53 protein-coding genes (1 of these 53 only partly in view) are annotated in these 57,671 nt (G+C 62.1%); 12 read left to right on the top strand and 41 right to left on the bottom strand.

Features of this window, described 5'->3' with window-relative positions; translation table 11 throughout:
- Positions 1-1,119 (top strand): HNH endonuclease signature motif containing protein (locus tag HMPREF3009_RS11425; protein WP_232761124.1); only part of this gene is annotated, 1,119 nt, incomplete at its 5' end.
- Between the two features lie 218 nt (positions 1,120-1,337).
- Here the strand turns inward: HMPREF3009_RS11425 and HMPREF3009_RS11430 are convergent.
- Genes HMPREF3009_RS11430 through rimM form a run of 4 tightly spaced genes read right to left on the bottom strand, consistent with a single transcriptional unit; the run spans position 1,338 to position 5,392 of the window.
- A complete protein-coding gene (locus tag HMPREF3009_RS11430; RefSeq protein WP_070682038.1) occupies positions 1,338-3,641 on the bottom strand; it encodes a Tex family protein in 2,304 nt (767 codons plus the stop codon).
- A gap of 41 nt (positions 3,642-3,682) precedes the next feature.
- On the bottom strand, positions 3,683-4,021 hold the full coding sequence (locus HMPREF3009_RS11435; RefSeq protein WP_232761126.1) for a hypothetical protein: 339 nt from the start codon (positions 4,019-4,021) through the stop codon (positions 3,683-3,685).
- Positions 4,022-4,052: 31 nt separating this feature from the next.
- Entirely contained in the window at positions 4,053-4,895 is an 843-nt protein-coding gene (gene trmD, locus HMPREF3009_RS11440; protein WP_070515672.1) for a tRNA (guanosine(37)-N1)-methyltransferase TrmD, read from the bottom strand.
- Positions 4,892-5,392 (bottom strand): ribosome maturation factor RimM, encoded by a 501-nt coding sequence (rimM, locus tag HMPREF3009_RS11445; RefSeq protein WP_070682041.1) that lies wholly within the window; start codon positions 5,390-5,392, stop codon positions 4,892-4,894. Before rimM ends, trmD begins: the two co-directional genes overlap by 4 nt.
- A gap of 33 nt (positions 5,393-5,425) precedes the next feature.
- On the opposite strand from rimM, the gene HMPREF3009_RS11450 reads away from it, so the two are divergent.
- Complete coding sequence (locus tag HMPREF3009_RS11450) at positions 5,426-5,824, top strand: cupin domain-containing protein (protein ID WP_070515676.1); 399 nt, start codon at positions 5,426-5,428, stop codon at positions 5,822-5,824.
- A 23-nt stretch (positions 5,825-5,847) separates the two neighbouring features.
- Entirely contained in the window at positions 5,848-6,516 is a 669-nt protein-coding gene (locus HMPREF3009_RS11455; protein WP_070682044.1) for a TetR/AcrR family transcriptional regulator, read from the top strand.
- Between the two features lie 53 nt (positions 6,517-6,569).
- On the opposite strand, the gene rpsP is transcribed toward HMPREF3009_RS11455, so the two are convergent.
- Positions 6,570-7,088: a 30S ribosomal protein S16 gene (rpsP, locus tag HMPREF3009_RS11460; protein ID WP_070682047.1), complete on the bottom strand. Its 519-nt coding sequence runs from the start codon at positions 7,086-7,088 to the stop codon at positions 6,570-6,572.
- Between the two features lie 294 nt (positions 7,089-7,382).
- On the opposite strand from rpsP, the gene HMPREF3009_RS11465 reads away from it, so the two are divergent.
- Positions 7,383-9,635, top strand: a complete 2,253-nt coding sequence (locus tag HMPREF3009_RS11465) for an acyltransferase family protein (protein ID WP_070682050.1) — start codon at positions 7,383-7,385, stop codon at positions 9,633-9,635.
- 69 nt (positions 9,636-9,704) lie between these two features.
- On the opposite strand, the gene ffh is transcribed toward HMPREF3009_RS11465, so the two are convergent.
- The 17 genes from ffh to HMPREF3009_RS11550 form a co-directional block, all read right to left on the bottom strand.
- Positions 9,705-11,300, bottom strand: a complete 1,596-nt coding sequence (gene ffh, locus HMPREF3009_RS11470; RefSeq protein ID WP_049155367.1) for a signal recognition particle protein — start codon at positions 11,298-11,300, stop codon at positions 9,705-9,707.
- Positions 11,301-11,349: 49 nt separating this feature from the next.
- On the bottom strand, positions 11,350-13,449 hold the full coding sequence (locus tag HMPREF3009_RS11475) for a [protein-PII] uridylyltransferase (RefSeq protein ID WP_070545751.1): 2,100 nt from the start codon (positions 13,447-13,449) through the stop codon (positions 11,350-11,352).
- 3 nt (positions 13,450-13,452) lie between these two features.
- Entirely contained in the window at positions 13,453-13,791 is a 339-nt protein-coding gene (locus tag HMPREF3009_RS11480) for a P-II family nitrogen regulator (protein WP_046648027.1), read from the bottom strand.
- 3 nt (positions 13,792-13,794) lie between these two features.
- Positions 13,795-15,180 (bottom strand): ammonium transporter, encoded by a 1,386-nt coding sequence (locus HMPREF3009_RS11485; RefSeq protein WP_070545748.1) that lies wholly within the window; start codon positions 15,178-15,180, stop codon positions 13,795-13,797.
- Positions 15,181-15,337: 157 nt separating this feature from the next.
- Positions 15,338-15,706 carry a Na+/H+ antiporter subunit G gene (locus HMPREF3009_RS11490; RefSeq protein WP_046648025.1) on the bottom strand — a complete coding sequence of 123 codons (369 nt, stop codon included), beginning with the start codon at positions 15,704-15,706 and terminating at the stop codon, positions 15,338-15,340.
- 4 nt (positions 15,707-15,710) lie between these two features.
- Positions 15,711-16,001: a cation:proton antiporter gene (locus HMPREF3009_RS11495; protein ID WP_046648024.1), complete on the bottom strand. Its 291-nt coding sequence runs from the start codon at positions 15,999-16,001 to the stop codon at positions 15,711-15,713.
- Positions 15,998-16,552 carry a monovalent cation/H+ antiporter subunit E gene (locus tag HMPREF3009_RS11500; RefSeq protein WP_070682053.1) on the bottom strand — a complete coding sequence of 185 codons (555 nt, stop codon included), beginning with the start codon at positions 16,550-16,552 and terminating at the stop codon, positions 15,998-16,000. Before HMPREF3009_RS11500 ends, HMPREF3009_RS11495 begins: the two co-directional genes overlap by 4 nt.
- The gene (locus HMPREF3009_RS11505; RefSeq protein WP_070512580.1) at positions 16,553-18,094 is read right to left on the bottom strand and encodes a monovalent cation/H+ antiporter subunit D family protein; all 1,542 of its coding nucleotides are present in this window, start codon (positions 18,092-18,094) and stop codon (positions 16,553-16,555) included. It abuts the gene before it with no gap.
- Positions 18,095-18,532: a cation:proton antiporter subunit C gene (locus HMPREF3009_RS11510; RefSeq protein ID WP_010190439.1), complete on the bottom strand. Its 438-nt coding sequence runs from the start codon at positions 18,530-18,532 to the stop codon at positions 18,095-18,097.
- On the bottom strand, positions 18,529-21,510 hold the full coding sequence (locus HMPREF3009_RS11515) for a DUF4040 family protein (RefSeq protein WP_070682056.1): 2,982 nt from the start codon (positions 21,508-21,510) through the stop codon (positions 18,529-18,531). The genes HMPREF3009_RS11510 and HMPREF3009_RS11515 overlap by 4 nt, the downstream gene beginning before the upstream one ends.
- Before the next feature lie 188 nt (positions 21,511-21,698).
- Positions 21,699-23,591: a signal recognition particle-docking protein FtsY gene (gene ftsY / locus HMPREF3009_RS11520; protein WP_070682059.1), complete on the bottom strand. Its 1,893-nt coding sequence runs from the start codon at positions 23,589-23,591 to the stop codon at positions 21,699-21,701.
- Positions 23,592-23,665: 74 nt separating this feature from the next.
- A complete protein-coding gene (gene smc, locus HMPREF3009_RS11525) occupies positions 23,666-27,169 on the bottom strand; it encodes a chromosome segregation protein SMC (protein ID WP_070682062.1) in 3,504 nt (1,167 codons plus the stop codon).
- 10 nt (positions 27,170-27,179) lie between these two features.
- Positions 27,180-27,485 carry an acylphosphatase gene (locus HMPREF3009_RS11530; RefSeq protein ID WP_046648019.1) on the bottom strand — a complete coding sequence of 102 codons (306 nt, stop codon included), beginning with the start codon at positions 27,483-27,485 and terminating at the stop codon, positions 27,180-27,182.
- Positions 27,486-29,012, bottom strand: a complete 1,527-nt coding sequence (locus HMPREF3009_RS11535; protein WP_070545728.1) for an alanine/glycine:cation symporter family protein — start codon at positions 29,010-29,012, stop codon at positions 27,486-27,488.
- A gap of 34 nt (positions 29,013-29,046) precedes the next feature.
- Positions 29,047-29,895 carry a bifunctional DNA-formamidopyrimidine glycosylase/DNA-(apurinic or apyrimidinic site) lyase gene (gene mutM, locus HMPREF3009_RS11540; RefSeq protein ID WP_070682065.1) on the bottom strand — a complete coding sequence of 283 codons (849 nt, stop codon included), beginning with the start codon at positions 29,893-29,895 and terminating at the stop codon, positions 29,047-29,049.
- Between the two features lie 14 nt (positions 29,896-29,909).
- Entirely contained in the window at positions 29,910-30,680 is a 771-nt protein-coding gene (gene rnc, locus HMPREF3009_RS11545; RefSeq protein WP_046648016.1) for a ribonuclease III, read from the bottom strand.
- The gene (locus tag HMPREF3009_RS11550) at positions 30,677-31,216 is read right to left on the bottom strand and encodes a YceD family protein (protein WP_070682068.1); all 540 of its coding nucleotides are present in this window, start codon (positions 31,214-31,216) and stop codon (positions 30,677-30,679) included. Before HMPREF3009_RS11550 ends, rnc begins: the two co-directional genes overlap by 4 nt.
- A 133-nt stretch (positions 31,217-31,349) precedes the next feature.
- On the opposite strand from HMPREF3009_RS11550, the gene HMPREF3009_RS11555 reads away from it, so the two are divergent.
- Entirely contained in the window at positions 31,350-31,991 is a 642-nt protein-coding gene (locus HMPREF3009_RS11555) for a hypothetical protein (RefSeq protein WP_230308876.1), read from the top strand.
- Here the strand turns inward: HMPREF3009_RS11555 and HMPREF3009_RS11560 are convergent.
- Positions 31,930-32,676 (bottom strand): DivIVA domain-containing protein, encoded by a 747-nt coding sequence (locus HMPREF3009_RS11560; RefSeq protein WP_046648014.1) that lies wholly within the window; start codon positions 32,674-32,676, stop codon positions 31,930-31,932. The two genes, HMPREF3009_RS11555 and HMPREF3009_RS11560, sit on opposite strands and share 62 nt — an antisense overlap.
- Before the next feature lie 115 nt (positions 32,677-32,791).
- Positions 32,792-34,138: an NADP-specific glutamate dehydrogenase gene (gdhA, locus tag HMPREF3009_RS11565; RefSeq protein WP_070512568.1), complete on the bottom strand. Its 1,347-nt coding sequence runs from the start codon at positions 34,136-34,138 to the stop codon at positions 32,792-32,794.
- A 171-nt stretch (positions 34,139-34,309) separates the two neighbouring features.
- On the opposite strand from gdhA, the gene HMPREF3009_RS11570 reads away from it, so the two are divergent.
- Positions 34,310-35,428 (top strand): glycerate kinase, encoded by a 1,119-nt coding sequence (locus tag HMPREF3009_RS11570; protein WP_070682165.1) that lies wholly within the window; start codon positions 34,310-34,312, stop codon positions 35,426-35,428.
- Positions 35,429-35,442: 14 nt separating this feature from the next.
- Here HMPREF3009_RS11570 and HMPREF3009_RS11575 read toward each other — a convergent pair whose 3' ends face one another.
- On the bottom strand, positions 35,443-35,841 hold the full coding sequence (locus tag HMPREF3009_RS11575) for a hypothetical protein (RefSeq protein ID WP_046648013.1): 399 nt from the start codon (positions 35,839-35,841) through the stop codon (positions 35,443-35,445).
- Between the two features lie 36 nt (positions 35,842-35,877).
- On the opposite strand from HMPREF3009_RS11575, the gene HMPREF3009_RS11580 reads away from it, so the two are divergent.
- Positions 35,878-37,086, top strand: a complete 1,209-nt coding sequence (locus HMPREF3009_RS11580; RefSeq protein WP_070512564.1) for an amidohydrolase — start codon at positions 35,878-35,880, stop codon at positions 37,084-37,086.
- A gap of 99 nt (positions 37,087-37,185) precedes the next feature.
- Positions 37,186-39,576 carry a glycogen/starch/alpha-glucan phosphorylase gene (locus HMPREF3009_RS11585; RefSeq protein WP_070512562.1) on the top strand — a complete coding sequence of 797 codons (2,391 nt, stop codon included), beginning with the start codon at positions 37,186-37,188 and terminating at the stop codon, positions 39,574-39,576.
- Between the two features lie 169 nt (positions 39,577-39,745).
- Here the strand turns inward: HMPREF3009_RS11585 and pyk are convergent, their stop codons facing one another.
- The 14 genes from pyk to hisD all read right to left on the bottom strand — a co-directional run bounded on the left by pyk (position 39,746) and on the right by hisD (position 52,221).
- Positions 39,746-41,167 carry a pyruvate kinase gene (gene pyk, locus HMPREF3009_RS11590; RefSeq protein ID WP_070512713.1) on the bottom strand — a complete coding sequence of 474 codons (1,422 nt, stop codon included), beginning with the start codon at positions 41,165-41,167 and terminating at the stop codon, positions 39,746-39,748.
- Positions 41,168-41,480: 313 nt separating this feature from the next.
- Positions 41,481-42,389 (bottom strand): prolipoprotein diacylglyceryl transferase, encoded by a 909-nt coding sequence (lgt, locus tag HMPREF3009_RS11595; RefSeq protein WP_046648009.1) that lies wholly within the window; start codon positions 42,387-42,389, stop codon positions 41,481-41,483.
- Positions 42,390-42,430: 41 nt separating this feature from the next.
- Entirely contained in the window at positions 42,431-43,258 is an 828-nt protein-coding gene (locus HMPREF3009_RS11600; RefSeq protein ID WP_070682071.1) for an indole-3-glycerol phosphate synthase TrpC, read from the bottom strand.
- Positions 43,259-43,432: 174 nt separating this feature from the next.
- A complete protein-coding gene (locus HMPREF3009_RS11605) occupies positions 43,433-44,062 on the bottom strand; it encodes a TIGR02234 family membrane protein (protein WP_070682074.1) in 630 nt (209 codons plus the stop codon).
- On the bottom strand, positions 44,055-44,453 hold the full coding sequence (gene hisI, locus HMPREF3009_RS11610) for a phosphoribosyl-AMP cyclohydrolase (protein WP_070682077.1): 399 nt from the start codon (positions 44,451-44,453) through the stop codon (positions 44,055-44,057). Before hisI ends, HMPREF3009_RS11605 begins: the two co-directional genes overlap by 8 nt.
- Positions 44,450-45,214: an imidazole glycerol phosphate synthase subunit HisF gene (gene hisF, locus HMPREF3009_RS11615; protein WP_070512547.1), complete on the bottom strand. Its 765-nt coding sequence runs from the start codon at positions 45,212-45,214 to the stop codon at positions 44,450-44,452. Before hisF ends, hisI begins: the two co-directional genes overlap by 4 nt.
- Positions 45,215-45,375: 161 nt before the next feature.
- Positions 45,376-46,179 (bottom strand): inositol monophosphatase family protein, encoded by an 804-nt coding sequence (locus HMPREF3009_RS11620; RefSeq protein ID WP_070682080.1) that lies wholly within the window; start codon positions 46,177-46,179, stop codon positions 45,376-45,378.
- Positions 46,180-46,183: 4 nt separating this feature from the next.
- A complete protein-coding gene (priA, locus tag HMPREF3009_RS11625) occupies positions 46,184-46,966 on the bottom strand; it encodes a bifunctional 1-(5-phosphoribosyl)-5-((5-phosphoribosylamino)methylideneamino)imidazole-4-carboxamide isomerase/phosphoribosylanthranilate isomerase PriA (RefSeq protein ID WP_049155328.1) in 783 nt (260 codons plus the stop codon).
- Between the two features lie 30 nt (positions 46,967-46,996).
- Positions 46,997-47,632: an imidazole glycerol phosphate synthase subunit HisH gene (gene hisH, locus HMPREF3009_RS11630; RefSeq protein ID WP_046648004.1), complete on the bottom strand. Its 636-nt coding sequence runs from the start codon at positions 47,630-47,632 to the stop codon at positions 46,997-46,999.
- Positions 47,629-48,849 (bottom strand): MFS transporter, encoded by a 1,221-nt coding sequence (locus HMPREF3009_RS11635; protein WP_070682083.1) that lies wholly within the window; start codon positions 48,847-48,849, stop codon positions 47,629-47,631. Before HMPREF3009_RS11635 ends, hisH begins: the two co-directional genes overlap by 4 nt.
- Positions 48,850-48,899: 50 nt before the next feature.
- A complete protein-coding gene (locus HMPREF3009_RS11640) occupies positions 48,900-49,082 on the bottom strand; it encodes a hypothetical protein (protein ID WP_070682085.1) in 183 nt (60 codons plus the stop codon).
- Between the two features lie 6 nt (positions 49,083-49,088).
- The gene (gene hisB, locus HMPREF3009_RS11645) at positions 49,089-49,721 is read right to left on the bottom strand and encodes an imidazoleglycerol-phosphate dehydratase HisB (RefSeq protein ID WP_070682089.1); all 633 of its coding nucleotides are present in this window, start codon (positions 49,719-49,721) and stop codon (positions 49,089-49,091) included.
- 43 nt (positions 49,722-49,764) lie between these two features.
- Entirely contained in the window at positions 49,765-50,868 is a 1,104-nt protein-coding gene (locus HMPREF3009_RS11650) for a histidinol-phosphate transaminase (RefSeq protein WP_070682092.1), read from the bottom strand.
- Between the two features lie 3 nt (positions 50,869-50,871).
- Positions 50,872-52,221: a histidinol dehydrogenase gene (gene hisD, locus HMPREF3009_RS11655; RefSeq protein WP_070682095.1), complete on the bottom strand. Its 1,350-nt coding sequence runs from the start codon at positions 52,219-52,221 to the stop codon at positions 50,872-50,874.
- A gap of 166 nt (positions 52,222-52,387) precedes the next feature.
- Between hisD and HMPREF3009_RS11660 the strand changes: the two genes are divergently transcribed.
- Positions 52,388-53,311, top strand: coding sequence for a YbjN domain-containing protein (locus HMPREF3009_RS11660; RefSeq protein ID WP_046648000.1), 924 nt, complete (start codon positions 52,388-52,390; stop codon positions 53,309-53,311).
- On the opposite strand, the gene HMPREF3009_RS11665 is transcribed toward HMPREF3009_RS11660, so the two are convergent.
- Both HMPREF3009_RS11665 and HMPREF3009_RS11670 read right to left on the bottom strand, forming a co-directional pair.
- Entirely contained in the window at positions 53,308-53,850 is a 543-nt protein-coding gene (locus HMPREF3009_RS11665) for a hypothetical protein (protein ID WP_232745218.1), read from the bottom strand. The two genes, HMPREF3009_RS11660 and HMPREF3009_RS11665, sit on opposite strands and share 4 nt — an antisense overlap.
- An 8-nt stretch (positions 53,851-53,858) precedes the next feature.
- Entirely contained in the window at positions 53,859-54,614 is a 756-nt protein-coding gene (locus HMPREF3009_RS11670) for a hypothetical protein (protein WP_049155315.1), read from the bottom strand.
- Positions 54,615-54,790: 176 nt separating this feature from the next.
- Between HMPREF3009_RS11670 and HMPREF3009_RS11675 the strand changes: the two genes are divergently transcribed.
- The 3 genes in view from HMPREF3009_RS11675 to HMPREF3009_RS11685 are tightly spaced (at most 49 nt apart) and all read left to right on the top strand, a layout consistent with a single transcriptional unit that may run on beyond the window.
- Positions 54,791-55,339: a TetR family transcriptional regulator gene (locus HMPREF3009_RS11675; RefSeq protein WP_049155313.1), complete on the top strand. Its 549-nt coding sequence runs from the start codon at positions 54,791-54,793 to the stop codon at positions 55,337-55,339.
- Positions 55,340-55,377: 38 nt separating this feature from the next.
- Positions 55,378-57,588, top strand: a complete 2,211-nt coding sequence (gene glgX / locus HMPREF3009_RS11680; RefSeq protein WP_070512529.1) for a glycogen debranching protein GlgX — start codon at positions 55,378-55,380, stop codon at positions 57,586-57,588.
- A gap of 49 nt (positions 57,589-57,637) precedes the next feature.
- Positions 57,638-57,671, top strand: the beginning of a protein-coding gene (locus tag HMPREF3009_RS11685) for a 3'-5' exonuclease (protein ID WP_070515713.1). It continues 1,352 nt past the right edge of the window; 34 of the gene's 1,386 nt are visible here — the first part of the coding sequence; its start codon is at positions 57,638-57,640; its stop codon lies off the right edge, out of view.

Here is a 57,671-nt window from a genome sequence, read left to right on the forward strand (position 1 = left end):
TCTGTGCCCATGGGGGATATCGAAACCTACATCCGCCTTCGCAATTCGGGGATTGCGTTGGTGGAAGCAGCAACCAGCACACCCGAAGGCTTACGTGCGCTCGGCGCCTCGGCCGGTGATGCCGCGGAGCTGGCGTCGCTTCATGCCATTTATTTCGGCGATACCCGCTTCACCGGAAAGCAGCGCGCAGCGCGTCAGGCGGCCCAACGCCAGGGCCACGACCTGGCCACGTTGAACCTGATTGAGTCCTACACCGCCAAGTTGAAGAAACAGCTCGATGTCTGGAATTTGCGCGTCGCGCTGGCATCCACGCCTTCAGAACGGGTTGCTTCAGTGGCGGTGGAGCGCTTGAAGGAGCTCAGGCCCAAACGCGTGCCTTCACCAGGGGTGCGGCTGACCTACCGCAAGAATGGCCCGCACTCGCTCACGGTTACCGATACCGCTCTGAACATATCCACCATTCGCAGCACACTCGAGTCCATCAACCCCGCCGACCTCCTGGACGCCACCCACCAGGTTTTCTTCAAAGAAGGCGTGGGCTCGCGGCCGGCGGTGGGAACCAACGTCGTGATAACGCTCGACGAGCTCGACAAAGTCGTCCGCCATGACGGCGACGACATCGAACTCGAGCTCACCAACGGCGGGCGCATGAGGGGCGCAGAGTTTCTCACCTACAAGTTCGCCGAAACTGGCTACGCCACATTGGTCCACCCCACCATCGGGCCGGTGTGGTTGCACCGACTTTCGCGCTTTGCCAGCCTCGAGCAGCGCATCATGGCCAGCGCCGAACACCCCACCTGCGCTATCGAGGACTGCAATAAACCGGCGGACTACTGCCAAGTCCACCACATCATTCCCTGGCAGGCAGGCGGGGAGACCAACCCGCCCAACCTGACCATGCTGTGCGCCTACCACAACGGCATCAACGACGATGACCCCACCAGCCCGACCGGCAGAGGCTATGTCTTTCGTCTAAAAGGGCCCGTTGACTACATCCCGCCCTGGGGAACGCCGATTACCGGGCAGCCCGCCTACCAAGAAGCGGTCAAACGGCTCGCCGCCGACAAAACCCACGCCCGACCGCCGGATCCACCAAACGGTAGCCCACCGCCCGGATAGCTCGCACCCCAGCACCGTGCCGCCAAAGCAGCTCATCCCCAGCATGGTGCCTACTCCACGCGGAGGCCCCGCAAAACCGCGAGGCTTTCCGCGCCTTCGGCGATCCCTCAGCTAAGTCTCATCCCGCCGTCTGCACTGAACGATCTCGGATTCTCAGGAGACGGACTCTAAAGCCGCCGCTGGGGCGAGAACACACAAAGCTCCGACCGTTTGAACGGTTAGAAGCCGGCCTTCTTGAGAGCGTCGGCCATTGAGCCACCGCCGCCGCGGTCCACGCGGCCACGCCCACCGTCGCGGCGGGAGTTGCGCCGGTCGGAGCGGCCGCCGCGCCCCTCGGAACGCCCACCGTCGTTGCGGCGCTTAGGCGCGGGCTGGCCGGGTTCGTCGTCAAGCCGCAGCGACAAACCAATGCGCTGGCGCTCCACGTCTACCTCCATGACCTTCACCTTCACTACCTGGCCCGAGCGGACCACATCGTGCGGGTCGGAGACGAACTTGTGGCTCATCGCGGACACATGCACAAGCCCGTCTTGGTGCACGCCAACGTCGATGAACGCACCGAAGGCCGCAACGTTGGTCACGGTGCCCTCCAGAATCATGCCCGGTTTCAAGTCCGAGACCTTATCCACGCCCTCCTTGAACGTCGCGGTCTTAAACTCCGGGCGCGGGTCGCGGCCCGGCTTGTCCAGCTCCGCGATGATATCCGTCACCGTCGGCACACCGAAGGTGTCGTCGGCGAAGTCCGCCGGCGACAGCTTCGTCAACACCCGCGAATTGCCGATGAGCTCCGAGACCCCCAGACCAGTCTTCTCCGCGATGCGCGCCACCACCGGGTAGGCCTCCGGGTGCACGGCCGAGGCATCGAGCGGATCCTTACCGCCATTGATGCGCAGGAAGCCCGCCGCCTGCTCGAAAGCCTTCGGCCCCAAGCGCGGCACCTTCTTCAGCTCCTTGCGCGAGGCAAACGTGCCATTCTCATCGCGGTAGGCCACGATGTTGGCCGCAATCGTGGAGTTCACACCAGCCACGCGCTCCAGCAGCGGGGCCGACGCCGTGTTCAGGTCCACGCCGACGCCATTCACCGCGTCTTCCACCACGCCATCGAGCGTGCGCGCGAGTGCGACCTGGTTGACGTCATGTTGGTACTGCCCCACGCCAATGGCCTTCGGGTCAATCTTCACCAGCTCCGCCAGCGGGTCCTGCAGGCGGCGCGCGATGGACACCGCGCCGCGCAGTGAGACATCCATGTCGGGGAACTCATCGGCCGCCAGCTGCGAAGCCGAATACACCGACGCGCCCGCCTCCGACACCACGACCGGGCTCGGCCGCTTCCCACCCGCCTGCGCGATGAGGTCCGCGACTTCACCGGCAAGCTTCTCCGTCTCCCGCGACGCGGTGCCATTACCAATTGCCATGAGGTCCACCGAATGAGCCGCGCTTAACGACGCCAACTCTCTCACCGCCTCAGCCCACTTCTGCTGCGGCTGGTGCGGGTAGACGATGGTGGTGGCAAGGACCTTGCCCGTCGGGTCGACGACCGCACACTTGACGCCGTTGCGGTAGCCCGGGTCCAAGCCCAGCGTCGCGCGCTGGCCCGCCGGGGCCGCCAGCAGAACATCGCGCAGGTTGGTCGCGAAAACCTTGAGCGCGCCTTCCTCCGCCTTCTCTTTCAGGCGCATGCGCACGTCGAGGCCCGAGGAGATGGAGAGTTTGGTGCGCCAGCCCCAGTGGACGGCGTCGGCAAGCCAGCGGGAGGTGTCAACGTCTAGGTCGAAGCGATCTGCGATCATGCCCTCGTAGATGGCGTCATCGCCGGCATCGAGGTTGAGCTGCAGCACGCCCTCGTTCTCACCGCGCAGCAGCGCCAAGATGCGGTGCGAGGGAAGCTTGTCGAAAGGCTCAGAGAACTCGAAGTAGTCCTTGAACTTCGCGCCCTCGGTTTCCTTACCCTCGACCACGCCGGCGTTCATGGAACCGCTGGTGTACATGCGCTCGCGCACTTCGCCGACGAGGTCCGCATCCAGCGCAAAACGGTCCACCAAGATAGCGCGAGCGCCCTCGAGGGCTTTCTTCGCTTCCTCGAAGCCTTCAGTGAGGTACTCCCCTGCCAGCTCGGCCGGATCCGCCGAAGGGTTCTCAATGAGTTTGTCGGTCAGCGGCTCCAGGCCGGCCTCACGCGCGATATCCGCCTTGGTCTTGCGGCGCTTCTTATACGGCAGGTACAGATCCTCCAGGCGCGCCTTGGTTTCGCAGCCTTGGATGAGGGCACGCAGCTCGTCGGTCAGCTTGCCCTGCTCCTCAATCGCGGCGAGCACCGTTTCCTTGCGCTCCTCCAGTTCCCGCAGGTAGGTCGAGCGCTCCTCGATGATACGCAGCTGCGAGTCATCCAGCCCGCCGGTGGCTTCCTTGCGGTAACGGGCGATGAACGGAACGGTGTTACCTTCCGCCATGAGCTTGAGGGCGGCTTCGACAAACTGCTCTTTGACGCCCAGCTCTCCAGCGATGGTGGCTGCGATATTCACAAAACCTCTTTATGGGTCGGGGACTAAAAGACCTTCCTACCCTATACCCCGCCCTGCCACGCGCAGGAAGTACCCAGGCCAAACTCGGTGTGGCCGATCTCGGAGGTCCCGTACCACAATGTGTGCGGCGGCAAACAGTCCGCGACGGCCGCGGTGACCTTGGTCAGCGGCAGGTCAGAGGTACCGTTGACGATGACGCGCCACACGTGTTCGCTCACCGGCGGCTGGCCGTGCTTATCCATGTACTCGTTGACCAGAATGTTGTCGGGTTCGCAGGTAAATGACACGACCTCGGCGTTGATGTCCTGCGGTTCGACTCCGCCTTCACGCAAACGCTGCGGCATACCTTCGAGGACCTTGTTCCATTCAGCCTCAGTCATAAGTATTGACAAGTCAGTGCTGACGTCCATCTCAATCCTCCTTTAAGGTTTCCAGGTAGGCGCGATCGGCGTCACTTAGCTCCGCTGCATCCAGCAGCTCTGGGCGGCGCTGCCACGTCCGCGCCAGCGACTGCTCGCGGCGCCACCGGTCCACACGGGCGTGGTCACCGGAGGTCAGCACGTCCGGCACCGCCAGGCCACGCCACTCGCGCGGCTTGGTGTAGCTGGGCCCCTCCAGCAGGCCATCGGAGAAGGAATCTTCTTCGTGCGAGCGCCGGTTCCCCAGCACACCAGGGATGAGGCGCACGACGGCTTCGGCGATGACCAGCACGGCCACCTCACCTCCGATGAGCACGTAGTCGCCGATGGAGACCTCGCGTACGCGGTAACGGTGCTGCGCATCGTCGACGACGCGCTGGTCGATGCCCTCGTAGCGCCCGCACGCAAAGACAATGTGCTCCTCCGCAGACCACGTTTGCGCATCAGCCTGAGTAAAAGGCTCTCCCGCGGGAGTCGGCACGATGAGCAGCGGCTTATCCGACCCCTCGCTTTCGCTATAGGAGCGCGCCTCGACGCCATGGATATCGTCGTGGCGCGGCTTGCTCAGGTGCGGCAGAGCGCTCTGCAGGTCCTGAGTGGAGGCGGTGCCGGAGGAGACGTCGTCAAGCGCGGGCCCCCACACCTCTGGCTTCATCACCATGCCGGGCCCGCCGCCATAGGGGGAATCATCGACGGATTTATGCACGTCGGTGGCCCACTGGCGCAGGTCATGCACGCCCACCGCGAGCTTCCCCTGCTCGATGGCCTTGCCCAGCAATGCGTGGCGCAGCGGGTCGAGGTACTCCGGAAAGATGGTGACAACGTCGATTCTCATAGGTCGAGCAGCCCCTCCGGTGGGGTAATCGTGCAGGTTCCTTCCTCCAGATCGACCTCCGGCACGATCTCCTCCACGAAGGGGACGAGCGCTTCTTTGCCATCGGTGAGCGTGACCTCCAGGAGGGACTGCGTGGGGCCGTGGGTCACGCCGGTCACCTCGCCCACCTCTATGCCATCGAGGAGGACGCGCAGCCCTTCTAACTCGTGGTCATAGAAGCCGTCATCTTCCGGATCATCCAGGGGCTCGGCAAAGAACTGGGTGCCACGCAGCGAGTCCGCGGCCGTGCGGTCCGGGATTTCCTTAAAGGTGATGAGCAGGCGCCCCTTGTGGGCACGCACCGCTGCGATGGTGAGTTCGTGCTCCTTTTTGCCTTGTGTGCCGTGGAGAACCTCGCCGACGGCGAATCGGATCTCCGGGGAATCGGTGGTCACCTCGACGGAGACCTCGCCTTTAATGCCGTGGGATTTCACCACGCGACCAATGAGTAGTTCCATGCCTGCTAGCTTAACGGGCTACGCTGGGGCGCCATGACTGAGCTTCCCATCAATGATGCAACCACCTTTGGCGACGCCTCCCACAACAGTGCCGCCCTCACAACGCTGAATCTGCTCGATGAGGCCCCCGAGCCGAACCCCACACGCCCCAGACCAGCCGTTAAGAGGGTCCTCAGTGCCGACGGCGCAAACCTCATCCTCTTCTCCTTCCTGCCTGGACAAGACCTACCTGATCACAAGGCCGCGCACCCCATCACCGTCCAGGTGCTCCAGGGATCGGTGATTTTTAGTTGCGGGGAACAAGATGAGGTGCTCGCTCCCGGACGCATAGTGCACCTTCCGGCGTACGTGCCGCATGCGGTGACATGTAGCGAGGAACCTGCACTCATGCTGCTCACCATGTTAACGCCGAACACTGGCGCGAATGTCTAGACTTTTAGTACGATTCTAAGATCGTGAGTAGTTCGAAGCCGTATCACCATGGAAATTTGCATGAAGAGATCCTCCGAGAGGCCATCAAACTCGGCCGGGAAGGTGGACCGGAGGCGGTGACGATTCGCGCCGCAACGCGCGCGGTGGGCGTCTCCCCCACCGCCGCCTACCGTCACTTCAAGGACCAAGCCGCGCTTCTCGACGCCGTCGGGGCCGTCGCCACCTACGAACTCATCAACAAGCTCAGCGATACCTTCGAAACGACGGAGGGCACCATCATTGACAAGATGATGGAGGCCGGTTTCACCTACTTCCACCACGCCTTGGAAGAGCCGCACTTCTTTATGTGCATGATGGCCGCGAGCAGCTTTGATATTCCGGCCGGGCTCGTAGCCGCGGCTGAGGGGCCCGGCGAAGACCTACGTGTGCAAGCCATGTTCAATTTCTACGGCTACATGGAGCAGTACGCGCGATCCATCGGCCAGCAACCCAAGAGGCAGCACATGATGCAGAATTGCCTAGCCGGATGGTCCACGGTGCACGGTTTCACAGTCTTGTGCCTCAGCGGTCATTTGGGGTCGCTACCGGAGGAAAAGGTGGAAGCTATGGCGCAGTCAGTTATTGCCTCCGCTGTCCGCGGCTTGGACTTCGAAAACCCTCTGGAGGTCCGCCTCCCACGGCCGAAAAACTAGATAATCCCCGCGACCTACTGGTCAGCGGGGATATTACGTTTGGAGTGCAGAAATTACTCTGCGGACTCCTCAGCCTCAGCGGAGTCGGCCTCTTCAGCCTTAGCGGCCTCTTCCTCGGCCTTAGCAGCCTCAGCGGCAGCGGCTTCCTCAGCAGCCTTCTCGGCGGCAGCCTTAGCCTCTTCCTTGGCCTTGCGCTTCTTCTCGGTGATGGCCTCGATGGTCGGGCCGTTGTTGGCCTCAGCCAGAGCGGCGTTGAAGAGATCCAGCTTGGACGGCTTCGGCTCAGCAACCTTCAAGGTGCCCTCTGCGCCCGGCAGACCCTTGAACTTCTGCCAGTCACCGGTCACCTTGAGCAGTGCGAGAACCGGCTCGGTCGGCTGTGCGCCGACCCCCAGCCAGTACTGAGCGCGCTCGGAATCGATCTGGATCAGGGACGGCTCCTGCTTCGGCTGGTAGATACCGATGTTCTCGATAGCCTTGCCGGAGCGGCGGGTGCGTGCATCAGCGACGATGACGCGGTACTCAGCGTTGCGGATCTTACCCATACGCTGCAGCTTGATCTTAACGGCCATGATTGGCTCCTTTTCTAGTCACCGGGCAGTTCAGACACGCGCCGCTTTCTGGCGCGCCGGTTCAACCCTTGGATTTATCCTGCGCGTGACGTGCCGGCCGTCCGTAGGCGGTACCGGCGTTACGCAGAGATGAAGTTTTACGTGTCCTCCACGCGGTGCGTGAACAACCTCAACAACTTTAGCGGAACCCACACGAGATAGGAAATTCCCTTTAGCTCTTGCATAGTTAGGCCTTACCCCGTGAAAGGGGTAGTCTGTAATGCGGTTATTTCGCCGCCACACAATCCTCCTTTTATGAATAAACAAGCACCCTCCACATTCCGCTACCGTTACGACCTTGACGGCCTCCGCGGCATCGCGATCGCCTTGGTTGTTCTGTACCACGTCTTCGTTGGTCGTGTCTCAGGTGGCGTCGATGTCTTCCTCCTGCTTTCCGGGTACTTCTTCTTGGGCTCGCAGCTGCGCTATGCCGCGCGGCCCAACGCCTCCCTGAACCCGTGGTGGCCCATCTGGCGCACGCTCCGCCGGCTTGTTCCTTCCCTCGTGCTCGTCATCGGCGTGAGCTATCTACTCGTCCGGCTTTTCGCTCCGAAGCTCATGAACACGGAGCTCACCAAGCAGATCACTGCGACGGTCTTCTACTACCAGAACTGGGAATTAGCGCGGCAGAACGCTGACTACGCCGCTGCCTCCGCAAGCACATCACCACTGCAACACATGTGGTCCATGGCGGTCCAGGGCCAGTTCTACCTGCTGGGCATCTTCTTCGCTCTCGGCCTGGCCGCTTTCATGCGCCTGCGCCCCAAGAACACGGGCCTGCGAGAACAGCGCTTCTCTTCCATTAATTCCATCGCTGGCCCGATTCTCCTCGTAGTTACCGTCGCTTCTTTTGCCTATGCATCCCGCGACGGGCTCTTTGGCACCCCGGAGAACTACTACTCCACATGGTCGCGCGCCTGGGAGCTGACTTTGGGCGCGGTGCTCGTCATCTATGGTTCGCACCTGCGCATGCCGCAACACTTGTCCAACCTCGCCACCGCCGTCGGTCTGGCCGCGCTCGCCTGCACCGGTCTGGTTATCTCCGATACCTTGGCATTCCCTGGGCCGCTGTCCCTGTTGCCGATCGGCGGCGCGGTGCTCATCATTATCGGTTCCGGCGGGTCTTTCTCGCGGGTGCTCACCACCCGGGTTTCTCGTTGGCTCGGTGATATCGCCTACCCGCTCTATCTGTGGCACTGGCCTCTGCTCATCATTTCCATCGCCGCCCTCGGCCTGGAAACCCCTCCGTGGTGGCTCGGTGCCATCATTATCGTGGTGTCGCTGGGCTTGGCGGACGTGACGCATCGTTTCGTCGAGAAGCCCCTGCGCCAACACCGCAAACGCCCGCTTGCCGACGACCTCCCCGTCCACCGCGGCCTCGCCGACCTCCGCACCCGCACCGGCGCTCTCCGCGGGGTCGGTGGCGTCGTCGTTGCTGCCTGCACCATTGCTCTCGTGGCCGTTCAGCCGCTGTGGCTGCGTAGCCTGCAGGAGGCCAACCGCGAAATCCTAGATCCGAGGCTCTACCCGGGAGCCACGACCTTCGTTGAGAACATCACGCCGCCTGAGAACGTAGAGATCAAGCCTGACCCGATTCTCGCGCGCGGCATCCAGCCGCCGGTCGCTGATAATTGGTGCTTCATTCCGGAGCAGGAACCAACGGACTACTTCATCGAGACGCAGAAAGACGGCGTGACGCCGTGCATCTTTGGTGACGTTGATTCCGACGTCGAGGTCTACTTGGTTGGTGGCTCGCATGCGGAGCAGTTCTCCTCGGCGCTGGATTACTTGGGCCGCGAGATGGGCTTTAAGCTCGTCCCGCTTACCCGCGTGGGTTGCCCCATCGAGTTGGGCGATGAACTGAGTGTGAAGCCCTCTTGCGCCGAATGGAGCAAGGAAGTGGTCAAGCGCATCATCGACGCGGACCCAGCGTTGGTTGTGTCCAATTCCACGCGGCCAGGACAGCCGTTCGGCCACGGCCCCGATGCTGTCCCACCAGGCTACATAGCCTTCTGGGACGAGCTGGCCAAGCACGATATCCCCTTTGTAGGCTTCCGCGACAACCCGTGGGGCTTCGATGAACACGGCAATGGCCGCCAGTTTGATGAGTGCTACGTGGCCACCAAGGATTCCCTCGGGTGTGGCATGCGTTTCGAGGAGGTCTACGCGCCCTATGACCCCGGCGCTGAAGTCCTCTCGCAGTACGACAACATGCTCGCCGTGGACACCTCGAAGTGGTTCTGCAACGCCGACGGCGATTGCCCGGTCATCATCGGCAATATTATGGTCTATCGCGATATGCACCACTTCACCAAGGCCTTCGCCGACTCTGCCATCCCGCTCATCCGTGAAGCAATCGCGCCTATCCTCAACGGCGAGCAGGTCAAACAGCAGCCCCCGCAGATTCCCGCCGATAGCCCCGTGATCCCCCAGTCCGCTGAGACGCCTCCGGCCACACCCGCGGAGCCCATCCCCTTTCCGGCCTACCCCACAGGAGAAGCCATCTAGTACGCAGAAGGGCCGGCGCTACAAAGCGCCGGCCCTTGTCTCACCGAAGAAGGCTATGTTCTTCTTCGGTTATTTCTTCTTGCCCTGCCCAAAGTCCAGGTTGCTGAGGTCGATATTTTCCATGCCCTTCGGCATCTTTATATCGCCTAGTCCGGGCATGCCGCCGCCCATTTGCTCCTGCATCTTTTGCAGCTCCTGCATCGACGGCATGCCACCCGGCATACCGCCGCCACCACGACGCTTCGGCGGCTTGCGCTTGCCGTTCTTGCCCTTGCGGCCCTTCGGCTTCTTCTTGGTAGCGGAACGCCCACCGCCCATGCCCGGCATACCAAAACGACCGGCCATCTGCGACATCATCTTCTTGGCTTCGGTGAAGCGCTCGATGAGCTGGTTGACGTCAGAAACGCTCACACCGGAACCAAGGGCAATACGCTTGCGGCGCGAAGCGTTGAGAATCTTCGGGTTCTCGCGCTCCTCCGGGGTCATACCGCGGATGATGGCCTGGATGCGGTCGAGCTGCTTCTCGTCGACCATGTCGGCGATCTGGTTCATCTTGTTGCCGCCCGGCATCATCTTGAGCAGGTTGCCCATCGGCCCCAGGTTGCGCACCATGAGCATCATGTCCAAGAAGTCATTGAGCGTCATCTCGCCGGAGCCCATCTTCTTGGCGGCTTCCTCCGCCTTGGACTGATCCAGCTTGGACTCCGCCTGCTCGATAAGTGTCAGCAGGTCACCCATGCCCAAGATGCGCGAGGACATGCGCTCCGGGTGGAAGACGTCGAAGTCCTCGAGCTTCTCACCTGTGGAGGCGAACATGATGGGCTTACCCGTGACCTCACGGATGGACAGGGCTGCACCACCGCGGGCATCACCATCCAGCTTGGTCAGGACGACACCGGTAAAGTCCACGCCATCGCGGAAAGCTTCAGCGGTCTGCACGGCGTCTTGGCCGATCATGGAGTCAATGACGAAGAGCACTTCGTCCGGGTTGACGGCATCGCGGATGTTGCGCGCCTGCGTCATCAGGGTCTCATCGATGCCGAGGCGACCAGCGGTATCGATGATGACGATGTCGTGCTGCGTACGCTTAGCCTCTTCGATGCCGCGCTTGGCGACGTCCACCGGATCCCCATGCGAGGTACCCATCTCATGCTCGTGGGAGTCCAGGGAGGTGCCAGGATCCGGCGCGTAGACGTCGACCCCGGCGCGCTCGCCAACGATTTGGAGCTGCTGCACCGCGCCCGGGCGCTGGAGGTCACAGGCCACCAGCATCGGGGTATGTCCCTTGGAGGCAAGGTGCTTGGAAAGCTTGCCCGCCAAAGTGGTCTTACCAGCACCTTGGAGGCCGGCGAGCATGATGACCGTCGGCGGATTCTTGGCTAGGTTGAGGCGGCGGGTCTCGCCGCCGAGAATCTCGATGAGCTCCTCGTTGACGATTTTGACTACCTGCTGCGCCGGGTTGAGGGCCTCGGAGACCTCGGCACCGGCCGCACGCTCCTTGATGCGCTTGATAAAGCCGCGCACGACGTTGAGAGAGACGTCCGCCTCCAACAACGCAAGGCGGATTTCGCGCGCTGTGGCGTTGATGTCCGCCTCGGTCAGCTTGCCCTTGCCGCGCAGACCGGACAGGGCTGATTGCAAGCGGTCAGACAAAGACTCAAACACGGTGCAGTGCTCCCTCAACTATCGTGGATAAATTTATAACTTCCCCAGCTTAGCCGTTGACCAGTGCTTGGGTCACATTCCGGACGAGGGCGGCGCGGGGGACGTCGCCAAGCGGCACGGCGTGGAGCACCATCGTGGCGCCCGGCGCGGCGGTGGATACCCACTCGCACTCGGGAAGCAGCGCCAGCACGTGGCCGAGGGTACCCGGGTAGTCATCGATCCGAACCTCGAAGACTCCACTGCTCCACATCGCGGTCGCGGGCCCCGGCACAAAATCGGGCAGCACGGTATAGGTGCCGGATTTATAGGACTGAACGAGGCGCTCCTCCACCGTGGCGAGATCGATAGCACCGTGGAGAGCGCGGATGTCGAACTCGCCGGCATAGCCCTCCTCGGTGCGCACGAGGCGCGAGGAAAGAATGTTCCAGCCCAACGCGGCAATCAGGGCCAGGGGGCGCACGGCCTCCCTTTGGTAGTTGCCACGCCACAGGACGGTAAAGCTGTCATCCTCCGGGTTGTGGCGCAGACCGATGTCGCGGTCGGCGGCAACCAGAGGACGAACTGGGCGCAGTGCCTCCAACTGCGCAAAAGCACGCCCGCTGACCGCTTCAATGCCCTGATTTAGCCTGCGGTTCCACACACCGGGCCCGGTGGATTCGGCATCGGCGCGGGCGAGCACGACGAGGAGAGCCAAGGTGAGGTAGTCATAGCGCACGGCTTCGAGGAGCTCGTCACGGGCTTCATCGGATGAAGGGTCCGTGCGGGAGACGATGCGCGCCAGCGTGGTGTGCTCAGCGACCACGGTTTGGACGCGGGAGCGATCCGCCAGGTCGAGTCCCAACTTGGCTGCGGCTCGCGCCACCATCTCCGCCCCCACCATCTCGTGCGGGCGCCCATAGCCTTTGCCGATGTCGTGATAGAGCCCCACCAGGAGCAGCAGGTCCGGCCGGGCCACGGAGGTGCGCGCTTCCGCACAGCGCGCGGCGGTAAGGATGGAGTGGTAGTCCACGGTGTGAGCGTGCGTGCGCTCGCGCGGCAACAGCCCCCGGATGTGCTCCCACTCTGGGACGAGCCGCTCCCACAATCCGTGAGCGTCCATCTCCTGGATGAGGCGCGGAGTGTTGAGCGGCGAGGACAACAGGCTGAAGAAGGCATCCGTCGCGGCGGCGGGCCAGCGTTCGGGCAGTTCCGGCAACTCGCGCAATTGCTCCCAGACGTGGGAGGGCACTGTTCTGCCCGAGCGCGCCGCAGCGGCGGCCACGCGCAGGAGCAGCCACGGCTCGTCGAGATCGGCGGTGCGAGCGAGGCGGATCTCGCCCCCGACATCAACCACCCCGATATCGAGGGGCTTACGTGTGCGGTTGTGGCTGCGCCTGGCCACCACGCCCCGCGCCGTTGCCAATGCCCGCTCCACGGCCTTGTCCACCGCTGCGGCGGCAGTCACGACGGCCGCAGACAAGTCATAGCGGTCGGCAAAACCCAACTCGTGAGCTATCTCCTCAGCGAATTCGGGATCGAGGACGTCGCGGTGTCGGCGGGCGGTGACGTGGAGGAGCGTGCGGACGTCGAGAAGCAGGGCCTGCTCTTCCTCGAGCGCTGGGGCGTCGGCGAGGTTGCCCAGGGCGAGGGCCCGCAAGAATTGGATGTCGCGCAGGCCGCCCCGCCCATTCTTGATATCCGGGTGGGTCATCGTGGCCAGGGTCCCGGACCGGCGCCAGCGGGTGATTGCTAGGTCGACGAAAGCATCGAAGTTGCTCTGCAACAGGCGGCGCCACGAGGCATAGACCTGGGCGCGGGTGGAGTCCACGAGCTGCTTGTCGCCGGCGACGAAAGCCAGATCCAGCTGCGCGAAGCCGGCGGCGGGATCAGATCCGGCGATGGCACCGAACTCGCGCGGGGTGCGCACGGCGTAGTCAAGCCGGTATTTGGCGTCCCAGATGGGGTACCAGATTTCGGAGACGACGTCCTCGGGAAGCTCGGTGTCATCCGGGTGGAGGAGAATCAGGTCGAGATCCGAAAAAGGGGTCATCGCCCGCCGGGCAAAAGAACCCGTGGCGGCAAGCGCACAGCCGGGCGGAAGCTGCAGGGACTGTGTGAGGCGCAGCGCCGAAGCGTAGGCGTCCTCACGCAGTTGGGCGGCCGTAGACACCTTTTAGAGAGCGGCCTCGCCGCGTTCACCGGTGCGTACGCGGATGACGTCCTCGACGTGCGTGATCCAAATCTTGCCGTCACCGATCTTGCCGGTGTAGGCGGCGTCGACGATAGCGGAGAGGATGTCCTCCACCTGCTCGTCGGCCGTCACCACCTCAAGCTTGACCTTGGGTACGAAATCGGTGGCGTACTCGGCGCCGCGGTAGACCTCGCTGTGGCCGCGCTGCTGACCAAAACCCTGGGTCTCGGTCACGGTCAGGCCGTGCACGTCGTGCTGTTCGAGGGCTTCACGGATGTCCGGCAGCGTGAACGGTTTGACGATGGCAGTGATGAGCTTCATCTGTTACTCCTTAGCTCCGGCGGTGTCGACCCGCGGCTGGACGGTAGGTGCAGGGTTAATCCTAGCGTCGTGGGTGTGGCGACGGTGAGACGCCACGGACTCACGGAAGTCATAGGCGGACTCGCGGTGCTCGCTCAGGTCGATGCCTTGGTCTTCATCATCGGCCCTCCACCCCAGGGTGGCGCGGATGAGGAGCGCCACAACCAGCGTAACGGCAGCGGAGAACAGCATGGCGACGAGCGCGATGACCGCCTGGACGACGAGCAGCTTGAAGCCTTCCGAGAGGTGACCGGTGAGGATGCCGTTATCCGTGGCGAAGAAGGCCAACCCGATGGTTCCCCACAGGCCAGCGCACAGGTGCACGCCGACGACGTCCAGGGAGTCATCGAAGCCCCAGCGGTACTTCAGACTGATACACAGGCAGGCGATAATGCCGCCGAGGAACCCGAGGGCGATGGAACCGAGCGGGCTGAGTGCTCCTGCGGCCGGGGTGATGGCGACAAGACCTGCAATCGCGCCGGATGCAGCGCCGAGAGAAGTCGCGGCGTGGTCCCGGATTCTTTCCACGAGCATCCAGCCGAGCATCGCTGCGGCCGCTGCAACAGTGGTGTTGAGCCATGCCAGGCCAGCAAGACCGTCCGCAGCGAAAGCGGAACCGCCGTTAAAGCCGAACCAGCCGAACCACAGAAGCGCAGCGCCCAGCATCACCATCGGAAGGTTGTGGGGCCTATCGATGTGCTTCGGGAAGCCCGCGCGCGGGCCCACGACGATAGCCAGAACCAGGGCAGCCGCGCCGGCGGAAATGTGCACGACGGTGCCGCCCGCGAAGTCGATGGGAGCAATGAGAGCCTCACCGTTTGATACACCGAAGAGCCACGCTGCGAGGGAACGCGGGGCATGGGAGAGCACTCCCCCGCCCCACACCATGTGAGCGAGCGGAAAGTAGGCGAAGGTGATCCACACGCCCGCAAAGGTGAGCCACGCGGAGAACTTCACGCGGCCGGCGAGGGCTCCGGAGATGATGGCTGTCGAAATAATGGCGAAGGTTGTTTGAAAACCGATGTCGATGATGTTGGGGTAACCAGCACTGCCGGCAAGGTACTCGGCGGAGGGCCCGGTGATGTGGCCGCGTAGCCCCCAGGCTTCGAACGGGTTACCCACGATCCCCGCCAGCGAAGAGCCCGCATAAGACATTGACCATCCCCACAAGACGTAGAGCACTGGGACGAGCGCTAGTGCGCCGAAGGACATCATCATCATGTTGAGGACGTGACGGTTGCCCGCCATTCCGCCGTAGAACAACGCCAATCCGGGGGTCATGAGCAGCACCAAGGATGCGCTGATGAGCATCCATGCTGCGTCGCCGGAAGAAAATGCTTCAGGAGTCATACGTCAACTAACCTCGTTTCTATAGCTTGATAGGTAACGGGACTTAATATACCTATCGCACTATAGAATTAGGAAGGAAAGTGAGCTGCAGATCACACTTAAGATCGAAAAAGCGGCGAGGGAAGCACTCTCCTCGCCGCTTGTCCCAGCACGCGCCCTAGAGCTCGTCCTCGGAAGCCTTTACCGTTTGCTCACGCTCGCGCATACGCTTGGCATACTTCACGTCGGTGACGGTCACGCCGTAGATGGAACGGCCCATGTAGAAGGAGCCCACCGACGCGATGATCCACACGCCGAAACACGCGATCATGACCTTGATCAGCGACCACAGGGAAAACCCGTTCTCAGCAAAATCCACGACCAACTTCGCCACAAGCAGCAGCGGAACGGCCAAACCGACCGTCGGCCCCAGCAGGTTGACGCGGGTCAGGGCATCGGGCGCACGCCACAAGGCGATGGCGGTCCCAATGACCAAGACCGTGGCTACGACCAACAGAATCGAGGCGATAATCTCCGCGATAGTCATGGTCTTACCTCCTACCCTTCGAGATGATGCGGGCCATCGACAACGTCGGCAGCACGCCGGCCGCAATAGCCGCGAGCATGGCGATGTCATAGACGATGGACGCGTGATTAGTCATGGACCACGAAATATACATGCACAGCATGCCGTAAAAGACCATGTCACTCATCACGGTTCGGGTGAGCTCATCACGGGAGCGCAACGCCAATACCAACGCCGCGCACACCGATGCGCCGATGAGGAAAATACTGACAAAAACTACCCATTGAAAGGCGCTCATCGAGGAAAAATCAATCATTTCTTATCATCCTTTCGGGCATCCTTGTTCTGTGCAACCTGGCGCAAGGGCCACACGGAGTACTTCTCCACATCGTGCGCGGCCAGCGGGGTATCGTCGGCCTTCGCGATGTCCGGTGCTCGCATGTGACGGCCCAGCGTATCGAGCGTGTACTCGTAGAAGGTCGGGGCTAGTTCCTCCGTCGGGCCCTGGCCAGGTACGCCATAGTCAATGCCCTTCACCCGTGGCGCGAGGCGCTCCTCCATGTCCGCGAGATCCGCCATGACACTGGCGGGGTCATCCCCCATGACCGCTTGAACCAGCACGATACGCGGTAGACCCTCCGCAATCGGCTCGCGCAAGCCCAGCGACAAGGTTCCAGGGGTTGCGGTAATGGACGAGGTGAACCAGAAGATCTCCCACGCGCTCGTCACGCGCAAGGGATATCGCAGCACCACGGGGCGGTAATTGTTCTGCGGTTTGAAGGATTCCGCGGCCAATGAAAAGCCCGCGACGAAGATTTCCTTGATCAGCCACAGCGCGTAGCCAACAGCATGCAACGCAGTCTTCATTTAACGGCCCTCCTGAAGGGAGTCGATATCGGGTAGGGCTACGGGGTCGTCGCCAAGCACTGCGTCTGCATAAGCCTCCGTATCCAGCAAGTCCGCTGAGGCTTCCATCGTGACGCTGATGACCGGACCGGAGAGAATGAACATGGTCAGCGAGCCCAAGATGAGCGCCGCCGAGGGTGCCATCAGCTTCTTGCGGATCACCAGCTCATCGGGCACCTTCTCCTTGGGAAGGTCCTTGCCCCAGAAGACGCGACGCCACACGCGCAACATGGCAAGGAACGCCGCGAAGGAGGCGATGATGATCACCGTGATCACGGTCCAGGCCCATCCCCCGCCGGTACGGGCAATTTCCGCGACGATGAGGACCTTGCCCCACATACCGGAGAAGGGAGGGAAGCCCACGACGGAGAAGGCGCCTGCGGCGAAGATCCACGCGATAATCGGATCACGGCGCGCCAAGCCAGAAAGCTTGTTGAGCCTGCCCGTACCGTACGTCTCCTCGATGGCACCGGAGGCCAGGATGAGGGAGCCCACCGTGAGCATGTGGTGAATCGTGTAGAGAATGCCGGCAGCCAACGCGCGCTGCGCATCGTGGGTAGTGAAGGCCATCATCACGAGGATGAAGGGCATACCGTTGAGCATCTGGTATCCCAGCACGCGGCGGATGGAGTTTTCAGCCAAGCCGCCGAAAGCACCAACCAGCATGGAGATGATCATGATGACGATGATGAGTGTCCCCCACCGCTGGTCCATATCAAAGAGCTGCACCCACAGGCGGTAGAGCATGTACACCGCCACCTTGGTGTGCAGGCCGGAGAACAAGCCCATGACGGCAGCCGACGTACCCGGGTAGGTGCGCGGCAGCCACGACTGCACGGGGAACACACCGGCCTTCGCGGCGATGGCGATAACGATGATGCCGGAGGCCACCGTCACCGGACCATTGCCGGCGGCAGCGCCCGTGAGCGCCGCCAGGTTGACCACGCCGGTCACCGAGTAGATATAGCCCACGCCGACCACCAAAAGCGTGGAGGCGAACAAGTTCACCAGCACGAAGGCGCGGCCGGCAGCCAAGCGCGACCAGGTACCGGACATCGTGATGAGGCCATAGGACGGCAGCAGCATGACCTCGATGAACACGAAGAAGTTAAAGAGGTCAGCGGTGAGCAGGGCGCCACACACACCAGTGATAAGGATTAGTGTCAGCGACGGGTAGTAGCGAGACTTGGTCTCACCGCCCACGATGGCAAACCAGTTGGCACCGAAGGCCACGATCATCGTCGTAATGAGCATGAGTGCCGAGAACGTATCGGCGGCGAAGGCAATACCCGCGTTGCCCAGGTAGTTACCCACACTGTGCGCCACCACTCCGTTGCTCATGGTGTAGAGCAACAGCGCAAAGGAGGCGAAAATACCCACGCCCGGAACGATGAGCATGATGGCATCGCGCACGCGGCTCCATGGCGCGAGGAGCGCCAGCGCCGCCGATACGAGGGGAACCGCTGGGAAGAGCGGGAGGAGGGCGCTTACGGTGTCATACATCTAGTTGTCCTCCTCTTGTTCGAGTTCTTTCAAACGATCCATCTTGTTAGCCGAGCGCTCCAGAATCTCCCGGTTCTGGGTGTCGCGTCCCAGCGTGGAGAAAGCGTGGTCAATGGTGTTGTCATCCACCGGCTCAACAACATCCGTGTCGTCGTTCGCGCCCATCGCTGCCATGGTCAGCAGGATGGTCGAGGTAGCCATGGAAATCACCACGGCGGTCAGCACAAAGGCCTGCGGCAGCGGGTCCGCCATCTGGTCCATGCCCACCTGCGATGGAAAGGACTCCCCGCGGTAGGAGTACACGCCGGTGGCCAGGAGCATGAGGTTGGCACCGTGGCCGAAGGCCATCATGCCCAGCACGATGTGCACAAGGCCGCGCTGCTGGATGAGGTAGACGGCGCTACCGATGAGCAAAGCAATGGTCAGTGCGAGGATCATGAGTTCTTCTCCTCTTGAGCCGAGATTCGGTGGGACGAGGACGCACGGTGGCGTGCCTCGGAGTCATTGAGCAACGCCGTTGGGTCCGAAGACGGGTTGATGGACTCGGGATACGGGTCGTCGACATCCTCCATGACCACGCGCGGGGTATTCGGCAGCGCGGAATCATCGTCATGAACCCACGGCAAGTAGTCCCGCTCGGTGCCCGGGCGCAGGTAACCGCCCAAAGCGTTGATGGCCATGGTGAGCATGCCCAACACCGCAAGGTAAATGCCGAGGTCGAAGATGAGCGACGTCGTCCAGTGCTGCCCCAGGGCGTGGCCATGGATGGCTGTGAGGAAACCGCCGGAGCTATGCGACGTCGGGATGTAGCCGATGAAGCCTGCCACCAGTGCCACGATGATGCCCACGCCGGTGAGGTGAATCGGAGTCATGCGCCCGAAGACAATCTCATCGGTACCGCGGGACAGGTAGGTCAGGCCGATGGCCGCACCCATGATGAGCGCCGCCGGGAAGCCGCCGCCGGAAGCCTGGTGGCCACGGTAGAAGACAATGAAGGACATGACCACCAGGATTGGGATGGCCACGGCAATGCCCTTGCGCAGCGGCACCGAGTTGAGCTGCGACTGGCCGAACGGCGCCGGACGCGTACCGGAGGTGAACGGGAAGCGCGGCAGCGTCGAGGTGACCGCAGCGATAACCACGGCAGCCATGCCCAGCACCGACAGCTCACCCAGGGTATCGAGTGCACGGAACTCCACGATGATGGTGGCCACCACGTTGTCGCCACCAGTAATATCCGGAGCGTTGTTGAGGTACCACATGGCCAGGTCCGAGCGCTCGTGACGCCCCATCAGCGCCCACACGCCCAGGAATGCGGTGAGCCCAGCGAGCACGGCCACCACGATGGAACCCACCTTGCGGTTGTTGTTTTGTACTGGGTGGAATTTCTCCGGCAGATAGCGCAGGACCATCATCATGACGATGACGGACAGCGCCTCCACCGTGAACTGCGTCAGGGCCACGTCGGGTGCGCCGAGCAAGAACATCTGCAAGGTCACGCCGGTTCCCGCGGTACCAATCATGACCGCACCGGTGAGGCGGTTGCGTGTACGCACCAGACCAAACATGGACAGCGCCACGATGCCCAGCGGCAACAGGTCCCACGGATTATCAAGGCCATCCACGCGCGGGTTGAGAGCCACACCGTCGACACCCGTGGACACCAGAGTGGAGCCCGCCAGGATGATGACTAGGAGAATGATCGGCAGGATCAGCTTCGACGGGTTGTGGGTATCGGACATGCGGCCAACGAAACGGCCGAAGGCCGCGCACACATCCTGAATCCACTTCAGGATTTGGTTACCGGTGCGCGGTAGGAGCTGGCGCTCCTCCATCGCGGTCCACAGCGGCCCGCGGAAGAACAACGCGATGATGCCAGCGATCAGCACCACCACAGAAATAAGCAGCGGGACGTTCAGCCCGTGCCACAGCGCGAGGTGGGAATGGCCCTCCATACCGATGGCCGCCACGATGTTATCGAGCGGCTTATCGAGCGCTCCCATGACGAAAATGATCGGCACCGACATCACACCCGGCAGAGCCGCGGGCAGCCACAACCGCACCGGTGCCTCATGGACATGCGACATGTTGCGCGGGCCATCGAAAAAGGCGCCGAAGATGATCTTGGCGGAGTAAGTAAACGTGAAGAACGCACCCACGCCGGCGACGATGAGCAGCAGCGCCTGGCCGGTAGAACCAATTGGTGCCTCCTCGAAGGCGGTGAGCATTCCTTCCTTCGACACGAATCCGAACAGCGGCGGGACCGCCGCCATCGAGGCAGCACCGATAAGCATGGAGCCGAAGGTCCACGGCATCTTGTTCCACAGCACGCCGAGGCGGCGGATATCGCGGGAACCGGCCTCGTGGTCGATGACACCAATGAGCATGAAGATGGAGGACTTAAACAGCGCGTGCGCCAGCGTGTGCACGAGCGCCGCCGCGATGGCGAAAGGCGTGCCCACACCAATCGTGGCCACGATCCATCCCAGGTGGGACACGGTGGAGTACGCGGTCAGCTTCTTCAGGTCCGTCTTCTGCACCGCGAAGACCGCCGACATCACGGCGGTACCCATACCGGCGATGATGAGCAGCCAGTTCCACACGGCAACGTCGTGGAAGATAGTGGAGAAGCGAATCAAGAGGTAGACACCGGCCTTGACCACTGCTGCCGCGTGCAGGAAGGCCGAGACCGGCGTCGCGGCCGCCATGGCTTCCGGCAGCCAGAAGTGGAAGGGGAACTGTGCAGACTTGGTAAATGCCGATACCGCAATGAGCACGGCAACCCCGGCGGTCAGGCCTGGGCGCTCCGCCCACACGTCGGAGGCCAAGATGCCCTCAAGGTTCGTCGTCCCCGCTGCGGTTGCAGCAATCGCCACGCCCGATAGCAGAGTGAGGCCGCCAACGAAGGTAAGGATCAACGTGCGCTGCGAACCCGCCTCACCTGACTTACCGCTGCGCGCAATGAGCATGAACGACGCCAGCGATACCAGCTCCCAGGCAAGGAAGAGCACCACGACGTCGTTAGCGAGCACGAGCAGGAGAATCGACAGCGTAAACGCGGTCATCAGGACATAAAAACTGACGTTTCCTTTTCCTTTAGGCAAGTAAGCCGCAGAATAAGTAAACACCACCGCACCGATGACGAGAGCCAGCATGGCGAAGAAGATGCCGAGTGCATCGCCGCGGAAGGCGAGGTTGACATCAACGCCGGGCGCGATCACATCGCGCACCCACGTCACGGAATAGGTCAGTTCTTCGCCACGGGCAAGCGCCGGAAATTCTTTAGCCAACAGTGCCGCGGCGACAATAAAAATGCCGGCTAGCGGGTAGCCGGCTGCGCGATCAGCAACCTTGACGGCTACTGGTGCAAGCGCCACTGCGACAGCTGCGAGGAGGACAACATACAGGAGTGTCACGGAAGAGTAGCCTCACGAACCGTTGTTAGGGCTGTTTAATCAGCCTCACATAGACAGGACTTTCCCAGAGTATCATTGTGACCTCCCCCAAAGCACATCTTTAATGGGATGAAGACGACGAAAGCGCCCCACAAAGGAGGCGCTGCGTCTCGAAAGAACTTAGGCATAGCCCAGGGATCTATAAGGACTTACTTCTCCCCCAGCAAGGCATCAACAAATCCTTCAACCTCAAACGGCGCGAGGTCATCTGCACCCTCGCCGAGGCCCACGAGCTTGACCGGCACGCCCAGTTCCTCCTGCACCTGGAAGACGATGCCGCCCTTGGCGGTGCCATCCAGCTTCGTGAGGACAACGCCGGTGATATCAACAACATCACGGAAGATACGGGCCTGGGTCAGGCCGTTCTGCCCCACCGTCGCATCCAGTACAAGCAGGACCTCATCAACCTCGGTCTTCTTCTCCACCACGCGCTTGACCTTGCCCAGCTGGTCCATGAGGTCCACGGAGGTGTGCAGACGGCCAGCGGTGTCAACGAGAACAACGTCGACGCCCTGGTCAACGCCAGCGGCCACGGCATCAAAGGCCACGGAGGCCGGGTCCGCGCCTTCCTTGCCGCGGACAGTCGTAGCGCCCACGCGACGGCCCCAGGTCTCCAGCTGGTCCGCAGCCGCTGCACGGAAAGTATCCGCCGCGCCGAGCAAGACGTTGTGCCCCATGGACACGAGCACGCGGGCCAGCTTGCCGGTCGTGGTGGTCTTGCCGGTGCCGTTGACGCCGACGACCATAATGACGGCCGGCTTGCCTTCATTCGGCATGGCCTTGATGGAGCGATCCATCTCTGGGTGGCCCACCTCGATGAGGGCCTCGCGCAGCATGGCGCGGGCTTCGGACTCAGAACTGACTCCGCGCTCTGCAATCTTGTCACGCAGGGAGTCGGTAACTTGCATGGTGGACTTCGTACCCAGATCCGCCATGATGAGGGTGTCTTCGATTTCCTCCCAGGCATCATCATCAAGGTCACCAGCAGAAAGAATGCCCATGAGGCCTTGGCCAATGGCGTTCTGCGAGCGCGACAGACGCCCGCGCAGCTTGCCCAAGCGGCCGGCAGCCGGCGCAATGTCCTCCTGCGGCTGGGCTGCCGGGGCCTCGACAACCTCGGCGTCGTCGGATACTTCGAGCTCCTCCGGCTCAGCCTCGAGTGCCGCGCTTGCCGACGCCGCCTGCGCCCCCGCTGCCGCGGCGGCCTCCTCTGCTTCGGCTTCCTCAGACTCGGCCGGTGCTTCTGGCTCAGGCAGTGCTTCTACCTCTTCTTCGGCCTCAGACTGGGCGGAAGGCTCCTCCTCGGCCGGAGCCTCAGGTACCTCCGGTTCCTCCTCTACCTTCGGAGTCTCAACTACCGGCTCCGGTTCAGCAATCTCCGGTTCGGCAATCTCTTGTTCGGTGGCCGGGACATCCTCTTCCGTGTCTTCGTCATCCTTGTCAACAGCAGCGGCGCCGGATACGGCAGCACCAGCGGCGGCAGCGCCCGCAGCTCCTGCAGCGGCTACACCAGCGGAAGAATCCTTATCCTCTTCTTCCTTTGCCGGTTCGTTCTGCGCAGCCGGTTCCGGCTCGCTCACCGGCTTCGCGTCTCCGACGGGTTCCGGCTTAGGCTCTGCCTGAGGCTTCGGTTCCGCCGCAGGTTTCGCTGCCTTCGGGGTCTCCTCTTCACCCTTGAGCTGAGCATTCGCCAGATCAGTGGCATCACGCTGCTCCGCCTGCGGCTCAGGCTTGGGCTTGGGCTCAGCCGGGGCCTGCGCGGGCTGCTCGGCAACTGGCGGCTGTGGCGCCGGCTGCTCGGGCTTCGAGGCGGTGACAGGCTCCTTAACTGCACCGCCGCCAGCCGGGGCAAAATTAAAACCAGACTTGGCTTGGTAGTTGCCGGACTTCTGCTGCTGGGTCAGCTCCTTCGGCTCCTCCACGGGCTTTTCAAAGGAGACCTTCTTTGATTCGCCGCGCTTCTTGCCTAGGACAACGAACAAGACCACGAGCAGAATCAGGACGATGACTGCTATCGCAATCCACATAAAAGTAGTATTCATGCCTTCCATAGTGCCAGGGTTGTCCACGTACGGCACGACAAGGAGGGTGAAAAGTGCTGGGCGCAAGCCCCGCCCTAGCGCGGGGCATCCACGCCGAGACGCGTGGCATCCTCCGCCGCCTGTGCTGTGCCCGGCGCCTCACCGGCGCGAGACATGCGCTGCGAAATCACGCGCGTCACGCCATCGCCGCGCATCGTGACGCCATACAGCACGTTGGCCACGTCCATCGTCGGCTTCTGGTGGGTGATGACGATGAGCTGGGAATCCTTACGCAGCTCCTCGAAAAGGGCGATGAGACGGCGCAGGTTGACGTCGTCAAGCGCGGCTTCCACCTCGTCCATGACGTAGAACGGTGAGGGGCGCGCGCGGAAAATCGCCACGAGCATAGCCAGGGCTGTCAAGGACTTCTCGCCACCAGACAACAGCGACAAGCGCTTCACCTTCTTACCCGGCGGGCGGGCCTCCACCTCGATGCCGGTGGCCAGCATGTCATCCGGCTCCGTGAGGATGAGGCGACCCTCGCCTCCGGGGAACAGCGTCTGGAAGACCTTGGGAAACTCCGCTTCCACGTCGTGCCAGGCATCCGTGAACAGCTGCAGGATCTGCGCGTCGACGTCTTCAATAACGCCTGCCAAGTCCTTGCGCGCCTGGATCACATCATCCAGCTGCGTGGAGAGGAAGCTATAGCGCTCCTCCAGTGCCTTGTACTCCTCCAAGGCCAGCGGGTTGACCTTACCCAAGGAATTGAGGTCCTTCTCGGCTTGCTTCAACCGCTTAGTTTCGGCGGAACGATCGAAATCCTCCCCCGGGGTGTAGTCCTTGAGCAGGTCGGGAATCGCAATGCCGAGCTGCTCCACGATTTTTTCCTCGGCCTCATCCACGCGCACCTGCGCTTGGCTGCGGGCGATCTCGGAGTTATGCGCGGAGTCGGTCAGGCGATCCAGCTGCTGGCGGGTCGAGGAGACCGCTTGCTTCGCCGATTGTGCACGGCCTTGCAGCACGCCGCGCTGGGTGACCAGCTCATCGCGTTCCTCGGCGGCCCGCTCGAGTGCCTGCGCGGTCCGGGCGGCCAAATCTTGGGCATGCTTGTCGACGGCCCCCGCCAACCTCGCCTGCGCTTGCCGGCGGGCCATGGCCTGATCGTGGCGAGCTTTGGCCTGGCGCTCGTGCTGGGCTTGGCGCCGAAGGGCCTCTCCCCTACCCGCTGCCTGGCCGACCTTCTCTTCGGCGCTGCGGGCCGCCAGCTGGGCCTCCACCTCCATGGCCTTGACCTGTTCGAGGGCCGTCGAGGCAGCATCGCGTTCCACCGAGGAGGGTTCATCAGCCTGCTCTTCAGCGTCCACGCGCGACAAGCGGTCACGCGCCTCCGCCAGCTCCTCGCGCAGGCGGGCCAACTGCACCTCGATATCCGTGGCGCGGGCGGCGGCCTTCTCGTGCTCAGCCTTGTTTGCTTCGTACTGCTTGAGCAAGCGCTGGTGATCGCGCTTCCACGCCTCTAACTCGTGATCGTGTTCCCGTAGCGCGGCCTTGGCGCTCGCCGCACCCACGCGCGCATCGTCCGCCGCCAGCTTCGCGCCTTCCAGCGTGCCGGATAGTTCTTCCAGCTCATGGGTGGCGGTCTCCAGCTGTTGCTCGGCCTCCGTAATCTGGCCGCTCACCTCCACCGTCGAGGCAGCTCCAGTTCCGGCCTCTACCCAACCTTCGCCGACGAGCAGGCCCTCAGGGGTCACAGCTCGCAGGCGCGGATCCTCCGCGATGAGCTCACGGGCTGCGGCATAGTCGTCGACGAGGACCACGTCGGAGAGCAAGCGCGTCACCGCCGCTGAGACTTCTGGGACCAAGACCATCTGGTCCAGCAGCCAGCGAGCACCGGAAGGCAAATCCGCGTCAAGGCGCCAGGCTGAACCGGTGGGCTCCGCGGCGACGTCGATCAGCGGCGTGCGGCTCGCCGCAGCGAGATCGCGCACGATGCCCCCGCTCACCGCGCCGGCTTGGGCTTCGGCGAAGGAGCCGAGTGCTGCCGCAACGGCCGTCTCATAACGCGTGGAGATGAACTCCGCGAGAGGTTTAAAGCCCTCACCGAGATCCAGTGCTTCTGGAACGGTCTGGCCCAGGGTATCGATCCGAGCGCGCAAACTGTACACGCTGCGCTCGTGTTGCCGCTGTGCGTCACGCAGCTGTTCCAAGCGTTTATCGGCCGCTGCGGATTCGCTGGCCGCGCGCACATGCGCTTCCTCCAGTGGCTCACGCTCGGCGGCCAGGTGCTCCAGCTTGTCCGCCACCTCGTCAGCTTCCGCTTGCGCTCCCCTGGTACGGGCTTTCGTGTTCGCCAGCGTCTCTTCCTGCCGCGCCAACTCGGACTCCGCGGAACTTACTTGACCGGCTAAGTTCTCCTCAGCGGCGATGAGGCGAACCACGCCTTCGCGGCGATCCGCAATGGCGCGCAGCTGCGCCATGTGTTCCTTATCGGCGGCCTCGAAGGCTTCCCGACGCTCAGCCACTTCCTCCCGGATCGATTCCAGACGCTCCGCCGCCTCCTCGGCCGCGGCCAGCAACTCATCATGCTCCTCGTCGGCCCGCTGGGCGCGTGCCTCCAACTCATCCGGATCCTGGCCCGCGTAGGCGACCTGTGAGCCAACGTTGCTGGCGCGCTCGGCCGCGATGCGCTGCGTAGCGGAGATACGCTCCGACAGCGTCGAGAGCTCAAACCACAGCTTCTGCGCGGCCTCCGCGCGCGGAGTGACATCCCCCAACTCGGCTTCTACCTCGAGCTGGATTTCGGTCGCCTCTTCCAGCTGGGCTGTCACTTCCTCGACCTGCTCGGCGAGCACCGCCGCGCGCTTTTCAGCGTCGTCGAATGTCGCGCGCAACCGCACCACGCGGTCGCCGGCAAGACGCAGGCGGGCATCCCGCAAATCCGCTTGCACGGTTGCGGCGCGCTGGGCAGCCTCCGCTTGGCGCGCCAAGGGCTTGAGTTGTTTGCCCAGCTCATCGGTCAAGTCCTGCAGGCGATCCAGGTTGGCCTGCATGCCGGTCAGCTTGCGCTGCGCTTTTTCCTTGCGGCGGCGGTGCTTCAGCACGCCCGCGGCTTCTTCGATATAGGCGCGGCGATCCTCCGGGCGGGATTCCAGAATCTCTGCCAGCTTTCCCTGGCCCACGATGATGTGCATCTCCCGGCCAATGCCGGAATCAGACAGCAGCTCTTGGATATCCATGAGGCGCGCCTTCGCCCCATTGATCTCATATTCGCTCGCGCCATCCCGGAACATGCGGCGGGGGACGGAGACCTCCGAATACTCGATGGGCAAGGCGCCATCGGAATTGTCAATCGTCAGCGTGACCTCGGCGCGGCCGAGGGCCTTGCGGTCACCGGCGCCGGCAAAGATGACGTCCTGCATCTTGCCGCCGCGCAGCGTCTTGGCGCTGCCTTCACCCATGACCCACGCGAGCGCATCGACGACGTTCGATTTACCCGAGCCGTTTGGGCCCACCACGGCGCAGATGCCGGGCTCGAATTTCAGGTTCGTCGCGGACGCGAAGGACTTGAATCCTTTGAGCGTGAGCGATTTGAGGTGCATTCGGTTTAGTTTAGCGCTCGATGAAGCCCGACTCACCGCGCGGTGCGGCCCACTGCTCCACCACGGCGTTCACTACGCCTGGGCGGTGGGTGGTCGACGGTTCTTCACGCAGCAAGGCCAGCAGCTTCTCGCAATCAGCACGCGGCCCTTCAGCAACCACCTGGACGCGGCCATCCTGCAGGTTCGTCGCGTGTCCTGCCAGCCCTAGTTCGAGTGCCCGGGAACGCGTCCACCAGCGAAAGCCCACGCCTTGGACGTGGCCATGGACGAAAGCCGTGAGCCGCTCATTCCCTGTGGCCGCTGCCTGCTGCGTCATCTAGTACTCCCTCAAGTTCGTGCGGTCACCCAAGTCGTGCTCGTGCTTGAGACGGCGGCGGTCCTCCGCGCTGCGGCGGGTTACCGGATCCGTGCCATCCCAGCACTCGACGTTCTGCAGTTCCGGCAGCATATCACGGTGGAAGACGGGATCCAGGCCCTTGCGGCGCTGTTCGTTGTAGTTCTTCAGCAGCTTGATGGCCACGCCCGACAGCGGCACGATGGCGCACACGTTGAGCAGAACCATGATGGCAGCGCCGGTATCGGCCAGGTCGAACACGGTGCCCAGCGGGGCCACTGCACCGTAGAAGACGAAGGCCAACACGATGAGACGGAAGATCCACAGCACCGACTTCTTCTCAGAGAGGTACTCCACGTTGGACTCGGCAAGGTAGTAGTTGCCCAGAATCGAGGAGAAGGCGAGGAAGAAGAGGATGAAGGTGACGAAGTGGATGCCCCACTCACCCACCACGCCGGAGAGCGCATTCTGGGTCAGGGTTACACCCTCAATCGCATCGGAACCGAAACGCTCGAAATCAGTACCCAGCAGGATGATGAAGGCGGTAATCGTACACACCACCAGGGTGTCGAAGTACACGCCGAGGGTCTGTACGAGGCCCTGCTTGACTGGGTGGGACACCGTCGCGGTAGCTGCTGCGTTCGGTGCAGAACCTTCACCCGCTTCGTTGGAGAACAAACCACGCTGGATACCCTTGAGCATCGCCATGCCCACGGTCGCACCGGCGGCCTCGCGGAAGCCGAACGCAGAGCCAATGATGTAGGCAAGCATGTCCGGCACCTTGTCAAAGTTCAGGACCACTACGATGATGCCCATGATGAGGTAAGCACCGGCCATGAAGGGCACGATGAACTGAGTCATCGAGGCGATGCGCTGCACGCCACCGATGATGATGAGACCGGACACTGCAACGACGGCGATGCCCACGCCTGCCTTGAAAGCACTGGAATCCTGCCCGAAGGAGGCCGCCAAGGAATCGGAGATAGCGTTGGTCTGGAAAGCGTTGTAGAACCAGCCAAAAGTAATGGCGATGGCGACGGAGAAGATGGTCGCCAGAGGCTTCCAGCCCAAGCCGCGGGACATGTAGTAGGCGGGGCCACCACGGTAGGTATCCCCTTCACGCATCTTCCATAGCTGCGCCAAAGTGGACTCGACGAATGCAGTCGCACCACCAAGGATGGCGATGAGCCACATCCAGAACACCGCACCGGGTCCGCCCACGGAGATGGCCACGGCCACGCCCGCGACGTTGCCGGTGCCCACGCGGGAGGCTGCCGAAATGGTGAATGCCTTGAAGGCGGAGATTCCGCCATAGTCGGCATCCTCATCGGCGCCGACGCCCTTGGGCTTTTCGACGACCGCCTTGAACATGTCCGGCACCATACGGATCTGCACCAAGACGGTGCGGATGCCGAAGAAGAGGCCCGCGGCAATGAGCAGCCATGGCAGGACATAAGACCACAGACTGTCGTTAATGACACCGATCACGGTGCTGAAGATTTCTTGCATGCGTTACACATTAATAACTCACACCAGAATCGTCCTAGTTGGCCGCGGGCAGCCTCCCCTCTCCGCGGCGCTGACAGGACGGGCAGTAGTGGGTCCCACGCCCACCAAGCACGGTTTTCACGATTTCCTCACCGCAGCGATCGCAGGGCTGGCCACCCCTGCCATAGGCATGTAAGGAACGGTCAAAATATCCGGATTCACCGTTGACGTTGACGTACAACGCGTCAAAGCTAGTTCCGCCAACGGCAAGCGCCGCGCGCATGACATCACCGGCCGCGGATATCACCGCGACGGCATCGCGCTGCCGCAGGGCGCTAGCCTTCTTGAGCGGAGAAATCTGGGCCGCCCACAACGCCTCATCGGCATAGATATTGCCCACCCCGCTGAGCACCGTTTGGTCGAGCAGAGCTACCTTGACCGCGGTGCGTTTCGCGCGCAGGCGCCGCCCTGCCGCTGTGAGATCGAAGTCTGTTTCGAGAGGATCGGGAGCGATATGCGCCATGGTCAGCCACGGCCCGAGACGCCAATAGCCGAAGGTGCGCTGGTCCACGAAGCTGAGGCGGGTGGCGTCGTCAAGCACGGCGGCGATACGCACATGCGGCGAATCTACCTCACCGATCCGCACCTGCCCCGACATACCGAGGTGGATGAAGAGCACATCGCGTGCCGGGTCAGTGTGGTCCTCGTCGGCGAACTCCAGCCACATGAACTTGCCGCGGCGCGCCACCGCGGCAATCTTCCTGCCCACCAGCAGCGCGGACAGCGGCACTTCCTGGCCCCGGTTAGCGCGCGGGTGGAGAACCTCTACTGCTGCGAAGGAGCGCCCCACAACATAAGGCTCGAGCCCGCGGCGGACGGACTCAACTTCGGGAAGTTCTGGCATCGAGTCCTCGTGTTTTAGCTTTCTTTGCCGGCGGTGCCCTGCACCAGCAACGGCGTCTCACGCAAGGTTTGGCACGCTTCCTCCGCCGCCTGCTGCTCAGCGAGCTTCTTGTTGTGGCCCGTCCCCCGGCCGACGGTCAAACCGGCCACGGTGGCCACGGCGTTGAAGGTTTGATCGTGCTCAGGACCCGTCGACGTGGCTGAATAGACCGGCATCGCGGCCTTCAACTCAGCGCACAGCTCCTGCAAGGTCGTCTTCCAGTCCATGTGCCGACCGGACACCACGGCGTTGTCGATCTTGGCGGCGAACAGCTTCAGCACCACCCCGCGGGCGACCTCGAAGCCATGTTGACGGTAAATAGCGCCCAGGATGGCCTCGGTGGTATCGGCCAAGATGGAATCCTTGTCGCGTCCTCCAGTGGCTTGCTCGCCTTTGCCCAACAAGACGTGGTCGCCCACGCCAATCTCACGGGCCACGTCAGACAACCCGTAGCGCGACACGATGGACGCGCGCATCTTGGAAATATCCGACTCGGGGCGCGAGGGGTACTTGTCGTAGAGCTTGGCCGCGACGGACAAGCCCAAGACCGCGTCCCCCAGGAACTCCAAGCGCTCATTGTTGGGAAGGTGCCCGTTCTCATTAGCAAAGGAGCGGTGTGTCAGCGCCAAACACAGCAGCTCATCGCTGAGCTCCACGCCGAGTGCTTTCAGCAACGGGGCGTGGTCTACCTCCGCGAATGCTGCGGCAAGGGCCTGCTCACCGGTCAGTTTCTTCTTCTTGCTCATAGGAATTTCTCCAGCCCGGACCACCGCGGATCAACGCGTTCTTCTTCCCCGGATACCCCCGTGGTCACACCTTCGGGCACGTCCACCTCGCAGCCGCCTTCGCACGTTGGGGCAAACGGAAGGGACAACCCTGCCTCATCGATCACGGTCTGCAGGAGGTCAAGAATCCCGTCCTGAATCTCGGGTACCTCATCGCCCGAACCGCGATCCTCTTCCTCGCTCTCATCCCCGCCGACGAAGGATTCGTCTGCGGAAAACACCTGGGACACGTGGAGATCCATCTCTGGGTGTAGCTCAGCCAAGCAGCGTGCGCATTCGCCGCTGAGGGTGCCGGTGACATCAGCGTCCACCAACACGCCGGAGCCCAACGGGGTCAAGGTGGCTTCCACCGTGACTTCAGCGCCTTCCGGGACGCCGATCATTTCCACGCCGATGCGCTCTGGCGCGGGTCCGGTCTGCACGCGGTGCTCAGGCAGCGCCTCGGTTCCTTGGCTGCGGAGCAATTCCGTCACGTCGAACTTCAATGGTGATTTCATAGCGCCCACCAGCTTACCCTGTGCTGCCCCCTGCGCCCTAGACTGGCAAGGACCTGAACGCAGGGTCATAGCCACTTAAGCACTTGCGCAAAAGCCTCGATTCTTCTGCTTCAGGCTTTTAGCCTAAAGGCCCATGAGCTACACCGCTACGGGCACGGCGCCTCTGGCCGCCACGGCACGCGACCTCGCACTCAGCTTTCCGCTGCAGTGCCTTGTCCCCGCCGTAGCACTGGCCGTTGCCGGGGTGGCATGCCGCCACGTCATCACTCGACACCGCCCCAGCATCTTTGGCGATGCCGGCCTTTCCTTGCACCGCGTGGCTCTCGCCAGTGCCCTCGCAGGTGTGATCGTCGGCGCCGTGTCTCTTCTCCCCCTGCACTTTGGGCCAATTGTCATTATTTCTTCAGCGCTGTTCTCGCTTTTTGCTGCGCTCATCGCGTGGGGCGCGCGGGAGTCCTTTTCGGCCGCCAGCATGGGGATTGGATTGATGATGCTCACCGTCGGGGCGGTGGATGTGTTGCTGATGCTTGCCGACGCCGCCTGGGGCCCTCTCTCAGAACCCCACGCCGTAGACACGAATTTCGGCATCATGTGGCTGCTCTATGCACTCCCAGGCCTCATCTCCGCCGGACTTGCCGCGGCACTGAGCACCATGTCAGCTAAGGAAGCCGCCCGTATCCGCCGCGCGGAGGAGGCACGCGCGTTAGTTCACGTTAGTAGTCGCGCGGCGCGCGGGGTGCACGGCGCCCCGGCTCGCGGTGTTCGCGCGCACTAGTGCGCCCCTCGCCGCGGGACTCCCCGCGGGAGCGCACACCGGCGCCTCGCCGCAGGGCGGAGCGATCGTTGTTGACGGTGCGCAGGAGATCCGACAAGGTGGTTTCGAATTCTGCCAGCTTGGCGTCGACAAATTCATCGCACTCGGTGCGCAGTCGGTTGGATTCGGAGTGGGCGGATTCCACGATGCGGTGCGCTTCGTCGTCGGCGCGGCGCACAACTTCGGATTCAGAGACCAAACGGTCCTGCTCAGCTTGGCCCGCAGCAACGGTGCGCTGGTACTCCTCATCTGCCTGGGCGCGGGTGCGCTCGGCATCAGAGCGCGCGTTTTCTACGAGGTTGGTGGCCTCATCTTCTGCCTGGGCCACCATGGTGGTGGCGCGGTGCTGGGCGTCAGCCAGCATGGCGTCGGAGTCCTCGCGCGCACGGGTAACGGTGTCATCGGCTTCTGCGTTGGCATCGGAGATGATTTGGTTCGCGCGTTCCTCGGCACCCTGCAGGATCTCATCCTGCTTGTCCAGAACATCTTGGGCATCATCCATTTCAACGGGGAGGGCGTTGCGGAGATCGTCGAGAAGCGCCAGCATCTCGTGGCGCGGAACCATGCAATTGGAGGTCATGGGAACGGCATAGGCCTGTTCCAGGTTGCGAACAAGTTCATCGAGGGACTCAAATACGCGGTACATGGCACCAGACTATCCAAGCAAGAGCGCACCACCACGTATCCCACGCGGGCAAAACGGCGAAAACCTCCCCGCTAGGCGGGGAGGCTCAACCTGGCAATAGAGGACAGGAGCGGGGCTAGATAACGCCCTGTGCCAGCATGGCGTCGGCCACCTTCTTGAAGCCTGCGATGTTGGCGCCGGCAACGTAGTCGCCCTCCAAGCCATATTCCTTGGAGGTCTTGTCAATGTTGCGGAAGATGTTGGACATGATCTCGTGCAGGCGCTGGTCGGTGTATTCGAAGGACCAGGAGTCACGGGACGCATTCTGCTGCATCTCTAGCGCGGAGGTCGCCACGCCGCCCGCATTCGCGGCCTTACCCGGCGCGAAGGCGATGCCGCTTTCCACAAAGTAGTGCGCTGCCTCCGGGGTACAGGGCATGTTCGCGCCTTCGGCAACATAGCGGACCTGATTCTTCACCAGAAGCTTGGCATCGTCACCGTCAAGTTCGTTTTGGGTAGCGCACGGCAGGGCAACGTCGGCGCTCACCTCCCATACGTTGCCGCCTTCGTGGTACTCCACGCCCGCACCCGCTTCGCCGGCGTAGGTGGAAATACGCTCGCGGCGGACTTCTTTAATCTCCTTGAGCAGCTCCAGGTCCACACCGTTCGGGGTGGTGATGTAGCCGGAGGAGTCAGACATCGCGACGACGGTACCGCCGAGCTGTTGCACCTTTTCAGCAGCGTAGATGGCGACGTTGCCGGAGCCGGAGACAATAACCTTGGCACCGTCGAAGGACTCACCATGGGTCTTCATCATTTCCGAGGTCAGATACACCAGGCCGTAACCGGTAGCCTCGGTACGCACGAGGGAGCCACCCCAGGACAGACCCTTGCCGGTAAGAACGCCAGACTCATGCTTGCCTTCCAGCCGGCGGTACTGCCCGAACAGGAAACCGATTTCGCGGCCGCCCACGCCGATATCGCCGGCCGGGACATCGCGGTATTCGCCGATGTGGTTGTGTAGCTCCGTCATGAAGGACTGGCAGAAGCGCATGACCTCGGCATCGGACTTACCCTTCGGGTCGAAGTCGGAACCGCCCTTGCCACCACCGATAGGCAGGCCGGTCAGGGAGTTCTTAAAAATCTGCTCGAAGCCGAGGAACTTGATGATGCCCAAGTTCACACTCGGGTGGAAGCGCAGGCCGCCCTTGTAGGGGCCGAGGGCGGAGTTAAACTGCACGCGGAAGCCACGGTTAACCTGAATCTGGCCGCTGTCATCTACCCATGGAACGCGGAAGATGAGCTGGCGCTCGGGTTCGCATAGACGCTCGACCAGGCCGTAATCAGCATAGTGCGGGTCCTTGTTGAGGACGATCTTCAGGGAGTCAAGCACCTCAGCGAGCGCCTGGTGGAATTCCGGTTCGCCCGCATTACGCTTGAGGAGCTTGCTGTAATAGTCGGAGATTTGCTGGTCGATGGACATGGCTATCCTTTCATTCGACACCGTGCCTCGCGGTCGGTGCGTCATCCATTGAACAAACGATAGTTTTCTATCAATTGACCTAAATTGCAAGACGTCCGTACTGCGGCGCGCCTTAAAGGCTGGTCAGAGCGCGAAAATTTTTTCTCACATCTCTGCCATATACTCGTGAACATGCGCATTCTTGTTGCCCCCGATTCCTTTAAAGGCACCGCCACCGCCGCCGAAGCCGCTGCTGCCATTGCACTCGGCGCGCGCCGCGCGCTGAGCTCCTCCCCGTATGCCGACACGGCGAAGGTACATGCCCTTCCCACGGCCGATGGTGGCGAGGGAACCGCGGAGGTTCTCGCTAGTGCCGCCGTGGCTCGCCACGGCACTGCGGGCCAGACCATTACGCTGCCAACTACCGATGCTGTTGGACGCCTCACCGAGGCCAGCTATCAGCTCGTCGGCGATACAGCCTTCATCGACGTCGCCGCCGCCACTGGGCTGCCTGCTGTCTCCGATGCCCTCGACCCGCTGCATGCGGACTCCTATGGCACGGGCGTGTTGGTGGCCGATGCCGAATCGCGCGGCGCCAAGCACATCGTTCTCGGCCTCGGCGGTAGCGCCAGCATCGACGGCGGGCTCGGCATCCTCGCCGCACTCGGCGCCGCCGCACACGATGCCCGCGGCTATGCCCTCCCCAAAGGGGGTGCTCCGCTGGTCAACCTCGACCACATCGACACGGCGCAACTAAACATGAAGGCGGCCATGTTGGACTACACTTTGGTCACCGATACCCGCGCCGTGCCCATCCAGGCCGCAACAATGTATGGGCCGCAGAAGGGGGCCAAGGGCGACCAGGTCGCGCTCCTGGCCGGCGCGATGCTGCGATTGTGCGAGGTCACGGACACCGATCCGGAGGACGAGTTCTTTGGTGCCGCCGGCGGTATCCCCATCGCCCTGAGCTGGCTTTCGCGCACACTCTGGGGCACCTCGGAGCACTGCCGCATCGTGCCGGGCGGCCGCTATGTAGCTGAGGCCCTCGATCTTCCCGCCCGCATCGCCGAGGCGGACCTCGTCCTGACCGGCGAAGGCCGCTTCGACGAACAATCACTCACCGGAAAGGTGGTAGGCACGCTGGCCGAGCTCACTGGACCGCCCACTCTCGGCATCATCGCCGGCTCCGCTACCGCCCCGGCACCGCAGGGCGCGCTACTCGAAGAGCTCGACGGCGACGCGCACGCTAGCGTGGCCGAGCAACTGAGCGCCGCGGCCGAGCGTCTTGTGCTGAACTTCCTGCAGAATTAGAGCTTTCTGTGGGACTAAGGGGCTACCTGCACCGCCCACGGGAAGATAGCCGGGCGCTCGTGGGCGAGCTCATCTTCCAGCAACACATGATCTTTCGGTAGCACCGCATGCGGGGTCAGCAGGCGCGCGAGGACCATCGTCAGCTGGTTAACGGACCCCGTCACGCCATCGACGGCGATGGCGTAGCGATACACGTTTGCCCCCTCCAGGTCCCGCTCTTCGTGTTCCTCACGGTAAGTCTGGCGCAGCTGTTCTTCCAACCCCTCTGGGAATACAGGCTCAGGCACACGAGTAACCTCTGCAGAGGCCAGCGAGTTGTTTTCCACCAACTTACGGGTGGCAGTGCTAAAGATTTCGGCCACACGCTCCGCTTGGGCATCCGGCACCAGAACATCAAAGTGAATCATTGGCATGTAGGTAACCCTACCCAAACTTCAAGGACGGTAACTATGGCAGATCCCACACTTTCCACGCTGACTGGACTCCTTTCGGAGGACGCCGTTGATCTCAGCTGGCAACGCGCCTTTTACGAAGATCTGCATGCCCACCCGGAGCTGTCCCACGAAGAGGAACGCACCGCCGGGCGCATCCTCGAACAACTAGAGAACTACGACTGCGAGCTCGTCACCGGAATCGGCGGCCACGGCATCGTCGCTATCTTCCGCAATGGCGACGGCCCCACCGCCCTCATGCGTGCCGACTTTGATGCCCTCCCCGTGGCCGAGGAAACCGGCGTGCCCTTCGCCGCCACCAACGGGGCAATGCACGCGTGCGGGCACGACGTACACGCCACCGCACTGCTCGGTGCGTGCGCGATTCTCGACGCCCACCGTGCGGCCTGGCGCGGCACCTTCCTAGCACTATTCCAGCCGGCGGAGGAATCATCCATGGGCGCCAAGTACATGATTGCTGACGGACTCACCGACCGAGTCCCCACCCCGGATGTCTGCCTAGGACAACACGTCATGCCCGGCCCCGCCGGCCAAGTGCAGTCCACCGCCGGCCCCATCCTGGCCGGTTGCGACTCCCTCCGCATCCGCATCACGGGGCGCTCCGCGCACGCCTCCATGCCGCATGAGGCCATCGATCCGTCCTACGTGGCCGCCATGGTGGTAACCCGCCTGCAAGCCATCGTCGGCCGCGAAGTACCTCCCCATGACTTCTTCGTCATCTCGGTAGGCGAGCTGCACTCGGGCGATAAGAACAACATCATTCCGGGCAGCGCCGAGCTGGTGCTCAACACCCGTTACTACAAGCCGGAGTTGGCCAAGCGAGTCTACGCCTCCCTCGAGCGCATGGTGCGCGCTGAATGTGAAGCAAGCGGATGCCCCGCTGAACCTACCTTCGAGTATTTCGCCCACGGCGAAGTCACCGACAACGACGCCGCCGCACATGAAACCGTTCGCTCGGCCTTCGACGCGGTCTTCGGTGATCTCTCCGTCACTGCCACGCCCTCCACCGTGTCCGAGGATTTCTGCTACCTCCCGCAGGCCTGGGGCGTGCCGTACTACTTCTGGTTCATCGGTTCCACGCCGGAGGACCTCCTAGGCAACCCGCCGGTCAACCATCAGTCCACGTTCCTCCCGGACTATGAGCCCACCATGCGCTCAGCTACCCGCGCTGGGGCTGCCTCCGTGCTGTCTTTCCTTGGGCACTAGTTTTCCGTACTCAACGCGGTCTGCGAGTGAGTACGGAACTGGTTAAGCTTGGGAGTTGGTATTTTTCCGCATTTTTTATGCCTAAGGTGAAGGATTCTCATGAGTCAACCCCAGCACTCCGATTTTCAGACCGCAGTTCCCGGACACGTCCGCGCCGCCGCCGGCGTCTCCCCCACCGCTGCCACCAACCGCAAGTTCTGGTCCGGCCTGTCCTCCTCGGTAATGGAGCAGATTGCGGACAACTGGGAAGCCACCCGCAGCGCCTACGCCGCCACCCGCCAGCAGCACTACTTCTCGGCTGAATTCCTGCAGGGTCGAGCCCTGCTCAACAACCTCACCAACATCGGCCTCGTCGACGAGGCCCGCGCCGCCACCCAGGCCACCGGCCACGAATTGGTCGATGTCCTCGAGGCCGAGCACGATGCCGCGCTAGGAAACGGCGGTTTGGGCCGCCTGGCTGCCTGCTTCCTCGACTCCGCTGTCACCCAAGACTTCCCCGTCACCGGCTACGGTCTGCTCTACCGCTACGGCCTGTTCCGTCAGTCCTTTGACAACGGCTTCCAGCGCGAAGAGCCGGATGCGTGGATGGAGAATGGCTATGACTTCATCATTCGCCGCGCCTCCGAGCAGCGCCTGGTCCATTTCGATGACATGGATGTCCGCGCTATCCCCTATGACATGCCGATTACCGGCTATGGAACCGACAACGTGGGCACGCTGCGCTTGTGGAAGTCCGAACCCATCGATGAGTTCGATTACGACGCCTTCAACTCGCAGCGCTTCACCGAGGCCATCGTGGAGCGCGAGCGCGTCATGGACATCTGCCGCGTGCTCTACCCCAACGACACCACCTACGAGGGCAAGGTTCTGCGCGTTCGTCAGCAGTACTTCTTCGTATCGGCTTCGCTGCAGCAGATGATCGACAACTACATCGAGCACCACGGCGAGGACCTCACCGGCTTCGCTGAGTACAACTGCATCCAGCTCAATGACACCCACCCCGTGCTGGCCATTCCAGAGTTGCTCCGCCTGCTTCTCGACGAACACGGAATGGGCTGGGACGAGGCATGGAAGGTCGTCACCGAGACCTTTGCCTACACCAACCACACGGTGCTGGCAGAGGCCCTGGAAAGCTGGGAGATCTCCATCTTCCAGAAGCTCTTCTGGCGCATCTGGGAGCTCGTGGAAGAGATTGACCGCCGTTTCCGCGAGGACATGGCCCAGCGTGGCCTCGACCAGGGCCGCATCGATTACATGGCCCCGGTGTCCGACGGTCACGTCCACATGGCATGGATTGCTTGCTACGCCGCTTACTCCATCAACGGCGTGGCGGCGCTGCACACCGAGATCATCAAGGCAGACACGCTGTCTGAGTGGTACGAACTGTGGCCGGAGAAGTTCAACAACAAGACCAACGGCGTCACCCCGCGCCGCTGGCTGCGCATGTGCAACCCGCGCCTGTCCGATCTGCTCACTGAGCAGGCTGGTTCCGATGCCTGGGTCACCGATCTGACTGAGCTGGCCAAACTGGATTCCTTGGCCGAGGACGAGAAGGTGCTGCGCCAGCTCATCAACATCAAGCGCGCTAACAAGCAGGACTTTGCCGCATGGATCGAAGCACACCAAGGCGCCACGGTGGATCCGGATTCGATCTTCGACGTCCAGATCAAGCGCCTGCACGAGTACAAGCGCCAGCTGATGAACGCTCTGTACATTCTGGACCTGTACTTCCGTATCAAGGTCGACGGCGAAACCGTTCCGAAGCGCACCTTCATTTTCGGCGCGAAGGCCGCCCCGGGCTACGTTCGCGCAAAGGCCATCATCAAGCTCATCAACACCATCGGTGACTTGGTCAACAACGACCCGGCCACTAAGGACGTGCTCAACGTGGTCTTTGTGGAGAACTACAACGTCTCCCCTGCCGAGCACATCATCCCTGCCGCCGATGTCTCCGAGCAGATCTCCGTGGCCGGCAAGGAAGCCTCCGGCACCTCCAACATGAAGTTCATGATGAACGGTGCACTGACCCTGGGCACGATGGATGGCGCCAACGTCGAGATCGTCGAGGCAGTGGGCGAAGAGAATGCCTACATCTTCGGCGCCCGCAACGAGGAGATCCCGCAGCTTCGCGCCGAGTACAACCCGGGCGAGCTCTACAACACTGTTCCGGGCCTGTCCCGCGTCCTCGATGCCTTTACCGATGGCACGTTGGGCTCTGAAAATGCCGGGATGTTTGGGGATCTGCGCTCCTCACTGCTCGATGGCTTTGGTGAGCACGCTCAGGACACCTACTACGTCCTCGGAGATTTCGCAGACTACCGCGAGACCCGTGACCGCATGGCTGCCGACTATGACGCTGACGAGATGGCATGGGCCAAGAAGGCTTGGCTCAACATCTGCTACTCTGGCCGCTTCTCTTCCGACCGCACCATCGCTGACTACGCCAACGAGGTGTGGAAGCTGGCCCCGACCCCCATTTCCAACGTCTAGACAAAAACGTCTAGACAAAAAAGGGGTTAATAGACGCACTGTTGCCTATTAACCCCCTACGGGCTTTCCTCACAGACAAAGCGCCGCCTCACCACCGTTCCTCCTTCCCACTTAGTGGGTAAGGAAGCAACCGGGGTGAGGCGGCGCTGTCTGCTTATCTGCGACAGTATTACTTATCGCGCAGGGTCTGACCCAGTTCGTGGACCTGAATCATATTCGTGTTACCGGAGATTCCAGGAGGAGTACCGGCGATGACGATGATCATATCGCCTTCCTTGTACTTATCCATCCCCAGCAGCGCCCCATCGATGGCGGCCATCATGTCATCGGTGGACTCAACCGCGTCACTCAAGAAGGTCTCCGCGCCCCACGTCAAGGCCAGCTGCGAGCGCACCGCCGGGTGCGGGGTAAAGGCCAAGAGCGGCAACGGGGAGTGCAGACGAGCCACGCGCTTAGCGGTATCACCGGACGTCGTAAAGGCCACGATAGCCTTCGCGTTAAGGCGCTCAGCAATATCGCGTGCGGAGTAAGACACAACACCGCGCTTGGTGCGCGGGACGTGCGTCAGCGGAGGAACCTGGCCGCCCTGCTCAGCATTCATCACGATCCGGGACATCGTGCGCACAACATTGTGGGGGTCGATGCCGACGGAGGTCTCACCGGAGAGCATGACCGCATCGGCGCCATCGAGCACTGCGTTGGCAACGTCGGAGGCCTCCGCACGAGTCGGGCGCAGGTTGGAGATCATGGAATCGAGCATCTGCGTTGCCACGATCACCGGCTTGGCATTCTCACGAGCGATCTGGATAGCGCGCTTCTGGAACAGCGGAACCTGTTCCAGCGGAACCTCGACGCCGAGGTCACCGCGGGCGATCATGATCGCATCGAAGGCTAGGACGATGGACTCGAGGGCGTCGACTGCCTCCGGCTTCTCGAGCTTGGCGATGACCGGAACGCGGCGGCCTTCCTCATCCATGATCTCGTGGACCTTGTCCACGTCAGCCGGGGAGCGCACGAAGGACAAGGCGACCATGTCTACGCCGAGCTTCAAGGCGAAGCGAAGATCTGCGATGTCCTTTTCCGACAGCGCCGGAACAGAAATGTCCATTCCCGGCAGGGACACGCCCTTGTTATTCGAGACCGGTCCGCCCTCGGTAACCTCGCAGACAACGTCGTTGCCGTCGACTTCCTTGCACACGACGGCGACCTTGCCATCGTCGATCAGCAGGCGGTCACCCGGCTTCGCGTCCTGTGCCAGGTTCTTGTAGGTGGTGGACACGCGGTCGTGTGTGCCTTCGACGTCATCAACGGTGATGCGGACGATTTCGCCGTCCTTCCACATCTCTTCACCGTTGACGAAACGGCCTAGGCGAATCTTCGGGCCTTGCAGGTCCGCCAAGACGCCGACTGCGTGGCCGGTCTCATCGGTGGCCTCGCGAACCCAGCGGTAGTTCGCCTCGTGGTCCGCATGCTCGCCGTGGGACATGTTCAGACGCGCCACGTTCATGCCTGCTTCAACAAGCCCAAGGATTCCTTCCTTGCTTGCGACTGCAGGACCCAACGTACAAACGATTTTGGTTCTTCTATCCAACATGGAGTGCCTTATTCACATCGGGAGTTTCTAACGGTTCCTAAACTACCCCCGTTTACTGGTCTCGGCCACCACGAACGAAGCTCATGCCGGGTTTTCGACCCGTAACGCCGGTATTCCAAGCGGAAAATGCGACGCCCACATTGCAGCTACAAACGGTAATAACCGGGCACATCCGGGCATTTCAGTTCCGCCGCACCGGTCTTTAGGTTGCCGTGTTAGGCACCGCAAAAGCCACGTGTGATCCCGGCTACTCCACAGAATCTCAGGGCTTTGCTCCGGTGGGCACTACCCGCACCGTCACCATTTAGACTCACCGGGGGCTACCCTCGGCAGCACTGCCCACCGCAGTCTCGGTGGTGCGGGTGGGATCGACTTCCTCCGGCGATTCCTGCCCGCGCGGCAACCGGAAATACACGATAAGCGCCACGACAAAGCAGACCACGGAAACGATGACGTTGACCCGGAGGCCGAAGATGTGCGTGGCGTCGTCCGCACGCATGTTTTCCACGACGAAGCGGCCCGCGGTGTACCCGGCAACATACAGCGCGAAGACACGACCATGGCCAAGCTTGAACGCCTTGTGCGCCCAAAGCAGGAACACGCATACCGCCACGTTCCACACAAGCTCATAGAGAAAGGTCGGATGCACAGAGGCCACTACTTCCCCAGTCGAGCGGCCGCTGATGGGCGCATACTCGCCGCTTTCATTAACTCGGTAGTAGATGTCGAGGGCCCACGGGACAGTGGTCTCACGGCCATACAGTTCCTGATTAAACCAATTGCCCAAGCGGCCGATGGCCTGGGCCAGGATAAGCCCTGGGGCGACGGCATCAGCAAAGGGCCCCAACGGAATACCCTTAATCTTGAACATGATCCACAGTGCCACCGCGCCCAGCGCGACTGCTCCCCAGATACCGAGCCCCCCGTTGGTGATTTTCACTGCATCGATGGGATCACACGTGGAGCAAAAGTACTTATCGTAATCCGTAATCACGTGATAGAGGCGCCCGCCAATGATGCCGGCCGGGATCACCACTAGGGCAGCATCCCACACCACGTCAGGGTTGCCTCCGCGAGCGGTATAACGGCGCAGCGTCATCCACATCGCGACGAGAATGCCGACGATGATGCACATGGCATAAGCACGAATCGGGACCGGGCCGAGATGCCACACGCCTTGTGGCGGGGAAGGAATATTGGCGAGGTTGTAAATCTGCACGGGAAACAGTGTGCCTGAAAATGACGGCCGCTACAACGCGCTTAGCTTCTACGCGAAGGGCACGCAGGATGTTGGCCTGCGGCCACCAAGGAACGGGCCAAGGTCATCGGGTCCTGGGCAGCCATGATGGACTCACCAACGAGGATGGCATCAGCACCTTGCGAGGCATAAGACAGCACGTTGCGCGGGTTATTAACACCGCCCACCGCGATGCGAGTGATGCTCTCAGGAAGACCGGGCGAAATAGCAGAAAAGGCCTCCCGATTAATAGCATCGGAGGCCAATGACCACGCGTTGATCGCCACGACAGTTCCCCCTGCCTTGATAACGCGATCCACCTCGGCACAGGTGCGGACTTCCAGGATGGCGGTCATCCCGAGGGATTCCACGCGGTCGAGAAGTGACTCGAGGCGAGCTTGGCTGAGCAGCTCCACCTGCAAGGGAATCGCGTCTGCCCCATAACAACGCGCCTCATGAATCTGATAGGGATCAACGATGGTGTCGCGGCACAGCATCGGTAAGTCGACGGCCGCGCGGGCGACCCGCATGTCCTCGAGTGACCCGTGGAAGCGGCGACGATCTGTCTGACAGGCCATCACATGAACCCCTGCTTCCTCCAGGCTATGTGCCAGTTCTGCCACCGACTTCGGGCTATCCAAGTGGGCAATTTCACCGCCATAGGGCACGGCGCGCTTGATTTCGGTGATGATAGAGCATCCCGGGCGCAGCAGAGCTTTCGCGGCATCGCGCGGAGCGTCCATGTCGCGGGACCTTGCTTTAATTTCCTTGAACGGGACACGGGCCTCCCGCGCGGCTACATCAGCCAGCACTCCGGCCACGAGATGATCGACGGCGATCGGGGTAGGCATGATTCCACCTCCCTTCCCCGAAGGAGACTCAAAGAAAGAAACAGGGGCGTTCGAGATCACATTTAGGCTAGCGCGCCCTCACCTCTAACTAGAAATCCGGGGCACCCGTTCCCCGCAACAGGGCCTTTCTCACCAGGCTCTCCGTCACTATGCTCGCCGTCGCGGCGCGTGTGTTTAGGAGGAGCGGGGATCTGTGGGATCAATATCAGCATCCAGCGCGTCCCACATCACGCGGCCGGAATCTTGGGAGGTTTCGAGTTCTTCCTGCAGGCGCTCCTGCCGTACCACCGGGGTTTCGTATTTGGCTGTGCGGGGTTTATCGGCACCCGGGTTGCTCGCCACCAGCACCGCCCCAAAGAGCGCCAGGGCGGCGCCGACGAGAGCGAGAACTGGGCCCGCAGTCGACGCGTCCGCGGTGAGGACGACGGCCCAATCGGAAATAGTCGTCGTATCCACAGAGGTATCGTTGGTCCCGCCTTGCAGAAGCTCCTGGGCACGCTCCGCCTCGGGGCCGGCGGTCAACAGCGCCACCGGACGCCATCCCGCAGCCGCAGCGGCGAGGGCGGTGATGACGGAGACGATGCGCCGGCCAGTCCGCCCGAGAGCGAAGGCAGCCACGCCACCGGCCAGGACCACCACGCTCAGCGCGATGAGCTCAAGGGACCATAAGGAGCCGGATAGCTCCACCACGCTCGATCCGGCCTTATCGTCTTCGACCGCCGCCTTCACCCACGTCATGCGGGAGGATAGCCACAACAAGATGGCGCCGACCAACATCAGTACGGGTCCGCCGCGCTTAGCCATGATCTTCCTCCCCAAAGAGGTTTCGAGCGTCGAAACAGGTGCGGTCGCCGGTATGGCATGCCCCGCCGCGCTGACGCACGGTGAGCAAAATGGTGTCACCATCGCAATCTAGGCGCGCACCCACTACCTCTTGGGTATTGCCGGACGTCAGCCCTTTAATCCAATACTCTTGACGCGAGCGTGAGTAGTAGGTCCCGCGGCGCGTCGCCAGCGTGTAAGCCAGCGCGTGGTCATCCATCCACGCCAGCATGAGTACCTCACCTCGTTCCGACTGCACGATAGCCGGGACTAGGCCCGCCTCATTGCGCTTGAGCTGCAGGGCAATGTCGTCGCTCAGCTCATAGTCCCCGACGTTCGTGGTGCTGGCGGAGTTAGTGCTGTCCTCTGTCATTGACGGACCTCCTTTCCTGCAGCAGCTAATGCCTGCTTGACCTCGGAAATCTCCACCTCGCCGAAGTGGAAGATACTAGCCGCGAGCACGGCATCCGCTCCAGCGTCGATAGCCGGTGGAAAGTGCTCGGCCTTCCCGGCCCCACCCGAGGCGATGATCGGCACCGAAACCGCTGCACGCACGGCCTCAATCAATTCGAGGTCGAAGCCTGCCTTGGTTCCGTCACCATCCATGGAGTTCAGCAGAATCTCGCCGACCCCCAATTCCTCGCCGCGCTTGGCCCATTCCACAGCGTCGATCCCCGCGGAGCGTGTGCCGCCATGCGTGGTGACCTCAAATCTGCTGGGAAAGCCCGCCGCACGGCGAGCATCGACGGACAACACGATGCACTGAGAACCAAACACATCCGCGAGCTCTCGCAACAACTCGGGGCGCGCAATGGCGGAAGAATTAACGGACACCTTATCGGCACCAGCCCGCAATAGCTCACGAACGTCCTCCACCGACCGCACGCCGCCGCCGACGGTTAGTGGGATGAACACCTGATCCGCCGTGCGGCGAACGACGTCGAGCATGGTGCCGCGGCCGTCCTTGGACGCGGAGACATCCAAGAATGTCAGCTCATCAGCGCCCAGCTGACCATAGCGAGCGGCCAGCTCCACTGGGTCGCCGGCATCACGCAGGTTTTCAAAGTTGACGCCTTTGACCACGCGGCCATTATCAACGTCCAGACACGGGATCACGCGCACGGCAAGCGCCATGGTGACAATCCTCCTCATAGCTAAAGGTGAGATAAACAGCAGTCCACTCGGGACCACCGAACGGTGATGAACATAGTAGGAAAACGGTAAAACGTTAAAGAATAAGTCCGGGATTCAGCGCCAGTGCCGAGCACCGGTTTCAGCCCCGGGACGGGGCCTATTTAGCGGTCCCCACGCGGATTTCGAGCAATGGCCTCCAAAATCGTGGCATGCACCTGCGGGGTCCCGCCCACGAAACCCTTCGAGTGTGCAGTCCACTCATTGCCCTCGGGGTCGCTCACACGGCCACCGGCAGCCTTAATGATGAGCGCGCCCGCCGCGTTATCCCACGGGTGCGGCGAGAAATTCACTGCACCGTCGAGCACGCCCTGAGCGACAAAAGCGTTGTCCAGCCCCACCGACCCAGTCATGCGGGGCCGCAACCCGGTCTCCCGTAGGTCGTTGAATAGGCTCGTGGGCAGGTGCGAGGAGCAACCCACGTGTCCGCGCGCTTCGTCGAATCCTAGGGCCTCCTCTCCTCCCCCGAACCCGGTCGCCGGGCCGCCGGTCGTACGCAGCGGCATCCCTTGCGCCGCAACAACACGGCGGTTCAACAATGGAAAGTCGGCGACGGCGACGACCGGCTTTGCATCGTGCAGGAGCGAAACAAGAATGCCGCAGCACGGATTCCCAGCCGAGTAGTTCGCGGTTCCGTCTACCGGATCCACAACCCACACCGTCTCCTCCAAGTTGCCACCGGACTCTTCACCGAACACCGGAATGCCGGTGAGCTGGCCCAATGTCTGGCGCAACTGCTGTTCGATGAGCAGATCCACCTCGGTAGCAAAGTCTCCTTCGCCTTTGAAACGCGCGGGTGCCGCGCCGAGGCCCCTGCGGAAGAGATCATCAACCTGGTCCACCGCGGCTTCCGCAAAGGCAACAAGTTCGCGCGGATCCGACGCTGAAGTTCCTGTCATCGGGGCCATAGGCCTACTTCTCCTCGATCGGGTCGATGTATTCCTCTCCCGGCAGCGGGGTAACCTCCGCAACGGCTGCAAGAGCCTCCTCCAAGGTGAAGCGCTCTTCGTAGAGTGCTTTACCGATGATGGCGGAATCGATCCCCTCGTTCTCGTAAAGAGCCAACTCGCGCAGATCGTCGAGAGTGGAAATGCCGCCGGAAGCAGTCACCTTGGCGTCCGTGGCGGCCGCCACCTCACGCAGCAGCTCGATATTGGGCCCCTGGAGCGTGCCATCCTTCGACACATCCGTCACCACGAAACGGGTGCAGCCAGCTGCGTCAAGGCGCTCGAGCACCTCCCAGAGGTCTCCGCCATCGGATACCCAGCCGTGACCGCGTGTGCGCCACTCACCATCCACCATCCGGACGGCGAGGTCCACTGCGATGCGATCGCCATGCTCTGCGAGGACCTTGGCAATCCATTCTGGGTTTTCCAGCGCCGCGGTTCCAATATTGACGCGGCGGGCACCAGTGGCCAGTGCGCGCGCCAAGGAATCGTCGTCCCGGATGCCTCCGGTCAATTCCACGTCTAGGTCCACGCTCGTCGTAATTTCAGCGAGCAGCTCGTGATTGGAGCCACGACCGAAGGCGGCGTCCAAATCCACCGCGTGCAACCACTGCGCGCCTTGGGCCTGCCATTTGAGGGCGGCCTCCCGCGGCGATCCATAGGACTTTTCGGTTCCTGCTTCTCCTTGGTCGAGGCGTACTGCCTGACCATCAACGACGTCAACCGCGGGCAACAGTGTAAAGCTCATGGTGGGTAGTCTACCTTTCACGCGGGCTCTTTAGAGCGTTCCAATCCAGTTCTTTAGCAGCTGCGAGCCCACATCACCCGATTTCTCCGGGTGGAACTGAGTGGCCCACAACGCACCGTTTTCTACTGCGGCGACAAAGCGGTCACCGCCGTACTCAGACCACGCCACCTTCGGTGGCTCGGTAATCTCCGTCTCGAGCTCCCAGTTCCGCGCGGCATAAGAATGCACGAAGTAAAAGCGATCCTCCGCGCTCACGCCTTCGAACATGCGGCTTCCGCTAGGAAGCTCCACGGTGTTCCATCCCATGTGTGGGAGAACGGAAGCCTGCAAGCGGGAGACCTCTCCGGGCCACTCGCCGCAGCCTTCGGTGTGTACGCCGTGTTCGGTACCTGAGTCAAAAAGAATCTGCATACCCACACAGATTCCCAGGACGGGGCGCCCGCCAGCCAAGCGTTGGCCGATAATCCTTGGTCCCTGCGCGGCGCGCAGCCCCTCCATGCAGGCGGCGAAGGCCCCCACACCGGGGACTAGGAGGCCATCGGCTTCCACGGCTGTCTTGGGGTCCGCGGTGACCGTCACGGTAGCGCCGACCCGCTCCAGCGCGCGCACTGCCGACCGGACATTGCCAGCGCCATAATCCAGGACTACTACGTCGTATGAGCTCATCGTGGCTCCTTTCCGGGCCTCCTCGGCCTTCTAATCATGCGCAGGCGAGTCTGAATATCATTCAGCTCGCTCACACGGGTCTTGCCCAAGGCGCGGTCAGCCACGGACATGAGCAGGCCAACCGCGATGATGACGGCACCAGCCGCGAAGGCGCCATCGTATCCGGACATAGCCACGACGGCGCCGAGAACCGTCGAACCAAGTCCAGTTCCACCGTCGTAGAAGATATTCCACACCGCAGAACCTTCGGACAGGCGCTCGCGAGGGAGGCGGTCGAACATCGACAACAAAGCCTCGTTCTGGACGATGCCGAAACCCGCACCATAGATGACAGTGCCGAACACGAGCAGCCATACTGACCATTCTTGCCACAGCACGGCGGCGATTAGACCCACGCCAAAGACTGAGAAAGCCTGGGCTGGAATCATCAACGTGCCTGGCTGGCCCACGCGGTCCGCCACGACACCGGCGACATAGCGTGAAATCATGGCCGCGCCACCGATCACGGACAGCATGAGGCCACCCAGGACAGCGCCACGCTCAGGATCCAGCTCGCGCACCGCCGGGGAAATGAAATTGGAGGCGACGCCGTAGCTCACGGAGAAACTGGTCAAAGCGAGCGCTGGGACGAGCACAAGCTTCCACATTGGTGCCCGCGGAGTGGTATCCGTTGGGTCCGGCAACCCCACTGGAGCTGCCTTGATTTGCGGTACCAAAATGCAGGTAAAGAATCCCAGCAGGCCAAGGCCAGCGGCTAGGAGATACACCGTGTTGTAGTTAAAGGCTGAAGCCACTGCGAGACCCAAAGGCAAGAACGCCATCTGGGCTGCACCGATGAACAAACCGAAGATACCGGTGGCCTTGCCCAGCAAACGCCGCGGCGTAATTTCTGCGATGAGAGCGTTCTCCGCCACTGTGAGAGCGCCAAAACCGATGCCGCGCAGGGCGGAGAATCCCAGGGCGATCGGGGCGGCATCGCCCAGCATGTGCCCCAATGCCGGCAGCCCCAGCAACAGTGCCGAGGCCGCCATGATCGGACGGTACCCAAAGATGCGCAGCAGCATCGGAGTCGCCATCTGGGTAAGCACCGTCGCTAACATGAACACGCCGGTGGTGGCGCCAGCCAACGTGGCGGAGCCACCGGAGTCCAGCACGGCCAGGGGCACCACTGGAAGCAGGACCGACCAGGCACCGAAGGCGGAAACCACCGCGATCATGGTTTCCTTAAAGCCAGCAACCTTCCATACGCTCTGAGGGGTCTTTTCCGTCACTTCACTGCCACCCCCGCTGAGAAGATGTCAAGCATCCAGGCCAGCGCCGCGATCGCGGAGACCGCCGCGAGCGCACCCGCGACCACGGTCATCAGCACCGAGCCATTCTGATACGCCGCCCACGCGCCGCCGACGAGCAAACCGGTGACCAGAAAGAGAATGAGAACCAACAAGTTCATAACGGCTTAGAGGGCTCCCTTCGTCGAAGGAACTCCGGTCACGCGCGGATCCCGCTCAGTAGCCTGGCGCAGGGCGCGGGCCACCGCCTTGTACTCAGCCTCCGTGATGTGGTGCGGATCGCGGCCGTACCGCACGTTGACATGCAGAGTCGTCGCCGAGTGCGTGGCAAAGGTTTCGAAGAAGTGACGGTTGATCACCGTGGCGTAGTGCCCGCCGATGACCTGCCACTCCATGTTTTCCGGTTCGCTATTCATCACGAAGTAGGGGCGCCCAGAAATGTCGACAACGGCCTCCACCAGCGCCTCATCCATGGGCAGCAGCTGGGACCCGAAACGGCGGATACCGGACTTGTCCCCCAGTGCTTCCAGGAAGGCACGGCCGAGAACAATCGCGGTGTCTTCGACGGTGTGGTGGGCATCGATGTCGATATCGCCGTCGGCGTGGACCGAAAGGTCGAAGGAGCCGTGGGTGCACACTGCATTCAGCATATGGTCAAAGAACGGCAGCCCCGTCGAAATATCCGCTTGGCCGGTGCCATCGAGGTTGATTTCTACAGAGATCTTTGTCTCCCCAGTAACGCGCTCGGCGCGGCCAATGCGGTCGCCGCCATCGCGGCGTGCAGCTTCATCAGCGCTCATCGTCCCCACGCTCCTCCTTCAAATCGTGCCCCATAGGAGGGGCTCAGTTAATCATCTCTACTGTATCTGCCAAGTCCTCTGCGGCCGAAAGGAAGGCATCATTCTCTTCAGGCAGGCCAATCGTGGCGCGCAGGAGTCCCGGTACGCCGTTATCTCGGATCAGAACATCGCGGTCCAGGAATCCCTGCCACACCGCGTGCTGATCGGCAAAGCGTCCGAAGGACACGAAGTTGGATTCGCTCGGCACCACGTAGTACCCGAGCTCCTGGAGCCGTGCGACAACCCGGTCTCGCTCCGCCGACAGCTTCGCCACGGTACCCAAGGTCTCCTCCTTGTGTGCCAGAGCCACAGTGGCCGCGATCTGGGAGAGGACAGAGAGGTGATAGGGCAGGCGGACGAGCATGACGGCCTCCACGAAAGCCGGATCGGCCACGAAGTAGCCCAAGCGTCCGCCGGCGAAGTCGAAGGCCTTGGACATCGTGCGCGAGACCACGAGCTTGGTCGGATATTTCGCCAGCAGCGTGGTGGCAGAAGGTGAAGGCGAGAACTCCATGTAGGCCTCGTCCACGATGACGATGCCCGGCGCGGCCTGCACGATCTTCTCCACCAGGTCGATCGGAGTTACATCACCAGTGGGATTGTTCGGGGTGGTGATGAAGACAACGTCGGGGCGGTGCTTGGCGACGGCCTCCAGCGCTTCCTTTTCCGCAATGCGGAAATCCTCGTTCCGCGGGCAGGAGATGAATTCGGTTTGGGTGCCCGCGCACAGGATGGGGTGCATGGAATAGCTCGGGGTAAATCCCAGCGCGCTGCGCCCCGGCCCTCCGAAGGCTTGGAGCAGCTGCTGCAGCACCTCGTTGGAACCATTGGCCGCCCACACGTTCTCCACGCTGACGCTCACGCCGGTCTGCTCACTGACGTACCCCGCCAGCGCCGTGCGCAGTTCGACGGCGTCGCGCTCTGGATAGCGATTGAGCTCTCGGGCGTGCTTTTCGACGGCCGCCACGATGTCCTTGACCAGCGCCTCCGACGGCGGGTAGGGGTTCTCGTTGGTGTTGAGCTGGTTGGTCACCGTCAGCTGCGGGGCTCCATAGGCACTGGAGCCGCGCAATTCTTCGCGCAGGGGAAGATCCTTTAACTCAGCCATTGCTTACGCCTCTTCTTTCTGGGTATCTGGGGCATCGGCGAATCGTGCAGCAATTGCTTCACCGTGGGCAGGCAGTGCTTCCGCGGTGGCAAAGGCAATCACATTCTCCGCCACCTCCCCGAGTGCTGCGCGGTCATACTCGATGAGGTTGACCGGGCGCAGGAAGGTGTGCGTCGACAGCCCAGCGCTAAACCGCGCGGTTCCCGAGGTGGGCAAGACGTGGTTGGAGCCAGCGGAGTAATCACCGAGCGGCACCGGCGAATAACCACCCACGAAAATGGCACCGGCGTGGCGGATACGCTCCGCTACTGCCCGGGCATTCTTTGTGTGAACCTCCAAGTGCTCAGCGGCATAGGCGTCCGCGACAGCGATGCCCGCCTCGAGGTTATCGACCAACACGATGCCGGACTGTTCGCCGCGCAAAGCCTCGGCTGCGCGCTCGGCGTTCGCGGTGGCGGTGTAGCGCTGAGCTACTTCCGCATTCACGGCGGCAGCCAGCTCCTCCGAGTCGGTGATGAGGACGGAGGCAGCCATCGGATCATGCTCCGCCTGGGAAATGAGGTCATAGGCCACGTAGACCGGGTTGGCGGTCTCGTCGGCCAGGATAGCGATCTCGGTGGGGCCGGCTTCCGCATCGATGCCCACCACTCCCTGCACCGCGCGCTTAGCAGCAGCAACAAAGACATTGCCGGGGCCGGTGATGATATCCACGGGCTCAAGAGCATCCTCCCCCGTGGCGGGTTCATCGTCGCCGTAGGCCAGCAAGGCGATGGCTTGTCCACCACCGACTGCCCAGACATCGTCCACGCCGAGCATGTGGCAGGTGGCCAGCACCGTCGGGTGCGGCAGGCCACCGAATTCCTTCTGCGGCGGGGAAGCCACGACCATCGCTTCAGCGCCCGCTTCTTGGGCCGGGACGGCATTCATAATGACGGAGGATGGGTACACCGCCTTGCCGCCTGGGACGTAAAGCCCTACCCGTTCGATGGGTTGAAAAACCTCGGTAACCGTTGCACCTGGCGCCAGCGTTGTCGTGTGTGGGGCCGGCTTCTGGTCCGCGTGAACGGCGCGCACGCGGGCGATAGATTCTTCGATAGCTGCCCGGACCTGAGGGGCCAGTTCTTGGGCCGCCTTCTCGAGCTCCTCATGCGGGACCCGCACCGTGGCGGGGCGGATCCCGTCGAATTTCTCACCGAAGTCGAGGGCCGCTGCAACACCACCTTCTCGCACCTTGTTCACCATGGGGATAACAGTGTCCATGACTGAGGAAACATCGGTTCCGCCTCGCGGCAATACTCGGCGCAGGCGGGAGGTGGTGAGAGTCTCTCCGCGCAGGTCAATGGTTCGTAGCATGCTCAAGCCCTTTTCATAAAATACAGCCGCATAATATGCAGCGGTTTCTATACCTTCCCATTACTATACCCGTGCCAAAAAGCCAGCGAGCTGGCAGGTGCAGGTTATAGAATGTGTCACTACTAACACGTTCCGGCACCCCGACTCGGCGAAGGGAGGCGGCGAGATGAGCAACGGCGCCGAAGGTAATGACAGCCACTCCACCTCGGATCTGCTTGCCCGTGTGGAGCACCTCGCGCACCGCGAAAGCCTCCACTGCATCCGGGTCAGCGCGCACGAACTCCTCTTCCCCCATCCGCCGCTCGGGGAGACCCGCGCCTTTATGGATACCGAGGGTGAGCCTATTTTGCGCTTCTGCACCACCCACCACGGTGTCTTGGGCTTCGGCGATATCCCCGCGCTCAGCGAGTTCGTCAACGACTGGAACCACGATTGTCTCTCCCCGCAGCTCGTGCTCAATTATTCCTCCCCGACCGAGGTCGAGGTGTGGGGCCATTCCTTCCTCGTCGTGCACCAGAAACCCACGGCGGCCCAGCTCTCCGCCTCTGTCATCCCTGCGCTGCACAACGCGGCGGCCTGCCTTGAGGAATTAGCGGATTATTTCCCCGTCTTGACGCTTCCCCGCCCGGCGGCTCCGGAAGAACAGATAGAGCTCGACGGCCCCGTCGGCACAGTCGATACCGCTCGTCTCGGGGAGCTTTTACCCGCCCTCGGTATTACGCGTTTCCAAGCAGATGCGGAAGAGGCCGTCTACGCGTGGATAAACGATGTCCTCTTTGCCTTCGCTATCGACTCTGGGCCGAGCCTCATCATTAAAGGCCATTGGGATCCCAACCTCCCAGGCAGCGAATTCTCCAAAATTTTCCTCATCTGCAATGACTGGAACCGCACCAACCACTCGGCTTCTGCCTTCTGCCACTCCAACGTCGATGGCTTGCAGGTGCGCATTGACTACGCCGTTATGACGGGCGCTGGGCTTTCCGACGCCCAACTGATCACCGCCCTAGGCCGCGGCATCAAACACGTCCTCCACGGCATCGATGACATTTCACGCGATGCTGTGGGCTCCTCCCCCGTCGCTTGGCCCTAAGGAGCCTCTGCCTCAGCCGCCATTGCCTCCGCTTCTTCGTCGTCCACGGCACGAGGAGGATTGACAAATACTGCGGACCAGTACGTAAACATGGCCATGAACGGCCCCACGAGCCAGGCGATGCCGGGCGAGAATTTCGGCACGAACTCCACAATTTCCCCGGGATCGTCCGGGATACTCGTTGCGGTAGCTCCACCAAAGACGTAGAACGACGCCGCGCCAGCCAAGGAAGCCAGGGCTACCCACAGCAATACCCCGACGCCGCGGTAGCGCTCGCCGCGCCGATAGGCAATAAGCCCCAACGCCATACCCAGGGCACCGGTAATGAGTACAAAAGTGATGTAGGAATCAAACTGAACGTTAGCGACGTTGCGCAGGGCGTAGCCGCCATCATCAACCCGGTGCCCCTTCAGGGCAGGACGCCACAGCCCCCACGCGGCGCCGGCCACAGAAAACCCGAGGAGCGCTAACGCGAGCAACCCCGCACCAAATCCGATGGCGCGGGGTATGCGAAAGCTAGGTGCACGCAGTGCAGGCACGATATGTTCTAGCCGCAGAAGGTCCAGTTGCCGTTCTCACGCTTGAAGCGCATGGTGGAGCTGTCCATGCCCTTGCTGGTGTTGACGTTCACGGTTGCGGATGCATCGTCACCGTTGACCACGACATCGTTGATGGACTCAACACCGGTCTTGGACCAGTCAAAGCCTTCCATCTGCGAGGTGTCCTGGCCAGCTGCCGCCATCATGTCCTTGAGCTGGTCCATCGGAACATCCGGAACCTGGTTGTAGTCCACCTGGTCAAGGCCGGAGTTCGGGTCGTTGCGCACTTCAGCGCAGGTGTGCTCCGGGAGGTACTTCACGAAGGAACGCATGGTCTGCTGCTCGTACATGCCACGGACCAGACCATTGATGCCGTCAATGTCTTCCTGGCTTGCAGCCTCACCCTGGACCGGCTCAACCTTCGGCATGCTCTGGAACGGATCCACACCGTTCTCGAAGGGGTTAGCCATGGCCTGGTTTTCGCCGCCCTCGGGGTTCTCCCCTTCCGGCTTCGGATCGGCGTTCTCGCCGTCCTTATTCTCTTCGCCTTCCTTCTTTTCGTCTCCCTCCTTCTTTTCAGAATCCTTCTCCTTCGACTGCCCCTCGGAGGTCTTGTCCTTGGACTCCGTCGTGGTGGTGGTCTTCACCGCGGAGGAAGCGGTATCGGTAGCGTTCTCATCATCGGAACCGCAAGCAGCCAAGGAGAGCGGCGCGACGAGCGCAACAGCGACGAGGGACTTCTTGGCAGGTGTCAGAAAAGACAAGGGATAACTCCTAATATCTATAGAGAGCGATAGTAAAACCACGCTGGGCGTGGCAGTTGCCCTTGGGCACTTCACATAACCCTAACAAGGCATGATTGTATAAACCCTACACTTCACCTTGAAGCTTCCTGTGAGCCACGCTTGGTGTTTTTCCGCGCCGCGTAGAGTGGGTTGTTGTGCACCTTTCTCGCGACGCTATCGTTTCCACCGCCCTCGAGCTCTTGACACGCTACGGGCTCGCCGATGTCACCATGCGCCGTGTTGCCACCAACCTCGGCGTTGCTCCCGGCGCGCTGTACTGGCATGTGGCCAATAAGCAATCGCTCATCGCCGCAATGACCTCCGAGATCCTCTCCCCCGTTACAGGAGAGACCACAACGGAGCTGGTCAGCTCCCTTCATGGGGAACTCACACGCTGGCGCGACGGCGCCGAAGTCGCCATAGCAGGTGCCGCTTTCCCCGAATCCTCAGCAAGTTCTGACTTGGAGGAGCTTTTCACCTCCGCGTTGAAGCGGGAAGCCCCCGGGGCATCACCGGAGGATAGTGGCGTCGCCGCCCGCGCTCTCATCCATTACGTCCTGGGAGCGACCTTCATGGAGCAATCCCGAGAACAGCTCAGTGGGGCGTCACCAAGCGCAGCTCCCTCAGCGTCGAATGCTGTGTCAGGCGTTGACACCTTGGTGCGCGCCGCAGAACTCATGGTCGCGGGTTTACGCACGCTGTGAACCGATCGCATGCAGCGGAATTGACTAAACTAAGCCTCATGACTGAGACCCGTGCTGATATAACGCCATCTCGCCAGGTGTGGCCTGGTTCCCCCTCCCCACTCGGCTCCACCTTCGATGGGGCCGGTACTAATTTTGCTATCTTTTCCGAGATCGCCGAGAAGGTCGAGCTCTGCCTCATCGATCACAACGGCAACGAAGAACGCATTGAACTGACCGAGATCACCGCCCACGTCTGGCATGCCTACCTTCCCAACGTCAGCCCGGGGCAGCGCTATGGCTACCGCATCCATGGCCCTTATGAACCAGAACATGGCCTGCGCTGCGATCCCTCAAAACTTCTTGTCGATCCTTATGCTCGCGCCTTCGACGGTGACTTTGATGGCGATGCCTCTCTGTACTCCTACGATATCTTCGCGGACGAGCCCGGCACCGGACGCAACGACGATGATTCCCTAGGCCACACAATGCTGTCGGTGGTGATTAATCCCTTCTTCGAGTGGCACGGCGACAACCGCCCCCACACGCCGGATAACGAGACCATCATCTACGAAGCCCACGTCAAGGGCATGACGATGACGCACCCGGATGTTCCGGAGGAGCTGCGCGGAACCTATGCCGGCATGGCACACCCGGCCATCATCAACTACTTCAAGGACCTGGGTGTGACAGCCGTCGAGCTGCTGCCAGTCCACCAGTTCCTGCAGGATGATCGCCTGCGCCAGCTGGGGCTGCGCAACTACTGGGGCTATAACACCTTCGGTTTCTTCGCGCCCCATGCGGACTATGCCTACGCCAAGAAGCCCGGCGAGGTGGTCGCCGAGTTCAAGGCCATGGTTCGCGCCTACCACGAGGCCGGCATCGAAATCATCCTCGACGTTGTCTACAACCACACCGCCGAGGGCAACCACATGGGTCCGACCATTGCTTTCCGCGGCATTGATAACCACGCCTATTACCGGTTGGTTGATGACAACCCCGAGCACTACATGGACTACACCGGCACCGGTAACTCTCTTAATGTCCGCCACCCGCACTCCCTCCAGTTGATCATGGATTCGCTGCGCTACTGGGTAACGGAAATGCGCGTCGACGGCTTCCGCTTCGACCTGGCTTCCACCCTGGCGCGCGAGCTTGATGACGTCGACAAGCTGGCTACCTTCTTCGATCTAGTCCAGCAAGATCCGGTGGTTTCCAAGGTCAAGCTCATCGCCGAGCCCTGGGACGTGGGCCATAACGGCTACCAGGTTGGTAACTTCCCCCCCATTTGGAGCGAGTGGAACGGCAAGTACCGCGATACCGTCCGTGACTTTTGGCGCGGCGAGCCGTCGACGATGGGCGAGTTTGCCTCGCGCCTGACCGGATCTTCCGACCTCTACGCCAACAACGGCCGCCGCCCCACCGCGTCCATCAATTTCATCACCGCGCACGATGGCTTCACGCTGCGTGATTTGGTCTCCTACAACGAAAAGCACAATGCCGAAAACGGAGAAGACAACCGCGACGGTGAATCCCACAACCGCTCCTGGAACCACGGTGTGGAGGGCCCCACTGACGACGAAGAGATTAAGAAGCTTCGCCGCCGCCAGGTGCGTAACTTCCTCACCACCCTTCTGCTGTCCCAGGGCACCCCGATGCTATGCCACGGCGATGAGCTGGGCCGCACCCAGGGTGGCAACAACAATGTGTACTGCCAAGACAACGAGATTTCGTGGATCGATTGGTCGATGTTGGAGCAAGAGAAGAACATCGCCATGCACGGCTTTACCAAGCGCCTGATTAATATCCGCAAGAACCACCCGGTGTTCCGTCGCCAGCGTTTCTTGGCCGGCGGCCCCTTCGGTTCTGAGGTGAAAGACCGAGATATTGCGTGGCTGGTTCCCTCCGGCAAGCTGATGACCCCTGAAGACTGGGACTTTGAGTTCGGTAAGGCGCTTATGGTCTACCTCAACGGCAACGCGATTACGGAGACGACTGCCCGGGGTGAGCGCATCACGGATGATTCCTTCATCATGATTTTCAACGCCCACCACGAGGAGATCGAGTTCACCCTGCCGAAGAAGGACTTGGGTGCTAGCTGGCGCCTCATCGTGGATACGTCTGACTCCGGTGGCTACCCAGATGAAGAAAAGCTCATCGCGGCTGAGGGATCCATCGTGGTGCAACCGCGCACGTCGCTCATCCTCCGCCAGACCGAGCCGCCGGTTTTCGATGACAGCGATGAATCCGCCGGAGCAGACGAGAACTAGACTGCTCCTTTACCACCTACGCTCTGCTCCCCTGTCTTGAAAGGAATCTGTGTCCTATACCGCCCATGGCGCTGTCATTGATG

The organism is Corynebacterium sp. HMSC034H07 (genome assembly GCF_001815175.1).
GTDB lineage: Bacteria > Actinomycetota > Actinomycetes > Mycobacteriales > Mycobacteriaceae > Corynebacterium > Corynebacterium hiratae.

Excerpts from the sequence above, each read along its gene's own strand:
- hisH (WP_046648004.1), bottom strand. The coding sequence starts at position 47,632 with ATGAGCTCATACGACGTAGTAGTCCTGGATTATGGCGCTGGCAATGTC.
- trmD (WP_070515672.1), bottom strand. The coding sequence starts at position 4,895 with ATGAGAATCGACGTTGTCACCATCTTTCCGGAGTACCTCGACCCGCTG.
- gdhA (WP_070512568.1), bottom strand. The coding sequence starts at position 34,138 with ATGTCCATCGACCAGCAAATCTCCGACTATTACAGCAAGCTCCTCAAG.
- HMPREF3009_RS11505 (WP_070512580.1), bottom strand. The coding sequence starts at position 18,094 with ATGTATGACACCGTAAGCGCCCTCCTCCCGCTCTTCCCAGCGGTTCCC.
- HMPREF3009_RS11535 (WP_070545728.1), bottom strand. The coding sequence starts at position 29,012 with ATGCAAGAAATCTTCAGCACCGTGATCGGTGTCATTAACGACAGTCTG.
- HMPREF3009_RS11450 (WP_070515676.1), top strand. The coding sequence starts at position 5,426 with ATGACTGAGCTTCCCATCAATGATGCAACCACCTTTGGCGACGCCTCC.
- HMPREF3009_RS11570 (WP_070682165.1), top strand. The coding sequence starts at position 34,310 with ATGCGCATTCTTGTTGCCCCCGATTCCTTTAAAGGCACCGCCACCGCC.
- HMPREF3009_RS11650 (WP_070682092.1), bottom strand. The coding sequence starts at position 50,868 with ATGGCTGAGTTAAAGGATCTTCCCCTGCGCGAAGAATTGCGCGGCTCC.
- ftsY (WP_070682059.1), bottom strand. The coding sequence starts at position 23,591 with ATGAATACTACTTTTATGTGGATTGCGATAGCAGTCATCGTCCTGATT.
- hisI (WP_070682077.1), bottom strand. The coding sequence starts at position 44,453 with ATGACAGAGGACAGCACTAACTCCGCCAGCACCACGAACGTCGGGGAC.
- HMPREF3009_RS11485 (WP_070545748.1), bottom strand. The coding sequence starts at position 15,180 with ATGACTCCTGAAGCATTTTCTTCCGGCGACGCAGCATGGATGCTCATC.
- HMPREF3009_RS11575 (WP_046648013.1), bottom strand. The coding sequence starts at position 35,841 with ATGCCAATGATTCACTTTGATGTTCTGGTGCCGGATGCCCAAGCGGAG.
- HMPREF3009_RS11585 (WP_070512562.1), top strand. The coding sequence starts at position 37,186 with ATGAGTCAACCCCAGCACTCCGATTTTCAGACCGCAGTTCCCGGACAC.
- HMPREF3009_RS11550 (WP_070682068.1), bottom strand. The coding sequence starts at position 31,216 with ATGAAATCACCATTGAAGTTCGACGTGACGGAATTGCTCCGCAGCCAA.
- HMPREF3009_RS11495 (WP_046648024.1), bottom strand. The coding sequence starts at position 16,001 with ATGATTGATTTTTCCTCGATGAGCGCCTTTCAATGGGTAGTTTTTGTC.
- smc (WP_070682062.1), bottom strand. The coding sequence starts at position 27,169 with ATGCACCTCAAATCGCTCACGCTCAAAGGATTCAAGTCCTTCGCGTCC.
- HMPREF3009_RS11435 (WP_232761126.1), bottom strand. The coding sequence starts at position 4,021 with ATGACTGAGGCTGAATGGAACAAGGTCCTCGAAGGTATGCCGCAGCGT.
- HMPREF3009_RS11480 (WP_046648027.1), bottom strand. The coding sequence starts at position 13,791 with ATGAAGCTCATCACTGCCATCGTCAAACCGTTCACGCTGCCGGACATC.
- rpsP (WP_070682047.1), bottom strand. The coding sequence starts at position 7,088 with ATGGCCGTTAAGATCAAGCTGCAGCGTATGGGTAAGATCCGCAACGCT.
- glgX (WP_070512529.1), top strand. The coding sequence starts at position 55,378 with ATGACTGAGACCCGTGCTGATATAACGCCATCTCGCCAGGTGTGGCCT.
- mutM (WP_070682065.1), bottom strand. The coding sequence starts at position 29,895 with ATGCCAGAACTTCCCGAAGTTGAGTCCGTCCGCCGCGGGCTCGAGCCT.
- HMPREF3009_RS11580 (WP_070512564.1), top strand. The coding sequence starts at position 35,878 with ATGGCAGATCCCACACTTTCCACGCTGACTGGACTCCTTTCGGAGGAC.
- HMPREF3009_RS11605 (WP_070682074.1), bottom strand. The coding sequence starts at position 44,062 with ATGGCTAAGCGCGGCGGACCCGTACTGATGTTGGTCGGCGCCATCTTG.
- HMPREF3009_RS11620 (WP_070682080.1), bottom strand. The coding sequence starts at position 46,179 with ATGGCCCCGATGACAGGAACTTCAGCGTCGGATCCGCGCGAACTTGTT.
- HMPREF3009_RS11600 (WP_070682071.1), bottom strand. The coding sequence starts at position 43,258 with ATGCCTACCCCGATCGCCGTCGATCATCTCGTGGCCGGAGTGCTGGCT.
- hisB (WP_070682089.1), bottom strand. The coding sequence starts at position 49,721 with ATGAGCGCTGATGAAGCTGCACGCCGCGATGGCGGCGACCGCATTGGC.
- HMPREF3009_RS11500 (WP_070682053.1), bottom strand. The coding sequence starts at position 16,552 with ATGAAGACTGCGTTGCATGCTGTTGGCTACGCGCTGTGGCTGATCAAG.
- HMPREF3009_RS11660 (WP_046648000.1), top strand. The coding sequence starts at position 52,388 with ATGAGCAACGGCGCCGAAGGTAATGACAGCCACTCCACCTCGGATCTG.
- hisF (WP_070512547.1), bottom strand. The coding sequence starts at position 45,214 with ATGGCGCTTGCCGTGCGCGTGATCCCGTGTCTGGACGTTGATAATGGC.
- HMPREF3009_RS11490 (WP_046648025.1), bottom strand. The coding sequence starts at position 15,706 with ATGACTATCGCGGAGATTATCGCCTCGATTCTGTTGGTCGTAGCCACG.
- HMPREF3009_RS11555 (WP_230308876.1), top strand. The coding sequence starts at position 31,350 with ATGAGCTACACCGCTACGGGCACGGCGCCTCTGGCCGCCACGGCACGC.
- HMPREF3009_RS11530 (WP_046648019.1), bottom strand. The coding sequence starts at position 27,485 with ATGACGCAGCAGGCAGCGGCCACAGGGAATGAGCGGCTCACGGCTTTC.
- HMPREF3009_RS11465 (WP_070682050.1), top strand. The coding sequence starts at position 7,383 with ATGAATAAACAAGCACCCTCCACATTCCGCTACCGTTACGACCTTGAC.
- HMPREF3009_RS11560 (WP_046648014.1), bottom strand. The coding sequence starts at position 32,676 with ATGTACCGCGTATTTGAGTCCCTCGATGAACTTGTTCGCAACCTGGAA.
- HMPREF3009_RS11635 (WP_070682083.1), bottom strand. The coding sequence starts at position 48,849 with ATGATCGCGGTGGTTTCCGCCTTCGGTGCCTGGTCGGTCCTGCTTCCA.
- HMPREF3009_RS11640 (WP_070682085.1), bottom strand. The coding sequence starts at position 49,082 with ATGAACTTGTTGGTTCTCATTCTCTTTCTGGTCACCGGTTTGCTCGTC.
- rnc (WP_046648016.1), bottom strand. The coding sequence starts at position 30,680 with ATGAGCAAGAAGAAGAAACTGACCGGTGAGCAGGCCCTTGCCGCAGCA.
- rimM (WP_070682041.1), bottom strand. The coding sequence starts at position 5,392 with ATGGAACTACTCATTGGTCGCGTGGTGAAATCCCACGGCATTAAAGGC.
- HMPREF3009_RS11510 (WP_010190439.1), bottom strand. The coding sequence starts at position 18,532 with ATGATCCTCGCACTGACCATTGCTTTGCTCATCGGTAGCGCCGTCTAC.
- hisD (WP_070682095.1), bottom strand. The coding sequence starts at position 52,221 with ATGCTACGAACCATTGACCTGCGCGGAGAGACTCTCACCACCTCCCGC.
- priA (WP_049155328.1), bottom strand. The coding sequence starts at position 46,966 with ATGAGCTTTACACTGTTGCCCGCGGTTGACGTCGTTGATGGTCAGGCA.